The following is a 42,154-nucleotide window of genomic DNA, read 5'->3' on the forward strand; positions in this document are numbered from 1 at the left end:
GCACAAATTAAACCAATACTACCGGTAATAGCTCTTACTACTTCCGTTACAATCAGGTTTGAATTCAATATTTTGATTAACGGCAAATTTTTTTGCGCACTAATAAGCAATATAAGGGGAAGGAAACTTCCCAAATAAGCCAAGATTAAAGTATTTGACATAGTGCCCATAATGTCTTTCCCCACATTAAGCCCGGACTTAAGCAATTCTAAAAATCTCAACTCTGGACAGGAGCACTTAATTTCATACTGAGCCGAAGCAATAGAAATTGCAACGTCCATTACGGCTCCTAATGAGCCTAATATGATTCCGGCAAATAAGACGTCTTGAAAATTTACAGATGCCAAATACGTTACTTTTAGCATCATCGCCTCTTCGCTATCCAATCCCGTTAAGTGCATTAAAACAATGGAAGCGGAAGCCAAAAGGCCAGCGATAGCTACCCCGCCAACTGTTCCCAGCGCTGCCCCCCATGTTTTGGAATTCCAGCCGCTAACTGTAATCTGGGTAACAAATGCAATAATCGCACTGACTAGGAAAGTAATTAGCGTTATGCTCCAATGCGCCTTTAAAATAAGTGGTATCATAACCTCTAGAATCACGAAAATGGCAAAGCCAATTACAAATAGTGATCTTAATCCGACCCGCCTGCCAATTACAAGCAATATTACTGCAAAGATTCCTAATAATATATAGATGTAGGATAGACGTTCATAATCGGCAATATTATAGCTTTTACGGTTAAAATCCTGTGTGACTGCAACAACAATTTTATCTCCTGGTTTTGGGTCAATCTCCATCCCCGGCATACTTATGCTCATTTTATGATGAATACACTTTACCTCTTGACCACTTTCGAGCCCGGATGTCAATCGTATAATTACTAAGTCAGCACTATCCGTTCCCTTTCCGGGAGCCTTTTTTACCGTCGTGTTATACAACTCTTGTACGCTAACAACAACCCCTTGAATATATTCAACCGGAGCGATGTCCTCGGCCTGATTTTCCGGATTTGCCAAAAGGCTGGGGGAGCTGACCGTCAAAAGCAAGCAAATCAAAACGAGTATTCTAGCTTTTGAATAAACCATCTTAACCATATAAGCCTCCTGATAGAATCACTCATTCACCTGAAATCCAAATAAAAATTTTTATTTGGTCATAACCTCCTTTACCTGTCGATAATACGGTATTCCTATTTAATATGATTATCAAATAGGAATATTCTTATTTATATAGTATGCATGCCATTTTTTCCCTGGTCAAGCAGCCATTTTATCCATAAGCCGCCTTAAAAAGGCGAAAAAGCCAATCAGCCCTCCTTTTTCCGGCTTATTCATAGGGTTATTTTTCAACGCTTCTCCGCCACTCAAGCATGCCTCCCTGAATGCTGCAGGTGTTTGCAAACCCGCAGCTTTGCAAAATGATATTGGCCTGGGAGCTACTCTTGCCGCCATGGCAGATCAAAAGCACCTTTTTATCTTTAGGAATTTCCGTTAACCGATTTTTCAGCACCGCAAGTGGAATCGAAGCAGCTCCTGGTATATGCCCCTGCTTATATTCATCCGCCGTCCGAACATCAATGAATATCGCCGCTTTATTCTGCCAAGCTTCCCTTGCCTGCTCCGTGGATATCTGCTGTACATGATCTTGCAGCCGCATGGGCCAGATATATCCGATCAGATTAAAGTCCTGCTTCAAAGTGGCGGTTGCTGCCTGATGACGAACTACCTTCCCCTTGTCCATTGTTTCAAAAACAATCTTATCGCCGCATACCTCACGGACAATGCCGGCCCAGCCATTCTGAGACTGATCAAGTCCTAAAATAAGCGCTCCGGGAATAGCGCTTCCCGGCGATGTCTTGACGATCCAACCTTTCTCAAAGGCACTGCCCAGCCATATGTCCGGTATAGCGCCGTCCCAGTCCACGCCCCGCCCGGGAGCCACCTTGTCAAACTCCTGCAAAAAATACCCCGAAGCATCTGACATAGAATGCCCTTTATATTGGGGGCCGGTGCCAGAACAACAGTCACAGGCAAAAGCCTGCTGATACGGCATGAACAGCAGCATAGCAATTAGCCCGGTTTTACATATAAAATTTTTCATGTGTTCCTCCTCGTTGAATAATAAATTTGCTTGCATACCTGTTAAAATATGGCATATGAATAATTAGAACCGGAACTTATCTGTCAGGGGGAGATATTTCTGGAAAATTTTTTCGCGTCATTCTCTGCTGCAGCCATACTGACTTGGGACAACTTGATCAATTTCAAAATCATATTGCTCAGTATAGTGATTGAAGCTTTACCCTTCGTCTTGCTTAGCGTTATTGTCTCAGCAATCCTTCATAATTTTGTCACAGAAGATATGATCAGCCGCATTATACCAAAAAATAAGTTTTTAAGCATAGTCCCCGCCTCGTTACTCGGCATCGTGCTGCCGGTATGCGATTGCGGGATGGTTCCTATCGTCCGCCGCTTAGTGAAAAAAGGTGTTCCTCTGCCTACGGCGATATCTTTTATGCTGGGCGCGCCCATCCTAAATCCGCTGGTAGCTGCGGCAACCGCCTTTGCCTTCAAAACGAATACTGCCATGGTTTTATTCCGTTTGGGAACAGCTTTCTTGGTGGCATGTTTTGCCGGTTGGCTAACCAGCCTGTTTTTCAAAGGCAATGAATTAAAACCTCTGACCGCAAATCAGCAGCATTCGTGCGGATGCTGCGGCCCCCACACCGATCAATATTTAATTGACGAGCTAACCTTTACCGGCAAGCTGCTGCGAACTATTCATGACGCCAGTAATGAGTTTTTTGAAATGGGCAAGTATTTGCTTATCGGGGCAATATTGGGAACGCTGGCTCAAATAGTGCTTTCCCGAGAGATTTTACTATCCATTGGGCAGCACCCTGGGTTTTCGGTTGGCGTAATGATGCTGTTTGCCTTTGTCATTTCAGTATGTTCAGCCGCTGATGCATTCATCGCCGCTTCATTTTATACGAGCTTTTCAGCCGGCTCCCTTGTTGCTTTTATGGTGTTTGGGCCAATGCTTGACCTAAAAAACACGCTGATGCTGCTGCACACATTTCGCTTTCGCTTCGTGGTTTGGCTGGCATTCGTTGCAGCAACTCTATGTGCCGGCGCGGCCTATGTGATCAATTTATTATAAGGGGGGAACTCTGTTTGCAGCACAGACACAGGTATAAGTACAGGTACATATTTGACATCGACGCTTTGCTTCGATCCATAATCCTGTTTGGATTTATGGGGCTGCTGCTATGGCTTATTCATACAAACCAATTAACCCTGTATATCAACCCAAAGTTCTCAGTACTAGTTGAAACAGCGGGCTATTTGCTATTTCCCCTGGGAGTCGCACAAATGCTAAGCATAATCCAGCCAATCCCTTTTCTCAACAGCCCTCATCGGCACAATCATGCCAGCCGCTTGCTGTATTTACCCTTTATCGCCATACTTGCATTGGCCTTTTTATTGCCAAACAATACTCTAAATGCCAATCTGGTAAATAACAAAGGTCTGAACAGCCAATTGACCGCGCCTGCTCCCGGTTATGAGCTGCCCAGACCATTAGCCGCCAAGCTCCGCCGGTATTCGCTAATCGAAGTAACGGATCGCGACTACGCTGAAATCATAAACGAACTGCAGTTCTTTTCTCAGGAATATCTGGGCAAGGAAATAACAATGACCGGGTTTGTCTTCCGGCCTCCCGGAATTACAAAGAATCAATTTTCACTAGTTCGCTACGTCATAGTATGCTGCACGGCAGACGCTTTGCCTTATGGCGTTTTATGCGAATGTAAAAACGGGGAAAAATTCAAGGACGGAACATGGCTTTCCATTAAGGGTGTTATTCAACAAAGTAATTATGAGGATAAAGTCGTTCCGGCTATTAAGATCACTTCCCTAAAACAAGTGAAGGAACCGCAGACGCCTTACGTCTTTCCCCCTAATCAATAATCCGCAAATAGTTGCGGCCTTCGATGCGGAAGTACTAACCGGAACCAAGAAAAGCGGCTTTAAGCCGCTTTAACTATATACTAGAGATTGTGGTGTATAATCGATTCCTCATTCCGACAAGTCTAAATTAAATTCGGCTTTTGGCGATACAAATCCTGCAGTTCTGGTTGAGAGTGTACATCTTTGTTTTCGCCGTAGCTGCAATGCCTTTGCAGCCATTTTTTATTTGCGGATTTAAATTTTTAACCGGCTTGGACAAATCACTATAAGTAATATGTAAAAATTTTTATTATTTTACATATTATTGAAGGAACTTATTGGTAAATGTAGAATATTGGAAGTCAAGGAGGGTGATACTGTGAAAAAAAATTCGTTTTTTCTCGTTGCCTGTTTAATCATGATGCCCGTATTCATCGGAGGCTGTAGCGGCCCGCAAAGCAAGGCCGTAAGTACCACCAGTAAGTATCCTGAGAAACCGATTACACTGATTGTTCCGTTTAGCGTTGGCGGGGGACAAGATCTTTTAGCCCGGGTTATGGAAAAGCAAACGCAAAAATATCTCGGGCAGCCGCTTGTTATTGTCAATAAACCGGGAAGTGCAGGCGCCCTTGGGTGGAATGAGCTAACCGGTGCCAGCCCGGATGGCTATACAATCGGCACAACTGCCACCGAAGTATTAGTGCTGCCGCTGTATGGTATGGCTAAATACGACTATTCGACCGCTATGTTGCCCCTGGCACAGATTGCAACCGCTTCTTGGGCGATAGCAGTTAAAGCTGAGCAGCCCTGGCAGAATATTGACGACTTAGTCGCATACGCTAAGCAACATCCGGGGCAATTAAAATTTAGTCATGCCGGTGTTGGCTCCCTGCCCCATATAATCGGTGAAACAATTGGCAGGGAAGCGGCTGTCAAACTTAGCCAAGTCCCGTTTCGCAGCGCCGGCGAGGCTGCCGCTGCGTTACTCGGCGGACATGTTCAAATTGCTATCGTTACTCCATCGGTAATAAAAGAACATGTAAAAAACGGTACTGTAAAAGTATTGGCCGTTAGCGGCGACAAGCGATCGTCAGATCCGGATTTCGCCAGCGTACCGACTTTAAAAGAGCAGGGCTTTAATATTGCGTATGAAAATTGGTATGGTCTGGCAGCACCAAAGGACATGCAGCCGGAAGTAACAGCCAGACTTGCCGAAGGATTAAAAGCAATGACAGAGGATAAAGAATTTAAACAAACTGTTGAAAACATGGGGTTGCAAGTTGAATATCTAGGTCCGCAAGAAACAGCAAATAAATGGATCAAGGAAAAAGAAAAAATATCCAAAATAATAGCGGAAACTGGCATTCTGGATTTGATTAAGAATCAAAAAAAATAATAACCCAAGCCCCTCCGCTCTTGGAGGGAATTTTTTTACCCCGCTTGATCCCCTCACTCTGCCATGTGTCCCTTCCTATAAGATATAGGTATTTTTTTACGGAAACATTGATATTTAACGAATATAAGGATATAATTTCGGTAATAATCGTTTTGAGAGGGTGATGTTATGATAATCAATCCCTATACACCGGGAGCCGGTTTGGTGCCAAATTATTTAGCCGGTCGTGATGATACGATTGCAGAAGCAACAGAAGTTATTGCTTATGTTGCTCATGGGTATCCTGCCCGTTCTATTGTTTATTATGGTTTACGCGGTGTTGGCAAAACGGTGTTATTAAATAAAATTGAAGATATTGCTGACGATAATGATGTTTTATATGAGCATATTGAGGTATCGGAACATTCTTCTTTTAAAATTGCTATTTCATTACATATCCAAAAATTAATTAAACAAATGAGCGTTAAGGAACAGGCTAAAGGTTATGTTCAAAAAGCAATGGGTATCTTAAAGGCTTTTAAAATTACTTATTCTCCCGAAGGGGAGGTAAGTATCGGTTTAAACGAAGATGTTGCCGCGGCGGTCGGTATATCTGATACGGGCAACTTTGTCAACGATCTTACAGAATTATTTGTGTCTATGGGGACACTCGCGAAAAATAGCGACAGTTCGGTATGCTTATTTATTGACGAAATGCAATTTTTAAAAGATGATGAATTTGAAGCGTTAATTACTGCCTTACATAGAGTAAATCAAAAAGGATTACCGGTTACATTATTTGCGGCAGGGCTGCCTAAAATTGCTAAGATTGCCGGTGATATTAAGTCGTATGCCGAAAGGCTATTTAGTTTTGTTTCGATAGATTCTTTAACCCAAGCGGCTGCTAAATTAGCGCTGGTGGAACCGGCAAAAAAAGTCGGCGTTACTTTTACCGAGAAAGCGATTGACGAAATTTTAAGAATTACAGAAGGGTACCCCTATTTTTTACAGGAATATGGCAAACAAGTTTGGAACTTTATAAACGATAAAGAAATTGATATTACAGCTGTAAAGGCCGCATATCCAATATTTGAAAAAAGTCTGGATGATAGTTTCTTTAAGGTTCGTTATGACAGAGCAACTCCCAGAGAAAAAGAATTTATGCTGGCAATGGTTGAATGTGGTGATTTACCATGTACGATAGCTGAGATTGCTGATAAAATGCACGCGAAGGTACAAAAAATTTCACCACTTAGAGCACAATTAATTTATAAAGGTTTTATTTATGCAACAAGTTATGGCGAAGTCGATTTTACCGTACCTCAATTTAATCGTTACTTAAAAAGGATTCATGCTATCAAATAATAAGCGACGAGATGTTATCGGATTGAAGTGCGGAATATCATGGCAACAGTGGACAAACCGTTCATCGTAGCTGAAGCCAAAACCTTACTCCACTGTCGTAAAATGGCTGCTACCCGCATAACCATAAACGGTGAAAACCGGCTTAGTCCCCAATAGCAAAAGAGTACACGATTCTGTGCGGTTTAATTGCGCAGTAATTGTGTACTCTTTTCTTTTCAACTAACCAAATACGACCGTTAAATTAAATGAAAGGCTTTAGGAAGAACGAGACTAAACCATGGAACAAAAGCAATCAGCAGCAATCCGACTATAATTATCGCCAAATATGGCAGCATGTGCTTTGACAAATCTTCAATCGTGGTTTTCACAATTGCACTGCAAAAATAGGCTCCCATGCCCACAGGCGGTATGAAGACCCCTGTCCCTAAAGCAATAATTAAAAATATACCATACTGTAAAGACGAAATTCCAAATTGAGTTGCCACCGGTACCAGCAGCGGTCCAAAAATAAGTACCGCCGGCAGCCCCTCCAGCATTGAACCGCAGGGTATAAGAAGCAGGAGTGAAAAGACCATAAACAACCAGGAAGAACCATGGAATAGTGCCAATAATGACGCAAGTTCGTGTGGAACTCTTGCCACGGTCAGTGTCCATGAAAATGCGCTTCCCGCACAGATTATGAACAGCACCATTGATGTCATAACGGACGCTTCCAGCATCATATTCCAACATTTACGCAAATCCATTTCACGATAACATACGGAAAGGAACAATGCATAAATTACTGCAACAGTCGAAACTTCGGTGGGAGTTGCCATACCGGATATGATACCGCCGACTAAAATAACCACTGCTATTATGGCCGGAATAGCGTATATGGTTTTTTGCATTTTTTCTTGAAATGAAACCCTGGCCCCACACGGCATTTCCTGACTGCGGGCGCGGAAATAAATAAGAGTCATAATGGCTATTCCTATAACCGCGGCCGGTATGATTCCCGCAATAAACAACGAGCCTACTGAAAGCGTAGTATTTGATGCTAACACTAATAAACACATACAAGGCGGAACTGTTTCACCCATAATTGCCGAGGCAGCTAAAACGGCTGACGTTTCTCCCCGCTTATAGCCATATTTGTCAAGAGCGTCCGACATTGAGGTGCCTACCGCCGCCACATCAGCCAATTTCGAGCCCGATAGGCCGGAAACTAAGTAAGTAAAGACAACAATAACATATAATAGGCCGCCACGCATATGTCCCATGATTGCAATGACACTGTCGGCAATTCTGCGGCTTAATCCGCCGGCGGTCATGATATACCCGGCTAACATAAAAAATGGAATAGCCAGCAGTAAAAAGCTTCCCATGGATACATGCATGGCATGCGGTATCGCTGTCAGCGGCACTTTACCAATAAACAGAATATATATTATTGAACTCAGAATAAGAACAAAGGCTATAGGAACACCAATGATCAGCAATGTAAAAAAGAAAGCCAACACCAAACACAATAAAATTGTCGGATCCAATCTTCCTAACAAAACAAAAAGTCCAGCAATAACAGCGACAAATATCGCCAAAACAACGCCGGTAGAAAGTACAATTTTACGATCTTGCTTACGCAAATTGCATATTGCAAAGACGCAAAACAAAATCATACCAATAATAATCGGCGCTATAAACCATGCTTCACGAATCTTCAGTATCGGGGATACTTCTTCCCATCGTGCCAGCATCATCTTTTGTGATAAGACAAAACAAACCAGCCCCATCGCAAAAACCGTCCAGTCACCCAAAGCCTCGCAAACTGCCTGCTTACGTTGAGATAAGTGTGTAACAACGACTTTCATCGCCATATGACCTTTTCGGTTGTACGCTACAGCGCCGCCGATAAAAGCCATAATTATCAATGCCAAATTCCCGATTTCTTCCGTCCAGAACAATGAGAAAGAAAGAAAATTACGGGTAATAATATTGGTTGGAACAATAATTAATTCTGCAATAATTGAAAGGGTAACAATTGCTGCGCATAATTTGTCTACTCTGGCTGCAAGATCCGGCTTGTCAACGGAAGCAACAGAAGCACTTGAATTCACGTTATCCTTATCCAGATCGATTTTGTTTGACATCTTATTTTCTCTTCCCTCCTAACAAAATCAGGCGACCGGTTACCAAACTACATGACGAACGCTTCAGATTTCTTTTTATCTAATCCATTTAGGAAATCCAAAGGTTCGTCATGAAGAAAAGCCTTACTATTTACACCCGCTTAGCTTAGCAAGTTCCATAAAAAATTACTTATTTTGAAGAATATTTTTTAACCAAATCCATTAAATCTTTGCCGAAAATTGCCTCATATTTATCCCAAACAGGTTTTTCAGCATCTTTAAATTCCTGGAAGTTAGGTTCAGTTACCTGCATACCTGATTTCTTCAGTTCATCTACGCTCTTGGCTTCTCCGTCCTTTATCATTTGACGTTCTTTATCACGCCAAATTTGCGCTTTTTCTTTAACGATTTTCTGTTGTTCAGGTGATAATTCATCCCAGGCTTGTTTGCTTATTGCCAAATAGCCTGAACCCCAAATATGATTTGTAAGAGTTAAGTATTTTTGAACTTCATAAAGTTTGGACGATTGAATGGTAATCAGGGGATTTTCCTGGCCGTCAACCGCGCCTTGCTGTAATGCGGTAAATACTTCGGCAAATGAGATCGGTGTAGGTTCGGCTCCTAACAATTTAAATGTATCAATTCTCATGTCATTATTGGGTACTCTGATTTTCAATCCTCTGAAATCCTCAACTGAATTAATCGGCTTTTTACTGTTAGTTGTTTGGCGATAGCCAGCTTCCCACCAGCTTAGACCAATAATCCCTTGTTTTTCCATTATTTTATTCAACGCTTCACCAAGTTCACCGTCGAGAGCAGCGTATGCATTTTCACGTTTCGGCCAAGCATATGGTAATTCTTCAATTGCCATCCGCTTATCCAACGGATTTAAGGATGCCGTCCCAAAAAGGCCCATCTCAATGGTCCCCATCTTTAGGCCGTTTGCAACATCAAGCTCCGAGCCTAATTGCGACGACGGAAATACCTGAATTTCAACTTCGCCGTTAGTTGCTTCCTTTACATCCTTAGCCATACCTTCTAAACAAACAGTCCAAGGATGATCCGCAGCAAGCGGGTGCCCCACTTTCAATACATGTTTTTGATTACTGCCTGCTGTTTTATCATTACCGCAGCCGGCAAGAAAGGTAAGCGAAAATATCAGCATCAATAGTAAAATACCTAATTTTTTGAACTTTTTTACTCCCGTCATTCCTAAATTCCTCCTCTGAGTTTTTATTTCATTTCTTTACTTCGTACTACTTGGTTTTTTCTTTAGCAAACCTGATGCCTTCCCCCCTTATTGCTCCGATACAAGGCCGGACAAATTATGCCGTGAAACCGGTTTTAACATTACAATGCCGGCAATAGTACCCTCATTTGCAGCAATTATTTTATACTTTTAAAAGACTGCTGATCTGACTGAACCGGCCCGACATGTCATTAACAAGCTCCAGGTAAGCCTGGAAATAGCGATCGTATCGTTCCGCTTTTTGCGCATCATACGGTATGATCCTGGCAATTTGAACTGTTTCATTTACCGCCTGAGCCAAATTTGAGTATATGCCTACGCCAACACCCGCCAGCAAAGCAACCCCTAGGACCTCGGTATCCAGGACTTTAGGAATTGATATGTTGGTCTTAGTTACATCGCCAATAATCCGGCACCATAACCTGCTTCTTGCGCCGCCATTGCTCAGCGTCATATTATTGAAAGAAACATTATACTCGTCACGAATAATCTCAAGATTATGGCGTACCGCATAGGCAACGCCTTCCAGTAAGGCACGAATTATCTGCGATCTTTTATGCGCTAAAGTCAAACCATAAATAATTCCCTTGGCATCTCCGTTCCATAGCGGCGACCGTTCCCCGGAAAGATACGGCAAATAAATAAGGCCGTTTCCACCCAAATCAGCCTGAGAGGCCTCGTCCATCATAATGTCATAAACACTTTCATCCTGCTCTTTGGCCACGGCTGCCTCATACTGATAAAATGTATCGCGAAACCATCTTAGCGTAGCCCCGGCGGCGTTAATTGCCGCATTTGTCAGCCAAAGATCCTCCTGTCCGTGGCAGAAGTTCATCATCCTGCCGTCAAATCTTGTCCCATCAGTTACCACACATACACGTCCCACCGTACCCAGTAAACCAAATGTCTGTCCCTGTTTTACGGCCCCGGCGCCAATTGCCGCTGAGACAGTATCTACGCAGCCTGCTATAACCGGAGTTCCTGCCTTGAGCCCGGTCGTTTCGGCCGCTTCCGCCGTTACCCTTCCGACCACTTCTGATGATTCATACAATTGAGGCAATTTATTACGGTCTATATCCATAGCCTTTAAAAGTTCTTCCGACCATGCTCTTTTTCGTATATCAAGCAGCATGGTAACCGATGCTCGAGAAACATCAATCGTAAATTGTCCGGTTAAGTGTTGAACAATAAACCCCGTCGGCACTAAAAATTTATATGTCTGCTTATATATATCAGGCCGTTCCTGCGCTATCCACAGCATCGTCGGCGCATAAAACGCCCCCGGCGCTATCCGGTTTCCCGTAATGTCAAATACCCGCTTTTCACCCAATTGCTTTTTTATGCAATCCGCCTGTGGTGCGCTGCGCTGATCAAGCATCATAACAGCCGGCAACAACGGATCGCCAGCTTTATTTACAGCTACCAGTCCATTTGTACAACTGACGCCGATTGCCGCAATATCTTCTGGCTTTATGCCGGGGAACGCCAAAACTTCCCGTGCGTTGCTAACCACCGACAGCCACCAATCTTCAGGGCTTTCCTCCGCCCAGCCGTTTTCCGGATGCATGAGTTTGTACTCACGATAGCTTTGTGCCACCTGGGTTCCATCCTGGCGATACAATGCGGTTTTACAGCCGGTCGTGCCAATATCTATTCCCATAATCATCGGCTTCATTTTATATTCATCCCCTAGATCATTTGATTTTAAAAAGTCAATACATATTTAAGCCCTTTATAATTTTCCTTCATATTGAAGGCTTCTTGCCACCGCTCGACGGGAAAGACATCAGAAATAACCGTTTTTACGTCAACTTGCCCCGCCGCAATCATTTTTAATATTTTGCGTTGATATGTAGGCTTTGCGGCGGAAGAACCGGTAATTACTAACTCCTTATAATGAATTTGATTAGGATCTATCGTTATTCTGCTGCCGGCGGGACAGCCGGCAAAGATAACATATTTTCCGCCTCTCTTTACGTACTCAACCGACTTCTCGACAATCTCGGGAACACCAACATCGGCAATTACTATATCCATTCCCGCGCCGCCTGTCATCTTATCGATCAACTTCTGTAAACTTTCATTAAGCGGATCTACGGCGGCATCAGCGCCAAAAAACTTCGCCTGCAAACGTTTCTCCTTCTGCGGCTCCGAAACGATAATCAGTCCCGCACCGTAAAGTTTGGACAATTGAGTATGTAAAAGGCCAATCGGCCCGCCGCCTACAATAAGTACACTATTGCCTGCCTTTACATTGGCTCGTCTGATGCCGCTGTAAGCGGCCGTCAGCGGTTCAGAAACGGCTCCTTCTTCATAGCTGACCCCGGAGGGAAGTCTATTAACATTTCCATTAGCAATTGCATTGGCCGGAATCCGTACATACTCGGCAAATCCGCCGTCTAACTCATAACCTAAAGTTATCCGCTCCGAGCAAATATTTGTCCGGCCGGTTTTGCAGGCATAACAATCATTGCAAGTAATAATCGGGTAAACGGTAACTCTTTCTCCCGCGGCAAAGTTCTTCACACATTTCCCCACGGCAATGATATCGCCGGCAAATTCATGGCCGATGATTCGCGGTGCTTCGATCTCCTTCGTACCATTATAAATGCGTATATCAGTTCCGCATACTCCGGCAGCCTTAACTCGGATCAGCATTTCTTCCTGCCGAATTACTGGAATCTTATGTCTTTTCAGTCTAATATCTCCAGGGCCGTAAAAGACCAGCGCTTTCATCCATTCCATACTTTGTTCCCCCGAAGTTTGTTTTTAAAATTGCCATCCCTTAACTGTACCGTTTGCAAACAGCCGCCTGTTCTTCGCTCGTCATCCCCACAGCTCTGGTTCCGCCTAAAATAAATATCTCCGCATTTTCTTCGATTTCCTCAGCCAGATTAACAGCTGTCTGTATATCCTCTCCTACGGTCACCAGGCCATGCTTGCATAAAAGTACGCTGTCCCTTTTCGCTAAAACCTTCCGAACGGCTTCGGCAAGCTGAAGGCTCCCCGGAACCATAAAAGGAATTGCCGGTAAAATGCCGACTCTGCAGGCATAACCCGGCGTCATGGCCGGAATATCAAACGGCTCTTTGGCAACCATGCAGGATAAGCAAACGGCATTGGGTGAATGTACATGGACTACACTTTTAATGTTGCTGCGGCTCAAATAAATATTCATGTGCAAATTAACTTCTTTTGACGGCTTACCGGAACTTAATATAGCTCCGTCAAAACCGACCTTTACCAAATCTTCCGCTTTCAGCTTGCCAAGAGAATATCCGGTGGGAGTGATCAAGAACCCGTCGTCAAGTCGGATACTGATATTGCCGCCGGATGAACTGACCATCTTTCTTTCATACACTTCCATGCACACTTGAATTAAGCGACACCTGGCGTCAAGCTCAAAATCCATCATTTCGTTTCTCCCCATTCCTTTTGAAATTAAATTATAACCTTATAAAAACTGACATCGTGAAATCGTTTATGCATTGTTATCATAAAGATGCCATTAAATGTTAATTTCGGTCATCGCTGCAGTAAATTACAATCATAAATTATCAATTTTAATCATATAGCTAATCACAATAGTCATTATGGCACATCCTATTTATTAAGTCAATATTCTAAACAATTTATTTTCCATTTAATAAAACCGCTATAATTTGTAACTACAGTGGTATATTTAAGCTAATTAAGCCACTTTGCCCCGTATTTAAAATTTCCTGGTTATGATAATTATTGCTATTTTTGTATATTCAGCATTGCGCATTTTAATCATATGTGTTATATTACAATCAAGATAACTTATGGTGGTGGATTATTTATGGTGTTAGGAGAACGGCATAAAGCTATACTAGCCTTATTAAAACAGAAGGGTTCGGTTACAGTAAACGAATTGACGGTTGCTTTAAACGCCTCACCTGCAACGATTCGCCGGGACTTGGAATTGCTGGAACAAACCTCGCTGCTGCGGCGTACATATGGCGGCGCAATTGAATATACCGTAGGTTACGAACCAAGCCTCACGGACCGCGCGACAAAATGCACCGCAGAAAAAATCGCCATTGCCCGCTTAGCGGCCAGTCTGATAGCAGCCGGCGATATCATAGCCCTTGATTCCGGAACTACAACCTATCAAATTGCTAAACAGCTTATATCGATAGAACCTTTAAGCATAATTACAACATCTTTGACGATTGCTGAAATCTTTGCAAATGCTGACAATGATGAACATACCATCATTATCCCCGGCGGTATTGTCCGGACCAAAACTCATTCCGTGGTCGGCGAAATGGCTGAAAGCAATTTAATGAATTACCGGTGTAACACGGCTTTCATGAGCTGCCAATCTATCACCCCCGAAAATGGCGCCATGAACGACAATTTATTGGCTATGGGCATCAAACGAGCTTTGATAAACATCAGTCAAAAAATCGTTATCGTAGCCGATCACTCAAAATTTGAAAAAATGTCACTTGCAACCGTGGTTCCCACCAAAAAAATTGACGTTCTAATTACCGATGAAAAAACTTCCGACACAACATTACAATCTTATCGCGATCTTGGAATAGAAGTTATAATTGCACATTTATAGGCATCCAATGTATATAAGAAAAGCTAAAAACATATTTAACCGATAATAAACAACAAAGAAGGCACAGCGCATTGATCGTTGCTGTACCTTCTTTGTTATAAGGCGGAAGTTTTCGGGAAGCATGGGGACGTAAAAATTGCTTCTCAATTTTTTGCAGAAAAATACCTTACATTAAATTTGCCTTTCCTGCGCGTTTTTATGTTGATGAACAAATTTTCTCTGTCGACCCTGACGCTGAAATCGGCAAGCTGCATTTCTCTTTAGTTTATGGCATAAAGCAGCATACGCCGGTAACTCATAAACAGGCGGGCTTACGCAGCTTTCTTCTGTTGCTCTTGGGAAAAATGCCTGATCTCAAAACGGTCATCTCCGTTGAATTCAATAGTTTTCTGGTTTCGAATGGCGCTTGCAACTATATCTCTTAAGGGTATACAGGTATTATAAAGATTCTTGCCTTCCTTGAACATAGTGAACCCGTCACCGCCGGCTGCCATGAAGTCGTTGGTTACTACTTTATACGTCTTTCCCGGACGAATCGGCGTACCGTCAGCTAAAGCGACTGCAACGATCCGTCCTCCCTGTGGTTCGGCATCATAAGATACTTTTATTCCGGAATATTGCAGCATACTAACCTTATCATTCATTAGACCATACTGCAAAACCTTGAATATTTGCTCGCCGGTCATATCTACAGTATACAGCGTGTTGTCAAAGGGGATGGCTTCGTAAAGTTCTCCCATAGTAATAGTCCCGGCAGGAATTCCCGTACGAATTCCGCCAATATTTTGAAAAGCAATGTCACCATGTACCGCTTGCCGCATCGTATCTGTCACCCATTGGCCAAGCAGCGTTTCCGTACGTGCATACCGATCATGGCTAAGCCCATGCACTGTTTGTCCAACAACGATACTTTTGACCGGTATTATTTCCTTCTGAGCTTGGTCCAGCATCTCCCGCACCCCTGAGTCTGCCTGAAGACCAGGATAAGGCAAAAGTACGCTGGCAGCAGAACTCTCTACCTCGTGAGTAGCGAGATTGAAAAGCAGTTCAATTTTTCCCACCGCCCGTCCGTTATAGCCAGCCTGAACTATCGGTATGTCATTTACCTTGCCATAAACAATCTGATGGGAATGGCCGGAAACAATAGCGTCAATCCCTTTTGTTTGCACTGCAAGCGCAGCAGCCTCTCCTCTGATATTGCCGTCGCCATCCAACGAACTGGCAAGGTGAGTTAGCACCACAATAATATCGACGCCTTGCTGTTTAAGTTCAGGTACGAGAGCATTTACCACTTTAGACGGATCAGCAAATGTATAGTCAGCGATCATTTTCGGGTTGGTTTTAATAGCTGTTTCCGGAGTAGCTATGCCAATCACTCCAATTTTTACGCCGTTGCGTTCTAAAATTGTATACGGCCTGACAAATTCAGCAATCTTACCGGTACGTTTATCCAATAGGTTAGCGCAAACATAAGGAAAACCCGACTGGGCGATACACTGTTTCAAAATGTCAATACCCCAGTCGAACTCATGATTTCCAAGGGTCATGACGTCAAACCCGGTGTAATTCATAACATCGGCCACCGTTTTCCCATATAAAAGGTTAGAATCCGGGGTTCCTTGAAACATGTCTCCCGCACTCATCATCAATGTTCCGTCAGGATCTTGCGTTTTGATATCGTTCAGAAGCTGCACCAGTTTTGCAGCACCAATGTTCGTACCGGTTTCCGCCAACGCGCCATGGAAATCATTAACAGTCAGTATTTGGAGATGAACAACGTCATTGTCGCTGCCGTTTTCGGCAGCAATTGCTTGGCTCACTACCAACATCATGCTTAGCAAAGCTATAAGTAAAAACCACTTTTTTGACTTACGTAATGTTTTCATATGTTTCCCTCTTAAACCTCATTACTTTCTCCCTCTAATGTAACGCGATATTCAAAGATTCCTTCATTAAATTGATAAATTCAACCGCCGCCTTTGAAAGATATCTTCCTTTGCGATAAGCTATGATAACAGTTCGTATCGGAATGGGAGAAAGAGAAAAATAGCAAGGATTTTTGCTGATATTACTGGCGTGGATAAGAGTGTCCGGCAATAAGGCTGCGCCCATTCCAGCGCCTACTAAGGCCTGTGCGGCATTCATGCTCTGCGTTTCTAACAAAATACGTGGTTTAACTTCAGCTTTATTGCATAAATCAAATAGAGTATTATGTAACTTTTGTCCTTGATCCATGAGAATAAAAGGCGTCTCCCGGACATCATGCAGATTGATTCGCGGGGGAGTATGATAATCCCCCGGCTGACGATTAAACTTTATACAGAGCGAATGATTTGGCGGCAGGGCAAGCAGCAATTCTTCCTGGAACAGTTCTTCGTAGTCAAAAAGCACTGTATTGATTGGTAACAGTGAAATTGAAAAGTCGGTTAGCCCATTGAGGGCAAGCTCTTCTAATCGCCGGGTTGTATCTTCTTTTAATATTAGCTCAAGTCCGGGAAACCTCTGTTCAAATATAGGAATAATCTGTGAAAGCAAATAGGTACTGCGGAAAGGCGAGCTTCCGATAGTTAACCTGCCCCGACGTAAATTAGCAGTATCATTTACCTTTTTTGTGAATTCATCGTTTAAATCCAGGATTTTTCTGGCCATCTCAATATATAATTCACCAATATAGGTGATTTTTAGCGGTATGCAGCTCCGGTCGAAGAGGGAAAATCCAATTTTTTCTTCCAGCTTAAAAATAATTTGACTTAAAGCAGACTGTGAGATATATAGTTTTTTTGCCGCCAAAGAAAAGCTCTTTTCTTCGGCTAATTTCAGAACATATTTTAATTGGCGATTTTCCATTTACCTTAACCCGCCTCATATTATTAGTAAAAGCTTATAAATTTTATAAATTTATTTAATTAGACTTATATTATATTGTATATTATACTTTGGAATGTGTAAAGGCCTTCACAGCGCTGTCAACGTCAAAAACAAACTTACTAAAATTTACGAAAATCAGTCTACAACATGTGTGGGAGGATTACGACATGAATCGTTTAATTCGCGGGGTAATCGTTGTCGTTTTAATGGCTGTCCTTTGGTGCTTCCCTGTACCGCAAGGGTTGTCTGTACAAGCGTGGCATCTGTTTGCTATATTTGCTGCCACAATTCTTGGTTTTATTTTACAGCCTATGCCGCTGGGCGCGGTAGCGCTTGCTGCTATTACTCTTACTGGTTTAACTGGAATCTTAAAACCGCAGGAAGCTTTATCGGGATTTAGCAATACGACAATCTGGCTGATTGTGTCCGCTTTTCTTTTTGCCAAAGGCTTTATTAAAACAGGGCTTGGTCGAAGAATCTCCTATAAATTGATTGAATTATTTGGCAATAGTACATTAAAGCTCGGTTATACCTTAGCAGTCAGTGATTTTATTATCAGTCCGGCGACGCCATCGAATACGGCCAGATCCGGCGGTATTATGTTTCCTATTGTGCGCAGCCTGGCATCTGCTTTTGGATCAGAACCAGGGCCTACGGCGAGAAAAATTGGTGCATATATTCTGGTAACTTCTTTTCAGGCAGATGCGCCAATTGCGGCGACATTCTTAACGGCTTGTGCACCAAACCCGCTCATGGCGACTTTAGCCATGAAGACAGCGGGTATAGACCTTAGCTGGGGATTATGGGCCTCGGCTGCAATTGTCCCCAGCCTTTTATCCCTCTTAATCATACCGTATTTTATTTATAAGGTTTATCCGCCGGAAATTAAGAAAACACCGGAAGCACAACAGTTGGCGCGTAAGGAACTTGCCAACATGGGTCCAATGACAAAAGCCGAAAAAATAATCAGCTGTGTCTTCATTGGTGCATTGCTTTTATGGAGTACGTCACAATATACACACCTGGATGCCACTATAGTTGCCCTGCTGGGGGTATCCGTCATGCTGATGACAGAAGTCCTGACCTGGAAAGATGTGCTGGGGGAACAGGGCGCCTGGGACGGTATGATGTGGATGGGCGGCATCGTTGGTCTGGCTGACTCGCTGAATAAAGTGGGATTTATTCCCTGGTTTGCCCAAAGTGTTACCGGCATGCTGGGCGGCATATCATGGATTCCGACACTGGGTGTTTTATTCGTTGTGTATTTGTACAGTCATTATGCTTTTGCCAGCCTTTCGGCACATGCCACCGCAATGTATGCAGCGTTTCTTGCCGTAGCAGTAAGCGCGGGAGCACCTCCCTATCTTGCTGCCATGGGTCTTGCCGTTTTATCGAATCTTATGGCTGGACTTACACATTATGGAAATTTATCGGTCTTTGGTAATCTATACAGTTGATTGAACCGGATTCCAACAACAATTACAATATTGCTGCTCGAAAAAAAACAGAAAGAGGATGATTATTAATGACAAAGGACGAAGCGGTATCCCGCTTAACGGATACAATTGCCAAATTTGTCGCGTACACAGGCAAAGCATTGCCTGATGATGTAAAAAGAAAGCTGCAGGAGCTTGGGAAGCAAGAAGATACTCCGCTGGCAAAGATTCTCTATGAGACAATGTTTAAAAACCAGGAACTCGCTGTGCAACTCAATCGTCCTAGCTGCCAGGATACCGGCGCGCTTCAGTTTTTTCTCAAGTGCGGTGCCAGCTTTCCCTACATTGGCGAGCTAGACAAAATCTTGCGTGATGCCGTAGTTCAGGCAACGGTTAATGCGCCGCTGCGCCATAATTGTGTCGAAACTTTTGACGAATATAATACGGGCAAAAATGTTGGCACGGGGGTCCCGTCAATTTTCTGGGATATCGTTCCGGAAAGTGACCGGCTTGATATCCATACTTATATGGCTGGTGGCGGATGCACGCTGCCGGGTAAAGCTATGGTGCTTATGCCCGGTGAAGGGTATGAAGGCGTAACCCGCTTTGTTATGGATGTTATGACAAGCTATGGGCTAAATGCCTGTCCGCCGCTATTAGTCGGCGTCGGGATTGCAACCTCGGTGGAAACAGCCGCCGTACTTTCAAAGAAAGCGCTGATGCGTCCCCTTGGCAGTCATAATCCCAACGAACGTGCCGCTTCGATGGAAAAATTATTAGAAGACGGCATCAATAAAATCGGGTTAGGCCCGCAGGGGCTTACAGGAAAAAATTCTGTACTGGGCGTTCACATTGAAAATACGGCAAGGCATCCATCGGTTATCGGCGTGGCCGTAAATGTGGGCTGCTGGTCGCACCGCCGTGGGCACATAGTTTTTGATAAAGAACTGAATTATACGATTGATTCTCATACGGGGGTGAAAATCTAATGGCAAAAAAGATTTTAACAACGCCAATTAAAGCGGCAGACTTAGCCGATCTCAATGTAGGTGATATTGTATACTTGACTGGTTACCTTACAACTTGTCGTGACATAGCGCATCGCCGGCTTATTGAAGAAGGACGCAAGCTGCCGGTTGATCTTGATGGCGGCGCCATTATTCATGCCGGGCCGATTATTCGAGCTTTGAGCGATGATAAGTATGAATTGGTAAACGTCGGACCAACGACCAGTATGCGCATGGAAAAATTTGAAGAAGAATTTATTAAGGAAACCGGCGTCAAACTCATTGTCGGCAAAGGCGGTATGGGTGAAGGCACTATGAAAGGGTGCCGCGATTATAAGGCGCTCCACGCTGTCTTCCCGGCGGGCTGCGCTGTTGTAGCCGCGACCTGTGTAGAAAAAATCGTCGATGCCAACTGGAAAGACCTCGGAATGCCGGAAACTCTCTGGACATGCAAAGTCAATGAATTCGGTCCGCTCATTATTTCCATTGATACGCATGGCCGCAATCTTTTTGAAGAAAACAAAGTGAAATTCAATGAAAAAAAGGAAGCGGCGATTGCTGAGATTTGCAAACATGTAAGTTTTATCAAATAGCGGGAACTGGTGTTATTACATTGCTTTAAACAGGGGGCAGGGATTGCAGCTTGCAGGATATACGTACGTTTATCCTGCAGCACAATCCCTGCCCCTATTGCATTGTATGTACCGTTCCCCTGTCTTATTTGCCGCTCTTTTTACCCATACCTATAAACATCAAAAAAGCTTCTGCCAGTTTCGGATCAAATTGAGAACCTATTTGGGACTCAATTTCACCCAGCGCCGCTTTCTTATTCATTGTCCTCTTGTAAGGGCGATCATGCGTCATACTGTCATAGCTGTCGACAAGGGAAAAAATCCGGGCCAATAAAGGAATCTTATCCCCTTTCAGGCCAAAGGGATAGCCCATGCCGTCCCAGTGTTCATGCAGTGCCAAAATGATGTCGGCAACCAACGGTTCTCCGATTGATTGAGCCATTCGATAGCCTGTTTCACTATGATTTTTCATAACACTCCACTCCTGCGGCGTCAACGGGCCTTGTTTCCCCAATATCTCAACCGGAATGGTTACCTTGCCAATATCGTGAAGCACACTCAGCCGAGTGATTAATTTTATGTCAATAGCTGCCTTTTCAATATCGAGAAACTCAATAAATTCAGTCGCCAATTGTAGTACTCTAGCGTTATGGCCCTCGTTCACAAAGCAGCGGCTAATCAGCATGTTTTCCATGTTAGCGACGATGCTACGACGAAAATTCTTGCTTTTTATCAGTTTATCGTTGTACATTCTGTGCTCGGCTATACTTAACAATTCAGTAAGATGAAGGTTTCCTGAAACTGTGGTCGCCGCACCCAGTGCCGAGCTTAAAGCAATAACACAATCCCGGTTTGCGTCACAAGCTCTTCTAATGCGCTCACAAACCGTACTGCAGGCTGACTCATCCGTACTGGGCATGATAATGACAAACTCATCGCCGCCCCAGCGGGCGATAACGTCTGTCTGCCGGCAAGATTTCTTCAACACATTTGCCATCGCCGTCAAAAGTAAATCTCCCTGCCGGTGCCCAAAAACATCATTGACCAGTTTAAGCCCATTCATATCCGCCATGACGACACTCAGCGGCACGGCTTTTCCTCTTGCCAATTCCGCCAGCAAGACACTTTCAACATAAGCGCGATTATTTAACATTGTTAGCTTGTCATGATAACTGAGAAACCGTATTCTTTCTTCCGCCTTAAGTTTTTCAGTTATATCTGTCAGCATCATCATTACCAAAAAGCACTCGTCAGAATCGTCCGGCTGCGGCAAAAGTTTGCATTCAACCCGAATGCTTTTGCCGCTTATTTGAAAAGCCGCCGGAACCCGTTGCAATTCTGTTTGCCCAGACACAAAATCGGCTAGAAAAACTCGTTTCAAAATGGCCTGCAGTTGTCGCTGCAAGGTGTTATTATCCTGGCTGAGCAGGGAAATAATCAAGTTGCCGGCAATTTTTTTGCCAAAAATTCTGATACACTCCGCACTGTACTGCTGGTCAACCTTTAAATCCCGTCCAAACGTCAAAAATCCTTGATTTGCATTATCTAATAAATTTTGCAATTCATTTTGCCGGCGCTGCAAAATTTGCTCTTGGCGATCGCTAATGCGAAATATCTTAGTGGTTGTTCTAAATAATTTTTGGTAATCACGGGCCAGCCGCTTATAACAGGGCAGCAGATCGTTGCCATAATAGCGCTGACTGGCAAGATTAGACGCAGCGAATCGCAGTACTTCTTTCTCCTCTTCAAATAATTCTTCATTTTTTTTAGACATGAGTAAGCACCTTTCTGCTAATGCAAAGAGAAACCCAGTAAGGTAATATCATCGCGCTGGGGCTCATTGCCCATATACTGATGTAAAATGTCGCCAAAGGCCGCTGCTTGTTGACCCATGTCTTTCGTCTTTTGAGCAAGAATGACTTGAAGCAGTCTTTTCCGGCCAAAAGGATAATCTTTGTCGCCGCCATTCTGATCAATATATCCGTCTGTTGTCAAATAAAAGCAGTCACCTGCTTGGATTTCCCATTCGTAGTTGGTAAACGCCAAGTCGTTCCTGGAGCTTCGATATCCGATGCTCCATTTATCACCTTGGATCATTTCCACATTATTTTTTCGATGAATATACAGGGACATTTTTGCCCCGGCAAATAGCACTCGCTTATTACGTTCAATGCGGCAAATACCAATATCCAATCCATCGTCAGTGATCTGCCCGTGGTCGTTCCGATGCAGAGTTTCCTTCATTCTTCGATTGAGTTCGGTCAAAATATCGGCCGGTTCGCTATGATTGTGATCAACAATCTGATTAAGAATTGCATTTACCGTCATTGTCATTAGCGCGCCTGGGACTCCATGTCCGGTACAGTCAATCAAAGCAACGAGACTTCGTTCATCATCAATACGGCGTATCCAGTAAAAGTCCCCGCCCACTACATCCCGTGGCTTCCAAAGAATAAAGTAGTTGCCAAGTACAGCCCCGATCTCTTCCTCTTTTGCCAGGATGGCTTCCTGAATTCTTTTTGCGTACTCAATGCTGTCTACAATCTTTTGATTTTTTTCTGCCAGTTCACGCGTTCGTTCCGTTACCTGTTTTTCCATTTCCCGCGTAAGCAGCAGGGCGCGTTTCAAGGGATCGGCAATACGGCGGGAAACCACGTAAAAAATAAAGATCATCAAAACCAGCGCGATAATGCTGGAGATGATTGTATACAACTTAATATTGCTGAGAATTGCAATGCTCTCGCTGCGGGGAATTTGAGCCACTAGTTTCCAGTTCGTTGATTTCATCACCTTATAGGCTAAATCAATTGTTTCCCCGTTGTCATTTACGTATTCACTAATTTGGGGTGAAACTGTCCCGGCCTGACGATCTTCAATAACCCGAACAGCTACCTGTGTCGGAACAAGCTCCGTGAGATATCGTCCGTTATCATTTAAATTGTCAGACAAATTAATTTCCCCATTGTCATCGACCAGCCACAATCTGCTATTCGGTCCAAACTTATATCTTTGGAATTCCTGGGCGATGTCTTTCAGACTCAATCCCACCCCGGTTACCCCTACAGGACGCTTCCTATCGCCCATCAGAGCATTGAGAAAGACATATGTATCCTGCCGTCCACTATTGTAATCAAGGTTTAGCTCGACACTCTTACCCGATGCGAGCATATCATAGAACCATTTCGCATTCGGATCGGTCCTGGACATAACCTGCAGCATCTTTGAATCTTCGGCCCAATAATGATTGGTAATGGCACTGACAATAAAAGTATTGGCATAATCATAATTCTTGGCAATATTATTAATTTTTGTTTTGGAGTATTTACCCAATTTTTCATCCTGTTCGGCACCGGTAACCCAGTCATTAATGGCAGGATCTGCAGCCAAAATTAAAGCTGTTTCTTGTGCACGGGCAATACGGCCGTCAATTTTGGCCGATATTGATTCGATAATATAAACGATATCGCGAGATTTCAGCTTATCAACAACGGCATTGCGAGTAATGAAATAACTCATACCGCCGGTAATCATCACCGCCAGAACGATGGTCAGGCAAGCTAATACAACGACCTTGATTGTGCCGCTATCGTAAATAACGCTTTGCCGTGCCGGACGGGCGTCATCTGCTTCCCGGCCGCCGCTAGCCTGATTCATTTCTCTTCCTCCACCGGCAGCAGTTCAAAGGGCATTGTCAGATCCTCTTTAAATTCTTCCGCACATTCCTTCGCCGTCTCATTTTCCACATCATAATACCACCGTACAGCGATTTTTTGCCCGTTTTGATGTGCTTCTTCCAGCCTTTCTAAGATCATCATCACGCACTTCGAACTGCTTGTATTAATATAAGGCATGTTGATATGTATTTCCAACGATGCCCCCTCTTCACTATCGGTCAAATAATCATTGAGCCAGGAAAAAACCGGTTCATAAAATTTAAAAGCATTTTCCGGATATGACTGACCTTCAATTCGCAGCCTTTGTTTTTGTCGGTCAAATTGAACCTCCGGTGTCGACTTCGTCTTCATAAAATACAATTCCTGCACGTTAATCCCCCTAAACATTAACCTTTAACGTAAAAAATAATAGACTGTCATCCAGTTTTTCCACTGAATAATGCAGCGGCCGGGTTGCTCTTCGCGCCATATTGATTAGCCCCAACCCTGCGCCGAGACTGCCGGGTGGGAGTTCTTTTTTCATCTGTTCCTTGAAAAGTTTTTTCAAACCAGCTTTATCCAAGCGTGATATTTCATCTAATTTTGCAGTAAGAGCGCTCACATCATTATTCTCGATGATATTACCTGCACACACAAAATATCCGTCCGGCGTTTTGCCAATGGTAATAATACCAGAATTCGCGATCCTATCCCCATGCGGTGATCCTCGCTTAAGCACACCATAATTTTTAATATTTTGTGTCTGTTCGATAAACACCGAAAACACATTGTATGTCTCGTTCTGGGATATTGCTTCCGTCTCTAGATATTTTTTAACCGCGTCACCTAACTCTTCAATAATTTCCTGTGTAAACCGACCTGCAAAATTGATTAATACTCCATAGTCCTGCAAAATTCTTTGCAGCTTCAGCAAATCAAATTCCATATAAGCACACTCCCTGGTTCCCAGCTGAAATTTGTATATTAGTTGTAAGTTTCGCTATCTTTGTCCCAAATCCTGTATCAAATGAGACTTTCTTCAGGTGAAGTTTGAACTTTATCGGAAGCAGTCGAATTATGGGATTCTCACCATCGTGTATCTGGAGTTTCTAACAATCCTTTTAAAGCCCCTCGAAAAAAGTCAACCCTTGTCCTAAAAGTTACAGTGTACTATTTTTCCCGCTATTGGCAGATTGATTGCCCGGGCAGTTTAGTGCAAAAAAGTAAAAGAAGCAAAAAGTACGTCCCCTTTGCTTCCGTCCCCTTTGCTTCCGAAGATCAAAAAGAAAAAGGAGCTTTCCTTATTTTTTAAAAATTCGTGTCTTAACAAAAGGGGGTACTACACCTTGACGAGAAATAGTTTATATGCTAAACTTTATTTATGGATAGTCAGACAAAAAAATTATTACAACTACATACCGATACTTCTGATAAGGGAAGCGAAAAGATTGGTCGTTTAATCGTTCAGTTACAGCGCTTGGAACGTAATCCTCGCAATTTTGGACAAGCCGGTCCTTTAACTCCCAGCGAAATCCACACCGTTGATGCTATTGGCTGTGAAGAAGGCATTCTTATGAGTGAATTGGCTGATCGCTTGGGTGTGACAAAAGGGGCGGTGACACAGATTGTTAAGCGCCTGGAGCATAAAGATATTGTTAGACGTTCGCCCCATCCCAATGATTCACGCAGCGTCATAGTATCACTTAGCGAAAAGGGGAAAAGTGCTTTTCAAGCCCACGGGGAAGTGCATTTCGATTTTTACAAGCAATTAAAAGCTCAATTAGGCCAGAAAGAAATAGAAATATTCGAAATAGCCCTGGAAAAGCTAAATCGGATCTTGCAATCGCAAAAACACTAGGTAATTTTTTGGCTATTTAGTTTATGATATAAACTAAATAGCCCTTGATCCTTCTGGAATCAGCGATGAAACAGTGTTACTTTATCCCAGGTAAATAATATTGAGAGGTGGATTATTGTGAAGATTAAAGCAACTGTACTTTGCGAAAACAGTGTATTCAGCAATATGGGAGCCATTGCCGAGCATGGCTGGTCCATATTCTTGGAAACAGACAGGGGTAATTTTCTTTTCGACACCGGACAAGGGCTGGCCTTGATTAACAACGCCCGGGTATTAAAAAAAGATATTTCCACTAGTAAGGGTATTATTATTAGTCATCATCATGTTGATCACACCGGAGGGCTTTTGAGTGCCCTGACAGCCACCGGCCCGATTGATGTGTACTCCCACCCTCATTTATTTAAAGAAAGTTTCCTCACCCGCGGGCCTAAAGCAAAATACATCGGTATTCCCTTTGCCAAGATTGCGTTAGAATCTCACGGGGCTAACTTTGTCTATAACACGGAATTTAGAGAGATAATCCCTGGTATGTACCTTACAGGGGAAGTTCCCCGCCGGAATGATTTTGAAATAGGAGATCTTGACCAAGTTGTTATATCTGGAAACAAATATATAAAAGACCAAATATTAGATGACCAGTCGCTTATCGTGGAAACGGAGAAGGGATTGTTTATTGTCTTAGGTTGTTCTCATTCCGGTATAATCAACATCTTGAATTATGCCCGAGAAAAAACGGGTGAAAAACGTATCTACGGGGTAGTGGGAGGAACTCATTTAGGCCCGGTTGGCCAAGCGCAAAGAAACAAGAGTATTGAAGCATTGAAAGAATTTAATATAGAAAGGCTTGGCGTTTCGCATTGCACAGGTCTGCCTGCATCTTTACGGCTAGCTCAGGAATTTCAAGAGAGGTTCTTCTTCTGCAATGTAGGGACCGTAGTGGAAGCATGAAGCGCCGGGCTTTGGCGGCAATACATAGTTCTGACAGGTCTCTAAGTTTCGCAACAGATACTTTTTTACCATAGTTTAGCTAATGAGCAATGGGCGTTTTACTAAAGACCGCTTTATTTTGAGAAACGAGAAGGGGTGAACTTCCAATATGGGTAAAAATACTCACATGGACAGTATTGGTGATGTGCCAATTATACTCAGGCGCGAAATCGAGGCATTGATAGTAGCGCCGTTTCTTCAGGCGTTTGCTGCGGAACTTGGTAATGCTAAAACCACCGAAATTGCCACTAAAGTCATCGCGGAACTGGCCAGTAAGGCGGGCAAAGATATGGCTAAAGTTTGTGGTGGAAACACCCTGGCCCTTTTCCATAAAACATTGCCCCTTTTTAGTCAGGGAGGTGCTTTAGAAATGGAAACCAAAGAAAGATCGGACACGTGTCTGAAGTTTAATATAACCTGGTGCGCTTATGCCGAAATGTACAGGGAAAATGGCCTGTCCGATATTGGTAGCTTGCTTTCGTGTCAACGGGATGTCCATCTGTTTAAAGGCTATAATCCTGATTTCGCTTTCACCAGAACTCAAACTATTATGGAAGGAGGCAGTTATTGTGATTTCTGCCTCAAGCTGAACCAGGAGGAACCCTAGAACAACAATAATAGATACTTCCGAAGAAAATGTTAAAATTTATAAATGATATTGACTGCTGGGCAAAAACTTGTAACGATTTAAAACGTCTTCTATTCAAATTATTGATTTAAAAACCATTATTGATCTCTTCTGCCTCCACCAAATGAGCTTTACCCACGTGTTGATATGATCCGCTGCTTTTTTCAGTTGTTTCCAGCATGCTGTTGCTCAGCCGTTATATGCATAAAATTAAAACCGCCTACCCTTAACGTAGACGGCCTGGTGATAAATTAATCTTCTGGCGGAAGATTTAGCACGCACTGCAGTAAATAATATAATGCAGTAACGCTGGCGGCAATTATGAAATATAGCAAATATTGCATCCTTATCCCTCCCTTTTTTTCGGTAACATGGCCTATTATTGCATTTTCTTGTGACAAATATGCAGCAATAAAACTCTGGCAATAACTAAGCCAACCCTCAATCTCTAGGCTTAAACTTTCTATCTCAATGACTTGCGCACCCGTTAGCTATAGAGTATCATATTGTTCCTGGGTTTATAGTCTCAATTATTATAGGAAAAAAGTTCTAAATAAAAACCCCCACCAACAAATGCTCGGCGGAGTTTTGAAATAAAATCCTTGCTGTTTAGATTTATCTCCTTCCTCCACCTCTTCCCTCCAAAATAAAGGCCCCCGGAAACTTGTCCGAAAAAGTTTTTTATCCTCGTTATTTCTAAATTTATACAAGCGCGCATATATTTTGGTAGGGCAGAGCTGCCATCTCTGCCCTAAAACTGAATACGGGAGGTGGCCGTGATGCGTCTTGAGACGAAACTGTTTAAGCTTACCGTCTCAGACGGAATATTATTAATAATATTGCGCATCATCACTGAGCTTTTAAGCTAACCACCAGTATTCTATTTTTGAGCGTCCTTATTTGTGCCGGGACGCTCAATGCTTATTTTTATGCTGCTAATTTTTCGATTAGAACTTTCGTGCGTTCATTTTTCCAGCGGCATCATCGTGCCACGCCGCTCCCATAAATGTAGACGCGCTGAGCATGCAGCAAGGTGTCCCCCTCAGCCAAACACGCCCCCGCCCCGCGGCCTTCCCGCCGCCGGAGCCATAGCTGCTGTCCGTGGAAAATACATCTTCAGAATTCAGAAACAGATCTTAATCCAAAGAGCAGGAGCAAAAGAATCATGTACCCTGCCTGACTGTCGCATTGTTCCAGCCTGCTCTGCAAATAATTTCCGCACAAGCCGCGGCATCACTGCCGGCATCATGATGCTGGAGCCCAATCTTTAAATAATCAGCCACTGTCGATAATTTGTGATTTTTTAATCCGGGCCAAGTTCTTCTTGCGACCTGCAGCGAATCAATCACATAAAATTTTGGAACAGGCAGCTGATAGGTTTTAAGTATAGCCATTAAAACGCCAATATCAAAGCCGGCATTATGGGCAGCAACAATTTTATGCTCAACATACGGTTGAAATTCCGGCCATAGCTCGCCAAAAGTCGGTGCATCCCGAACTGTTTCATAGGTTATGCCATGAAGATAAGAAAAAGTAAAGTAATCCGTCGGCGGTTTGATCAACCAGGATTTTTTCATAATCGTCCTCCCGGCATCAATTACGGCAATTCCCAATTGGCAGGCACTGTTTCTGTGTCCATTGGCCGTTTCAAAATCAATTGCAGTAAAGTTTTGCTGCTGCAATTCATGCTTGATAGCGACAGGAATACTCTTATTGAGCATAAGCATCCTTTCCTTTCTTCTCTCTACATTATTTTTTATTTTACACTATTCCCCCTGTCCGGGTCTATCTTTGCCTTTTTCATTCTTGAATTCCGTAAAAATGTCCCTGCCCTAAGCAGCAAAAAGACGGTTTGCAATGACAAAACCGTCTTTTTGCTGCTTAAGGATATTCCTTAAAAATTACTAGGTAGTACCTTTCCCGGAACCCGGTTTATTCTTCGTTCCCCACTGGGACATGAGCTGCAAGATAGGAATTAGCGTTTCTCCTTTTTCGGCTAATGAGTATTCGACTTTGGGTGGAATTTGATGATATGCTTCACGCTGAATTAATTCTTCGAATTCCAATTCTTTAAGCTGCTGGCTTAGCATTTTATGCGTAATAGCGGGTATACTCTTTTTAATCTCGCCATAACGCTGCACCCCGTTTTGAAATAGTTTAAATAATATAAGCCAGTTCCATTTGCCGCCAACCACAGACAGTGTATAGGCAATTGAGCAGTTGCATTCGTCCGGTGACCATTTTCTCATTTATACTCTCCTTTTGTATAGTATCTATCATAAAAGTGCATACTTTCTTTTTCGAGAAAATCATATACAATTAAAGGAGAAAAAGCAAGTAAGGGAGGATGCAAAATGGAAAATAAAATTGTCTATTTTGAAAGTCTTACGCCGGAGAATACTTTGGCTACCTTTAAATTGGCGAAAGAACGAGTGAAGGCGTTGGGAATCAAAAAAGTGGTGTTAGCCTCGACTACAGGAACAACTGCCCGAAAAGCTATCGAGTACTTTAAGGATACGGATGTTCAATTAGTCGTAGTGCCCCATCAGTTCGGCTTTCACAACCGGAAAGACCACTTATTCCCGCAGGAGCTAGTGGAAGAGTTGAGGAACTCCGGCCACGCGGTGCATTTCGGCACGATGCTCTTCCATACGGATCAATTGTATGGCTCGAACGTTCCCACTCTAATGGCAAATTTATTGCGCTGCTTCTGTCAGGGAATCAAGGTATGTTTTGAAATCGTCCTGATGACGACAGATGCCGGTTATTTAACCCGCGGTGAAAAAGTAATCGCTATTGCCGGTACAGTAAAAGGCGCAGATACCGCTTTGGTCATGCAGGCCGGTACTTCCCAGCATATTATGAATGTTCGGGTGAACGAAATACTCTGCAAGCCTCTCAACCCCATACGAAACGAAGAATTAAAGGAAAAACTGGGAATAGCCGATACGGATGAACTGAGAGCAAGGTTATCCCAGGAAGAAATCAAACTGTGATCTTGTGAGCAAAACTAAAGCATCGGCAGTTCAGGCGGAAAGTCTGCCCCACCTGAATCAACGCCGCCTATAAAGGCGGGAGTCTTAACTCATTGACTAAAATCAATCATCTCACAAAACGATGTCTGAACATAAAAGTAGAAAAAAACAACAACGCCGCAATAAGAACAATCGTCGCTCCCGTTACCGTATTCCAGTAATACGAAAGCATTAATCCTGCCACTCCGGAGAAAACGGCAAAGGAAACGGCAGCAAGATGATACTGCCTTACATTATTTGTTATGTTGCGCGCGGCGGCTGCCGGCAGAACCAGCAGGGAATTGATAATCAAAATACCTACCCACTGGATACTGACGGCCACAACGACCGCCAGCGCTGCTGAAAATAATATTTCAACCAGCAGCGTGTTTACACCTCTGCTGGCTGCTAAAGCTGGATTTATGCTGATGATAAGCATTTTATTAAAAATAACCAGCCACAACAATAGAATGCCAAGCAGCACACAAAAAAGCATGATAATCTCCACCGCCGTTATACTTAACAAGTCACCGATAAGATAAGATGAAAACTTTGTAAAACTGCCGCCGCGGGACATAATCATTAAGCCCACGGCAATAGCCGTAGACGAAAATACGCCTATTACAGTATCGGTGGAAACCCCGCTTTTATTCTTAATGACAGTAATAAGCAGCGCAAAAAGCAGGGAAAATGCAACGAGTGCCGTAAGGGGCTTAATTCCCCCCAGCAGAGCTCCGATTGCTATACCAGTAAATGCCCCGTGTCCAAGAGAATCCGAAAAAAATGCCATCCGATTGCTAACGACCATAGTGCCCAGCAGACCAAACAGAGGCGTAACCAACAATACCGCCAAAAGTGCATTTTTCATAAAAGTATGCCCCATCCAGGGAAAAGGAAGCATGACACTAACCACCCCATACCACCAATCTAGCATGAATATTCCTCCTCTTTCCTGCCGGGAGAAAGTTTCCCCTGATTATAATGCCTCAGCAGCACCCCGAACACATTCTGCGCCCGGTCATCGTTAAACACGTCCTCCGGTGTACCATTACAGATTACAGTACCGTCCAAAAGGATCACGCGGTCGGCGTATTTTGCAACCAAGTTAAGATCGTGAGATACCAGGATAATCGACAGATCATGGTTTTCTCTGAGATCGGAAACGAGATGATAAAACAGATCCAATCCATTCTGGTCGATTCCCGAAACAGGTTCATCCAAAAGCAATAAATCCGGTATGGGATCAAGAGCCAGGGCCAGCAGTACTCTTTGCAATTCGCCCCCCGACAGTGCGCCGAGTCTTCTGTCAATCAGATGCTCGGCTTTTACTCTGATAAGGTCCTGAATAACTCGCTTCCTGACGCCCTTAGAACGGATCAGCCAACAAGGGATTTTTGTCAAAAAGGCGGTGAAAAAATCAAGCACACTGGTCGGTGTACTGAGATCAAAATTTAGAGATTGGGGAACATAGCCGATTAAAGGATGTCCGCTGCGAACACCCTTGGCATCAAAATAACGCAAAACGCCTGAATGCTTCACCTCGCCGAGAATCGCCTTTAAGAGCGTGCTCTTGCCGGCACCATTAGCCCCTATCAGGGCGGTAAGCTCACCACAGTGAATATGAAGATTTACGTTCTGAAAGACCCTGGTGTTGCCGAAAGCAACACCAAAGTTCTCCAGTTTTGTACAACAGAACCGGCTGCATTTACTTTCACCGCCGGAACACTGATGATGCTGATTTCCGATCATTGCAATGCCTCTTGTAACGTTTTCAAATTTTTCCCCATTACAGTGATGTAATCGTCATAAGCGTCCGACTTCGCTTCACCAGTCACTGCCGGATCCAGCGTATAAACTTTTGCTCCCGTTTCCCGGGCAATCGTCTGGGCGGCCTTTGCCGGATATTGCGGTTCGGCAAACAGCGCTTTAATCTGGGATTCTTTTATCTTTTCAATCGTTTCCTCTAATTCCGCCGGCGACGGTTCTGTTCCCGGTTCCCGCTCAATAACCGAAACAATATTCAAGTTAAATTCTTTGGCAAAGTAAGGAAAAGCCTCGTGAAATGTTATAATGTCCCTGTGTGCAGCGCTGTCCAGCGATTTATGCATGGTATCCCGCAAAGCTTCAAGTTTGTTCACATATTCTTCCCCATTGCTTTTATACTTTGCCGCATTTTGCGGATCTGCTGCCGCAAGCTGTTCGGCAATGTTTCGGACCTGGAGGATCGCATTCGATACACTAACCCACACATGGGGGTTCTCTTCCCCGTCTTCGTTCTTTAACAGTTCGATATTTTTACTGGCATCAATAATGGTGAGCTTCGGCTGCTGCTGTATCACTTTATCCAAAAAAGCTTCCATGCCTGCACCATTAATAACAAAAGCGTTCGCCTTTTCAAGGGTTTTTAAATCCTCCGGCGTCAACTGATAATCGTGCAAACAACCTGTCTGGGGTTTTGTCATGTTGATCACCTCAACCCCCGGAACACCTTTCGTAACGTTAAGGGTAGAAATATACATCGGATAAAATGATGTTACGATAGTGAAATTCTTTGCCGCCGCTGTCCCATTTAAACCTGCTTGGCTGCTGTTATTTTGTCCGCAGCCGCTCAAAGCAACAGCACTAATGATCAATATTGATATGAGTTTACATACTTTTGACAACCTGCATGACCTCCCTTTTAGAATTATTCATTCACCTGAAATCCAAATAAAAATTTTTATTTAGGCCACGACCTCCTTTACCTGTCGATAATACGGTATTCCTATTTAATATGATTATCAAATAGGAATATTCTTATTTATATAGTATGCATCCCATTTTTCCCCTGGTCAAGCAGCCTTTTTATCCATAAGCCGCCTTAGATAGGCGAAAAAGCCAATCAACCCTCCTTTGCCGGTTTATTCATAGGGTTATTTTTCAACCCTTCCCCGCCACTCAAGCATGCCAAAGGGGCATTCTTGACAATGTGTAAGTAGTAAGCTATAATAATCTACGTTATATGCCGGTATAGCTCAGCTGGTAGAGCATCTCATTCGTAATGAGAGGGTCGTAGGTTCGAATCCTATTATCGGCTCCAATGAAATTAAGCCTTCGCAGGTTGTGCGGGGGCTTTTATTATGTTAAATTGGGCTTTATTTGGGCTTTATTTGTTTTCAAACATCCCTATAAATACTGAGCAAAAAAGGACAGGCTATTATGCCTATCCTTTTTTTGTTTCGCTCTTTTCCCGGTGTTGCGTCAGAAACGTATCCATACTATCAGCAATTTGCTGATCAACGCTCTGTAATGAATGACTGTAAATATTTGCTGTTGTTCGAATATCGGTATGTCCCAGCCGGGTACTGACATTTTTTAGAGGCACTCCCTGGGCAATCAAGAGACTGGCAGATGTGTGCCGCAGGCCCTTGAATGGAACATGGGGCAGATTGTGGCGCTTTAGGAATTTAGAAAACCACTGGGAGGGAGTCTGGGTATACATGGGCTTTCCATTCCATTGCGTGAACAACCGGTCATGATCTTGCCATTTGTCACCGAGTTCCAAACGAACTGCGTTTTGTTGCGATTTATACTCTTTAAGTAATACAACAATGCTAGTCGGTAAGGTAATCCTCCGACACGATGAATCATTTATCCGCAGACCCGTATCCACCGATCTAACGCTTTGGTTTATGCTGGTTTTGTAAGCAACATAAATTAGCAGTTAATAAGTCCAAAACATATCTTGTATTTCCTTAGGATCACTTGTTTTAGTCAAGGCTAACATGAGTAAAATCCTGGCTTTTTGCGGACTAAGATTATCGGCTGCTACAAAACGAGAAAATGCGTCATTTTGCGTAACAACTCCGTTACCCGTTCGGGTACTGCGAACAACTACAACGCCTTGGTTTTGTATTTTTCGAAATGTATTTTTCATGGCTTGCGACATATTCCCGTTACCAAGTCCTGCATAAACAATTCCTTTAACACCTAATGATGCGGCTGCTTTGGCTAACATACCGGTATCGTTGACATAACCATAAATAATATCAACTGCGGACAATTCTTTAATCCCGGAAATATCAAAATCGCTCATGTAAGTGTGCTTGCGAGTCGACATGCGGTAAAAATAAGGATGTCCGTCAATAATGTAACCCAAACATCCGAGTTCTGGAGCCTTAAAGGTATCTTGCAACGCCGTGTTGCTTTTGGTTACTTCCCGGCTGCTGTTAATTGTATCGTTAAGTGAGACAAGTATTCCTTTTCCCCACGCCGTAGTATTTACAGCCAAAACGATTGCATTATACAAATTCATAGGCCCATCAGGACTAATAGCCGTTGATGGTCGCATGGCTCCGACGAGCACTACCGGTTTCTGACTTTCACTACTAAATTCAAGAAATACGCAGTCTCTTCCAGGGTATCCGTTCCATGAGTTACCACAATTCCATCTAAGTCCGGCTGCTTTAATAGAGTATTAATACGCTCAGCCAAGTGAAACCAGATTTTACAATTCATATCGGCACTGTCAATCTGGTTAATCTGTTCAGTGGTAATGTTGGCGATCTTTTTTATCGGTTCGATGGCCTTTACTATCTCATCAATAGGTACTATACCGGCATGATAACCTACAATATCGGTAGGGTCATATGATACTCCAGCGATGGTTCCTCCAGTTGCAAGTATCACTATATTTTTCATATATTCAATCCTTCTATAATATTTTTTATTCATTTATATACGTTTTACTTTACATCTACGTATATAAATACTTTAAAATGAAGTGGTGCCTTGAAGTGTTGGGCTAATGTTTTGAAAGCCATCCGCCTAGTGTCGAACATGTATTTAACAAACTTTATAAAAAAGACTTTAAGCTAATCTACTCGTGCGAGTCTGTGTGTTCCTATAGCAAACAGATAGTCAACAAACAACTTGCAGAACGAATGAAAAGCTTTTCGAATGGCCAAACTGTTTTCTTTAAGACCACCGCTAATAAATTATTATAAACTGAAACAAGCATATAATTGTGAAATAAAAAAATCAGTAATTTATTAGTATATTAGCAAAATGGTAGCGACTATACATGCAATAATAACTCCCGGTAAATTTCGCTTTGTGAAATCCATTGTATTTGTTCCGGTAAAACTAGCACAAACAATGGCAGCTGCGGAAATAGGTGGCACTGCTCGTCCAAGACAACCTGTTAAATTAGTCAGACTTCCCATACTCATAGGATCAATACCAAATTGCGCTGCATAAATTGTTACAGATTGGTTGAAGGCAAATACAACAGCATTGCTTGATCCTGTTATGATTGAGAATAACAGGGGGCCCACTGAGGCAGTAATTTTAGCGATATCAGGGTTAGAAATCATATAATCTATCAACAGCTTAACCATGCCGAGAGTTTCCATTCCGCTTACAAATACCGAGGCACAAATGATAAGACCACAAACAGTACCGAAGGCTTCACCCATTCCGTGAAAAACGGTTTTGGTAATTTTACTGGGATTCTGCCTGGTAACAATAGCTGCTACGATAAACCCGATCAGCATCGTATGTGATATTTCCATTGGCTTAACGCCCGGAATAAAATGACCATGCGTTAAAAGGATCAGTGTGAGTGGAAATAACGGCAAAAATGCTTTTATCATACTTATCTGCATATCGGGTTGGTGCATTTCGTTAGTACTTCTCGATATATATCCTTTGTGTTCCTTGCGCAGATACGCACTCACTGTTAAAGATCCAGCCACTATTGCTAAAGCTGTCAGGACAGCGAACATATGGTTGTTTACGACTGCCACGGCGGAAACATTAGCAACTTTACCTACTATAGCATTTAAAGGACTCCCTGGATTTAACATACCTCCGTACGTTCCAGCTACTACAGCAGCCCCGGCAGTGGCCGGATGAACGCCTGCAGATATTAAAATTGGAATTAAAACGGAACCAACTGCAGCTGCCGTACCAGCTGCACTATCCATGGCAAGCATTACGAAAAATGAGATAAACGTAGTTGCCGGAATAAGAAACAATCCACTTTTTCCTAATTTCTTCGAAAACAGATTAACTAAATGTTTATCACATTCTGTCGCTTTCATAACTGTAGCAAAACCAATTACGGAAATGATTGTTTCAAATAACTGAACTTGCTTCATGGACTTGGAAAAGGCAAAAAAGTCCCTAAAGGATCTCCAAATATTGTATACATGGCCAAGCCACTCATAAAAAGAACCATGCGAGGTTCATGTCTTTTCATGAGTAAATATATCGCTATAATAAGAATAATTGAACCGCCTATAATCATACAATCTTCTCCCCTCGCTTTTTGATCAAACAGCGGCTATTTTTCGGCGTATTTATACAACAAAGCAATAATATGTTTTACCGCTTCAAAATAATCAGTAAGCACCAGGTTTTCATTAGGCGCATGATTTTTGGAACCCGGATATCCTGGTCCTAAGGCAATAATCGGCATATCCGTCCATTGGGTGAAAAATTCTCGCGGTCCTTTTCCCGGCATAGTGGGTCCAACAACAAAGGGCTTATCATAGACAATTTTTCCCGCCTCAAGAACTACATCTAAAAACGGAGTACTTGCCGGGGTTTTTGAAGGTTTACACTTGCTTAGAACATAAATTTCCACGTCTTCAAATCCACGCTTATCCAAGTGTGCTCTTAGCAAATTTACAATTTCATCAGGATCCTGATCTACGACTAAACGGAAATCTAATTTTGCCATAGCGTAACAAGGGAGAATAGTTTTCGAACCGTTGCCTGTATAACCGGAAGAAATGCCGCTAATGTTACAAGTTGGAGAATTAAACAGTCGTTTTGCATATTCGATTCCTTGCGCTTGTTTGATCAAGCTTCTAACATTCGCCCGGTTACGAACTTTTTCTGCTTCTTCAGCAAACGGAACCAATAAATCATATTCTTCTTTTGACAAATCCCGTACTGAGTCATAAAAACCATCGATTAAAATATTATCATTTAAATCTCTTAAGCTTGAAAGTGCCCCAACCAATCGCCATGCTGCACTGGGGATGACGGCAGCCATTTTAGAATGATAATCGTTGGCAGCTGCTTTTACGCGCAATTCGAGATAAAGAAGACCCTTGTTGCCCAAATAAGCTCCGGGTCTGCCCATTTCATCCTTGGCGCAGAATTCCCAAATGCAGGCATCTGCTTTTAACATTTCTTTATTTTCCAGAATAAATGGTTTTAAGTTGGGGCTGCCACTTTCTTCTTCAGAATCAATAATAAATTTCACATTGACCGGCAATTCGCCACTGCTTTGCAAAATTGTCTGGATAGCATGCAAGCGCGTAAACAGAGGACCTTTATTGTCGGCGATGCCTCTTCCGTACATTTTACCATCCCGGACTTCCGGTTCAAAAGGGGGACTAATCCATAAATCAAAAGGCTCTGGTGGCTGAGTATCATAATGGTTATAAAATAAGATCGTCTTATCCGACTTTCCTTTTATTTCTCCATAAACAACAGACGGGCCATTTCTCAAAGGGAATTTTCAGTTTTAATCCCGATCAAGTTCATTTTTTTTACTAAAAGGTCTGCCGTTTCTTCCAGTCCAATTTTTTGGGCTGAAATACTCGGCTGTCTCACAATATCAAATACATCTTGGATCATTTGTTCCTGCTGTTCATCAACCATTTGGAAAAGTTTTTTCATACTTTGAGCTTCCTCTCCCTAAAAATTTTTTGCGACTTTCTAATAAACTTTGTTAAGCCGCGTATTGTTTACTAAGATATATATGCAAAAAGCATGCCAGAACAAAAATCATTTGTTTTGGCATGCTTTGTTAAGCGTATTTTTCAATTTTGCGTTCAGAAATTATAGTATACGGTTATAATCCAATGTTTTATAGTGTCTTAACGTCTTTTGCATTTTTGAAATTCATTTTTCCATTTTTGCAATAGCATGGGACTAAATTACTTTATCTTTCGCCAAAGTGTAGTGCGGCTAATCCCCAGCTTTTGTGCAACTTTTTCATAGTCGTGTTCATACCGGGTTAATAATAGAGTAATATATTTATTTTCAAATGTATGGACAGCAGTCTTTAAAGCTCCTTCAGATTTTACTTTAATATTAACTTCTTCCTCGTAGGATGAAGGAACTCTCATAACTTTTTTCAGCATATTATCCCAATTTTCTTCAGGTGGTGAGTTAATTATTAGTAACGACAAACGTTCCACTATATTATATAGTTCTCGAATATTCCCCGGCCAGTCATAATGAATTAGCAGGAGTTTCAATTCCTTGGAATACTTTTCATTAATGTAAATCCCATGTTCTTTTAAAAAATATGCAGCGAGTACTATAATGTCTTGTTTTCGGTTTCTAAGCGGCGGCAACTCGATATTAAAAACATTTAAGCGATAATATAAATCTTTCCGAAATTCACCTTGTTCCACCTTTCTTGCAAGATTGACATTGGTAGCACTGATGATACGAATGTCAACCGGTATAATTTTATTTCCGCCTATTCTCATAATTTCTTTTTCCTGGAGAACACGTAACAATCTTGCCTGTAATGAGTTAGGCATTTCCCCAATTTCATCCAAAAAAATCGTCCCATTATGAGCAAGTTCAAACAACCCTGGTTTTCCATCTTTGCGTGCACCCGTAAAGGCTCCCCCTTCATATCCAAAAAGTTCACTCTCTAGCAGGGCCTCAGGTAAAGCAGCACAGTTAACAGCTACGAAAGGACCATTACCGCGTTTGCTTGCGTTGTGGATACTTTGTGCAAACAATTCCTTCCCTGTACCGGATTCGCCATGAATTATCACGGAAGAATCTGTGGTAGCGTACAGCTTAGCTAATTCTTTTAGTTCTTGTACATGAGGATCACTGCTTAGTATATGGTCAAACCTATTTTTAGCGATAAAGCCTTTTGTATGATTTTTATTGCGGATTAATTCTTCTAGTTGTTGAATTTTAGTAACATTTTCGAACGTCGTTACCACCCCAATACGGGTGCCATCCAATAGAACCGGAATGCGATTGCTGGCAATATGTACTCCGTTAATTTCCTGTAAATCGTTTAATTCCGGTTGACCGCTTTTAAATACTCTGTCTATTTTAATGTTAGGCAGGACAGTTTGTATGTCCTGGTCAATAACTTGATGCTGAGAAATTTTGAGAATTTTCTCTGCTGCAGGATTATATACCACCACGGTATTCTTTTCATCTGTAACAATAACGCCTTCAGCAAGGGAATCAAAGACAACTTTGATTCTTGCTGCTAAATTGCGTTCCTTACGTCGTACCCTAGCTAAATGAATTGCTTCATGAATGGAATGGCGTATAGCTTCATCACCGCAATATCTCAAAATTCCTTTTAGCCCATTTTTTATTGCAAAATCTACAACTTTCATACCAGCAATCACAAACTCTATATTACGACGCTTTATCTCTTCAATGATTTCTGATAAGTCTTGTTGCGATTCATATCGATATTCAAAAATTGTTATACCTACCATTTTTTGAATATCCTTAACACCATGCATTTTTTTATAAGTAATCAAAGCAATTTTAGCCGGAATATTTTCAATGGAATAGATTGTGTGCATGACATCGAATGAAGTATAAGGGATGGTTATTACAGGAATATCTACAACCTTCCTAATCTGTTCATCTGTACCTATAAGGGATAAAATTGTATCTGCAGTAGTTCCTAACTTTTCAGCCTCACTACCAGCTTCATCAAAGCCTGCAAATACAACACTGTAATTAATATCTTCCTGCTTGGCAATTCTCGAGAAGTTATTTATTAAATCAGGCCGATAGTAATAAGAACAATACTGATATGTTTTTTTAAAACAAGATTATCTAACAATTAAAAATCAACTCCTGATAAGTGATAAGGTAGCATGATTTAGATATATTAATTATATTACACTAAATTTGAATCTCAAATTTTATTATGAGCATTTTCCGTGCCAGGCTTTTTCCGTATAGGATTAGAAATTCGATCTATGCGGGCCTTTTCCGAAAATGAATTCACCTAGCTGCCACAGAGAAGTGTACTTCTAAATAGTTGCAGAATTATTGATTACTGGCTATTATTAGCTTAATAGATAAATAAATTAAGGCGGCTGTACTGGTTTCTAATAGAATGGCTAAACAACTTTTATATGAGAGGTTATGAGTCATGAAGAATTCAGAAATTCATGTGATTTATGGTTCCAATCCAGCTCAAATGGCGTATGATCTTCTGGAAAAAATAGAACTCGCTAAGGAACTAAATCCCGGCATGAGTGTTGGGATTAAACCGAATCTTGTCGTGGCGAAGAAGGCTAGTGAAGGTGCTACAACAACTCCTGAAATAGTGGAAAGTGTGATCCGTTATTTACAGGATCATAAGATTCATAATATTGCTATTATGGAAAGCTCCTGGGTAGGCGATAATACGAAACGCGCCTTTAAGGTCTGTGGTTATGAGAAACTTTCCGAAAAATATAACGTGCCGCTTTATGATTTAAAAGATGATGATGTTGTTGTCAAACAAGTAGCGGGGCTTTCCATTAAAGTGTGCAAAAGACCGCTTGCAGTGGACTTTTTGATTAATATTCCCGTATTGAAAGCGCATTGCCAAACGTTAATGACTTGTTCCCTAAAAAATATGAAGGGTTGTATTCCCGATAGCGAGAAACGGCATTTCCACAGTCTCGGATTGAATAAGCCAATTGGCTATCTAGGCAAAATTTTAAAAGCAGATTTGATCATTGTTGATTCGATTGCCGGTGACCTGACTTTTGAGGAGGGTGGTAATCCGGTTCAAATGGGCCGGATCATGGTAGGAAAAGACCCTGTACTTATGGATACTTATGGCGCTTCTTTATTGGGATACTCAAAAGAAGATATTGAGTATATTGAGATTGCCGAGCGGGCAGGCGTTGGTTCAGCAGACCTTCATGCCGCACAAATTGTTGAGTACGACATTGGATTAAAGAATGGCACACAATTTCGTCCTTCAAATAAGGTTAGGCGGCTCGCCCAAAAGGTTGTGGCCAAAGAAAGTTGCTCCGCATGTTATGGTACTTTGATTCATGCATTGCAAAGATTGGACGAAAAACAGCAATTGAAATTTTTACGCCAGCCTATTTATATCGGGCAGGGTTTTCGTGGACAAGTGATAGAGGGGCTTGGCATTGGTCAGTGTACGAAGCAGTGCAGCCATTTTGTTCCGGGGTGTCCGCCGACAGGAAAAAATATTGTTGATTTTTTGGAAAAACATCTTCATAAATAAATTTCCATAGTCTTAAGAAATTTATGCCACGATAGGAATATTAGATTTTTACCCCATTCCTTTTGTAATGAGAGGGCCGTAGGTTCGAATCCTATTATCGGCTCCAGTAAAATCAAGCCTTCGCAGGTTATGCGAGGGCTTTTATTATGTAATATTGTGTGCAGCTTAATGTGTCCTATCCATGAGACAATGCGCAGGTTGATACAATTTTTATAATTGATAGACGTCTTAAAAGC

The 42,154-nt window shown here is 42.5% G+C and carries 38 protein-coding genes and 1 tRNA gene; 14 read left to right on the forward strand and 25 right to left on the reverse strand.

All coding sequences use genetic code 11. The annotated features are described in order from the left end of the window. The coding region (locus ABFC84_09135; GenBank protein ID MEN6412908.1) for a YibE/F family protein at positions 1–1,097 on the reverse strand (1,097 nt) is incomplete at its 3' end. A gap of 244 nt (positions 1,098–1,341) precedes the next feature. Further along, positions 1,342–2,103 (reverse strand): rhodanese-like domain-containing protein, encoded by a 762-nt coding sequence (locus ABFC84_09140; protein MEN6412909.1) that lies wholly within the window; start codon positions 2,101–2,103, stop codon positions 1,342–1,344. Between the two features lie 153 nt (positions 2,104–2,256). On the opposite strand from ABFC84_09140, the gene ABFC84_09145 reads away from it, so the two are divergent. The 4 genes from ABFC84_09145 to ABFC84_09160 all read left to right on the forward strand — a co-directional run bounded on the left by ABFC84_09145 (position 2,257) and on the right by ABFC84_09160 (position 6,690). After that, a complete protein-coding gene (locus ABFC84_09145) occupies positions 2,257–3,162 on the forward strand; it encodes a permease (protein ID MEN6412910.1) in 906 nt (301 codons plus the stop codon). After that, positions 3,126–3,971 (forward strand): TIGR03943 family protein, encoded by an 846-nt coding sequence (locus tag ABFC84_09150; protein MEN6412911.1) that lies wholly within the window; start codon positions 3,126–3,128, stop codon positions 3,969–3,971. Before ABFC84_09145 ends, ABFC84_09150 begins: the two co-directional genes overlap by 37 nt. Positions 3,972–4,329: 358 nt before the next feature. Further along, on the forward strand, positions 4,330–5,346 hold the full coding sequence (locus ABFC84_09155; GenBank protein ID MEN6412912.1) for a tripartite tricarboxylate transporter substrate binding protein: 1,017 nt from the start codon (positions 4,330–4,332) through the stop codon (positions 5,344–5,346). Positions 5,347–5,514: 168 nt separating this feature from the next. Continuing rightward, positions 5,515–6,690: an AAA family ATPase gene (locus ABFC84_09160; protein ID MEN6412913.1), complete on the forward strand. Its 1,176-nt coding sequence runs from the start codon at positions 5,515–5,517 to the stop codon at positions 6,688–6,690. A gap of 236 nt (positions 6,691–6,926) precedes the next feature. On the opposite strand, the gene ABFC84_09165 is transcribed toward ABFC84_09160, so the two are convergent. From ABFC84_09165 to ABFC84_09185, 5 genes are all read right to left on the reverse strand, one after another. Then, complete coding sequence (locus tag ABFC84_09165; protein MEN6412914.1) at positions 6,927–8,819, reverse strand: TRAP transporter large permease subunit; 1,893 nt, start codon at positions 8,817–8,819, stop codon at positions 6,927–6,929. Positions 8,820–8,988: 169 nt separating this feature from the next. Continuing rightward, entirely contained in the window at positions 8,989–10,008 is a 1,020-nt protein-coding gene (locus ABFC84_09170) for a DctP family TRAP transporter solute-binding subunit (GenBank protein MEN6412915.1), read from the reverse strand. 181 nt (positions 10,009–10,189) lie between these two features. Continuing rightward, positions 10,190–11,722 (reverse strand): FGGY family carbohydrate kinase, encoded by a 1,533-nt coding sequence (locus ABFC84_09175; protein ID MEN6412916.1) that lies wholly within the window; start codon positions 11,720–11,722, stop codon positions 10,190–10,192. Between the two features lie 29 nt (positions 11,723–11,751). Then, complete coding sequence (locus tag ABFC84_09180) at positions 11,752–12,792, reverse strand: alcohol dehydrogenase catalytic domain-containing protein (GenBank protein MEN6412917.1); 1,041 nt, start codon at positions 12,790–12,792, stop codon at positions 11,752–11,754. 40 nt (positions 12,793–12,832) lie between these two features. Beyond that, positions 12,833–13,462 carry a class II aldolase/adducin family protein gene (locus ABFC84_09185; protein MEN6412918.1) on the reverse strand — a complete coding sequence of 210 codons (630 nt, stop codon included), beginning with the start codon at positions 13,460–13,462 and terminating at the stop codon, positions 12,833–12,835. A gap of 408 nt (positions 13,463–13,870) precedes the next feature. Here ABFC84_09185 and ABFC84_09190 point away from each other — a divergent pair, with 408 nt between their 5' ends. After that, a complete protein-coding gene (locus ABFC84_09190) occupies positions 13,871–14,641 on the forward strand; it encodes a DeoR/GlpR family DNA-binding transcription regulator (protein MEN6412919.1) in 771 nt (256 codons plus the stop codon). A gap of 311 nt (positions 14,642–14,952) precedes the next feature. On the opposite strand, the gene ABFC84_09195 is transcribed toward ABFC84_09190, so the two are convergent. Together ABFC84_09195 and ABFC84_09200 are read right to left on the reverse strand one after the other, a co-directional pair. Continuing rightward, on the reverse strand, positions 14,953–16,527 hold the full coding sequence (locus ABFC84_09195) for a 5'-nucleotidase C-terminal domain-containing protein (protein ID MEN6412920.1): 1,575 nt from the start codon (positions 16,525–16,527) through the stop codon (positions 14,953–14,955). 34 nt (positions 16,528–16,561) lie between these two features. After that, the gene (locus tag ABFC84_09200) at positions 16,562–17,488 is read right to left on the reverse strand and encodes a LysR family transcriptional regulator (protein ID MEN6412921.1); all 927 of its coding nucleotides are present in this window, start codon (positions 17,486–17,488) and stop codon (positions 16,562–16,564) included. A gap of 188 nt (positions 17,489–17,676) precedes the next feature. Between ABFC84_09200 and ABFC84_09205 the strand changes: the two genes are divergently transcribed. From ABFC84_09205 to ttdB, 3 genes are all read left to right on the forward strand, one after another. After that, entirely contained in the window at positions 17,677–18,966 is a 1,290-nt protein-coding gene (locus tag ABFC84_09205; GenBank protein MEN6412922.1) for a DASS family sodium-coupled anion symporter, read from the forward strand. A 68-nt stretch (positions 18,967–19,034) separates the two neighbouring features. Next, positions 19,035–19,934, forward strand: coding sequence for a L(+)-tartrate dehydratase subunit alpha (gene ttdA, locus ABFC84_09210; GenBank protein MEN6412923.1), 900 nt, complete (start codon positions 19,035–19,037; stop codon positions 19,932–19,934). Continuing rightward, positions 19,934–20,545 carry a L(+)-tartrate dehydratase subunit beta gene (gene ttdB / locus ABFC84_09215; GenBank protein ID MEN6412924.1) on the forward strand — a complete coding sequence of 204 codons (612 nt, stop codon included), beginning with the start codon at positions 19,934–19,936 and terminating at the stop codon, positions 20,543–20,545. The genes ttdA and ttdB overlap by 1 nt, the downstream gene beginning before the upstream one ends. Before the next feature lie 124 nt (positions 20,546–20,669). Here the strand turns inward: ttdB and ABFC84_09220 are convergent, their stop codons facing one another. The 4 genes from ABFC84_09220 to ABFC84_09235 are packed head-to-tail and all read right to left on the reverse strand — an operon-like array spanning position 20,670 to position 25,123. Further along, positions 20,670–22,298 carry a diguanylate cyclase gene (locus ABFC84_09220; protein MEN6412925.1) on the reverse strand — a complete coding sequence of 543 codons (1,629 nt, stop codon included), beginning with the start codon at positions 22,296–22,298 and terminating at the stop codon, positions 20,670–20,672. 17 nt (positions 22,299–22,315) lie between these two features. Further along, positions 22,316–24,178, reverse strand: a complete 1,863-nt coding sequence (locus ABFC84_09225) for a SpoIIE family protein phosphatase (protein ID MEN6412926.1) — start codon at positions 24,176–24,178, stop codon at positions 22,316–22,318. Further along, positions 24,175–24,549: a DUF1987 domain-containing protein gene (locus ABFC84_09230; protein ID MEN6412927.1), complete on the reverse strand. Its 375-nt coding sequence runs from the start codon at positions 24,547–24,549 to the stop codon at positions 24,175–24,177. Before ABFC84_09230 ends, ABFC84_09225 begins: the two co-directional genes overlap by 4 nt. A gap of 28 nt (positions 24,550–24,577) precedes the next feature. Further along, positions 24,578–25,123 carry a SiaB family protein kinase gene (locus ABFC84_09235; protein ID MEN6412928.1) on the reverse strand — a complete coding sequence of 182 codons (546 nt, stop codon included), beginning with the start codon at positions 25,121–25,123 and terminating at the stop codon, positions 24,578–24,580. Positions 25,124–25,558: 435 nt separating this feature from the next. On the opposite strand from ABFC84_09235, the gene ABFC84_09240 reads away from it, so the two are divergent. The 3 genes from ABFC84_09240 (at position 25,559) to ABFC84_09250 (ending at position 27,629) form a co-directional block, all read left to right on the forward strand. Continuing rightward, positions 25,559–26,035 carry a MarR family transcriptional regulator gene (locus ABFC84_09240; GenBank protein ID MEN6412929.1) on the forward strand — a complete coding sequence of 159 codons (477 nt, stop codon included), beginning with the start codon at positions 25,559–25,561 and terminating at the stop codon, positions 26,033–26,035. A 117-nt stretch (positions 26,036–26,152) separates the two neighbouring features. Further along, positions 26,153–26,983 (forward strand): MBL fold metallo-hydrolase, encoded by an 831-nt coding sequence (locus ABFC84_09245; GenBank protein MEN6412930.1) that lies wholly within the window; start codon positions 26,153–26,155, stop codon positions 26,981–26,983. Between the two features lie 148 nt (positions 26,984–27,131). Next, complete coding sequence (locus ABFC84_09250) at positions 27,132–27,629, forward strand: L-2-amino-thiazoline-4-carboxylic acid hydrolase (GenBank protein MEN6412931.1); 498 nt, start codon at positions 27,132–27,134, stop codon at positions 27,627–27,629. 1,184 nt (positions 27,630–28,813) lie between these two features. Here the strand turns inward: ABFC84_09250 and ABFC84_09255 are convergent. Continuing rightward, positions 28,814–29,371 carry a 3'-5' exonuclease gene (locus ABFC84_09255; protein MEN6412932.1) on the reverse strand — a complete coding sequence of 186 codons (558 nt, stop codon included), beginning with the start codon at positions 29,369–29,371 and terminating at the stop codon, positions 28,814–28,816. 183 nt (positions 29,372–29,554) lie between these two features. Further along, entirely contained in the window at positions 29,555–29,899 is a 345-nt protein-coding gene (locus ABFC84_09260) for a helix-turn-helix domain-containing protein (GenBank protein MEN6412933.1), read from the reverse strand. Positions 29,900–30,004: 105 nt separating this feature from the next. On the opposite strand from ABFC84_09260, the gene ABFC84_09265 reads away from it, so the two are divergent. After that, on the forward strand, positions 30,005–30,646 hold the full coding sequence (locus ABFC84_09265; protein ID MEN6412934.1) for a pyruvate kinase alpha/beta domain-containing protein: 642 nt from the start codon (positions 30,005–30,007) through the stop codon (positions 30,644–30,646). Positions 30,647–30,752: 106 nt separating this feature from the next. On the opposite strand, the gene ABFC84_09270 is transcribed toward ABFC84_09265, so the two are convergent. From ABFC84_09270 to ABFC84_09280, 3 genes are read right to left on the reverse strand one after another with little or no spacing between them, the layout of a single operon-like run. After that, a complete protein-coding gene (locus ABFC84_09270) occupies positions 30,753–31,598 on the reverse strand; it encodes a metal ABC transporter permease (protein ID MEN6412935.1) in 846 nt (281 codons plus the stop codon). Continuing rightward, complete coding sequence (locus tag ABFC84_09275; GenBank protein MEN6412936.1) at positions 31,592–32,413, reverse strand: metal ABC transporter ATP-binding protein; 822 nt, start codon at positions 32,411–32,413, stop codon at positions 31,592–31,594. Before ABFC84_09275 ends, ABFC84_09270 begins: the two co-directional genes overlap by 7 nt. Beyond that, positions 32,410–33,327 (reverse strand): zinc ABC transporter substrate-binding protein, encoded by a 918-nt coding sequence (locus ABFC84_09280; GenBank protein MEN6412937.1) that lies wholly within the window; start codon positions 33,325–33,327, stop codon positions 32,410–32,412. Before ABFC84_09280 ends, ABFC84_09275 begins: the two co-directional genes overlap by 4 nt. 340 nt (positions 33,328–33,667) lie before the next feature. Here ABFC84_09280 and ABFC84_09285 point away from each other — a divergent pair. After that, positions 33,668–33,743, forward strand: a tRNA-Thr gene (locus ABFC84_09285). A gap of 123 nt (positions 33,744–33,866) precedes the next feature. On the opposite strand, the gene ABFC84_09290 is transcribed toward ABFC84_09285, so the two are convergent. The 7 genes from ABFC84_09290 to ABFC84_09320 all read right to left on the reverse strand — a co-directional run bounded on the left by ABFC84_09290 (position 33,867) and on the right by ABFC84_09320 (position 40,440). Beyond that, the gene (locus ABFC84_09290) at positions 33,867–34,316 is read right to left on the reverse strand and encodes a site-specific integrase (protein MEN6412938.1); all 450 of its coding nucleotides are present in this window, start codon (positions 34,314–34,316) and stop codon (positions 33,867–33,869) included. A gap of 51 nt (positions 34,317–34,367) precedes the next feature. Next, a complete protein-coding gene (locus ABFC84_09295) occupies positions 34,368–34,994 on the reverse strand; it encodes an asparaginase domain-containing protein (protein ID MEN6412939.1) in 627 nt (208 codons plus the stop codon). Positions 34,995–35,008: 14 nt separating this feature from the next. After that, positions 35,009–35,344 carry an asparaginase domain-containing protein gene (locus ABFC84_09300; GenBank protein MEN6412940.1) on the reverse strand — a complete coding sequence of 112 codons (336 nt, stop codon included), beginning with the start codon at positions 35,342–35,344 and terminating at the stop codon, positions 35,009–35,011. Positions 35,345–35,694: 350 nt separating this feature from the next. Then, positions 35,695–36,846 (reverse strand): C4-dicarboxylate transporter DcuC, encoded by a 1,152-nt coding sequence (gene dcuC, locus ABFC84_09305; protein MEN6412941.1) that lies wholly within the window; start codon positions 36,844–36,846, stop codon positions 35,695–35,697. A gap of 143 nt (positions 36,847–36,989) precedes the next feature. Next, positions 36,990–38,168: a M20/M25/M40 family metallo-hydrolase gene (locus ABFC84_09310; protein MEN6412942.1), complete on the reverse strand. Its 1,179-nt coding sequence runs from the start codon at positions 38,166–38,168 to the stop codon at positions 36,990–36,992. Then, on the reverse strand, positions 38,165–38,338 hold the full coding sequence (locus tag ABFC84_09315; GenBank protein ID MEN6412943.1) for a hypothetical protein: 174 nt from the start codon (positions 38,336–38,338) through the stop codon (positions 38,165–38,167). The genes ABFC84_09310 and ABFC84_09315 overlap by 4 nt, the downstream gene beginning before the upstream one ends. Positions 38,339–38,598: 260 nt before the next feature. Further along, positions 38,599–40,440: a sigma 54-interacting transcriptional regulator gene (locus ABFC84_09320; protein ID MEN6412944.1), complete on the reverse strand. Its 1,842-nt coding sequence runs from the start codon at positions 40,438–40,440 to the stop codon at positions 38,599–38,601. 380 nt (positions 40,441–40,820) lie between these two features. Between ABFC84_09320 and ABFC84_09325 the strand changes: the two genes are divergently transcribed. Further along, the gene (locus ABFC84_09325) at positions 40,821–41,918 is read left to right on the forward strand and encodes a DUF362 domain-containing protein (GenBank protein ID MEN6412945.1); all 1,098 of its coding nucleotides are present in this window, start codon (positions 40,821–40,823) and stop codon (positions 41,916–41,918) included. Positions 41,919–42,154: the final 236 nt, after the last annotated feature.

The organism is Veillonellales bacterium (genome assembly GCA_039680175.1).
GTDB lineage: Bacteria > Bacillota > Negativicutes > JAAYSF01 > JAAYSF01 > JBDKTO01.

Bases quoted from the DNA above. Each gene is read 5' to 3' on its own strand.
- ABFC84_09140 (MEN6412909.1), bottom strand. From the start codon at position 2,103: ATGAAAAATTTTATATGTAAAACCGGGCTAATTGCTATGCTGCTGTTC.
- ABFC84_09150 (MEN6412911.1), top strand. From the start codon at position 3,126: ATGTGCCGGCGCGGCCTATGTGATCAATTTATTATAAGGGGGGAACTC.
- ABFC84_09160 (MEN6412913.1), top strand. From the start codon at position 5,515: ATGATAATCAATCCCTATACACCGGGAGCCGGTTTGGTGCCAAATTAT.
- ABFC84_09165 (MEN6412914.1), bottom strand. From the start codon at position 8,819: ATGTCAAACAAAATCGATCTGGATAAGGATAACGTGAATTCAAGTGCT.
- ABFC84_09170 (MEN6412915.1), bottom strand. From the start codon at position 10,008: ATGACGGGAGTAAAAAAGTTCAAAAAATTAGGTATTTTACTATTGATG.
- ABFC84_09175 (MEN6412916.1), bottom strand. From the start codon at position 11,722: ATGAAGCCGATGATTATGGGAATAGATATTGGCACGACCGGCTGTAAA.
- ABFC84_09180 (MEN6412917.1), bottom strand. From the start codon at position 12,792: ATGGAATGGATGAAAGCGCTGGTCTTTTACGGCCCTGGAGATATTAGA.
- ABFC84_09185 (MEN6412918.1), bottom strand. From the start codon at position 13,462: ATGATGGATTTTGAGCTTGACGCCAGGTGTCGCTTAATTCAAGTGTGC.
- ABFC84_09190 (MEN6412919.1), top strand. From the start codon at position 13,871: ATGGTGTTAGGAGAACGGCATAAAGCTATACTAGCCTTATTAAAACAG.
- ABFC84_09195 (MEN6412920.1), bottom strand. From the start codon at position 16,527: ATGAAAACATTACGTAAGTCAAAAAAGTGGTTTTTACTTATAGCTTTG.
- ABFC84_09200 (MEN6412921.1), bottom strand. From the start codon at position 17,488: ATGGAAAATCGCCAATTAAAATATGTTCTGAAATTAGCCGAAGAAAAG.
- ABFC84_09205 (MEN6412922.1), top strand. From the start codon at position 17,677: ATGAATCGTTTAATTCGCGGGGTAATCGTTGTCGTTTTAATGGCTGTC.
- ttdA (MEN6412923.1), top strand. From the start codon at position 19,035: ATGACAAAGGACGAAGCGGTATCCCGCTTAACGGATACAATTGCCAAA.
- ttdB (MEN6412924.1), top strand. From the start codon at position 19,934: ATGGCAAAAAAGATTTTAACAACGCCAATTAAAGCGGCAGACTTAGCC.
- ABFC84_09220 (MEN6412925.1), bottom strand. From the start codon at position 22,298: ATGTCTAAAAAAAATGAAGAATTATTTGAAGAGGAGAAAGAAGTACTG.
- ABFC84_09225 (MEN6412926.1), bottom strand. From the start codon at position 24,178: ATGAATCAGGCTAGCGGCGGCCGGGAAGCAGATGACGCCCGTCCGGCA.
- ABFC84_09230 (MEN6412927.1), bottom strand. From the start codon at position 24,549: ATGAAGACGAAGTCGACACCGGAGGTTCAATTTGACCGACAAAAACAA.
- ABFC84_09235 (MEN6412928.1), bottom strand. From the start codon at position 25,123: ATGGAATTTGATTTGCTGAAGCTGCAAAGAATTTTGCAGGACTATGGA.
- ABFC84_09240 (MEN6412929.1), top strand. From the start codon at position 25,559: ATGGATAGTCAGACAAAAAAATTATTACAACTACATACCGATACTTCT.
- ABFC84_09250 (MEN6412931.1), top strand. From the start codon at position 27,132: ATGGGTAAAAATACTCACATGGACAGTATTGGTGATGTGCCAATTATA.
- ABFC84_09255 (MEN6412932.1), bottom strand. From the start codon at position 29,371: ATGCTCAATAAGAGTATTCCTGTCGCTATCAAGCATGAATTGCAGCAG.
- ABFC84_09260 (MEN6412933.1), bottom strand. From the start codon at position 29,899: ATGAGAAAATGGTCACCGGACGAATGCAACTGCTCAATTGCCTATACA.
- ABFC84_09265 (MEN6412934.1), top strand. From the start codon at position 30,005: ATGGAAAATAAAATTGTCTATTTTGAAAGTCTTACGCCGGAGAATACT.
- ABFC84_09270 (MEN6412935.1), bottom strand. From the start codon at position 31,598: ATGCTAGATTGGTGGTATGGGGTGGTTAGTGTCATGCTTCCTTTTCCC.
- ABFC84_09275 (MEN6412936.1), bottom strand. From the start codon at position 32,413: ATGATCGGAAATCAGCATCATCAGTGTTCCGGCGGTGAAAGTAAATGC.
- ABFC84_09295 (MEN6412939.1), bottom strand. From the start codon at position 34,994: ATGCGACCATCAACGGCTATTAGTCCTGATGGGCCTATGAATTTGTAT.
- ABFC84_09300 (MEN6412940.1), bottom strand. From the start codon at position 35,344: ATGAAAAATATAGTGATACTTGCAACTGGAGGAACCATCGCTGGAGTA.
- ABFC84_09315 (MEN6412943.1), bottom strand. From the start codon at position 38,338: ATGAAAAAACTTTTCCAAATGGTTGATGAACAGCAGGAACAAATGATC.
- ABFC84_09325 (MEN6412945.1), top strand. From the start codon at position 40,821: ATGAAGAATTCAGAAATTCATGTGATTTATGGTTCCAATCCAGCTCAA.